Source organism: Fluviirhizobium alvei (genome assembly GCF_030551875.1).
Classification (GTDB): domain Bacteria; phylum Pseudomonadota; class Alphaproteobacteria; order Rhizobiales; family Rhizobiaceae; genus Rhizobium_E; species Rhizobium_E alvei.
The window spans coordinates 1-57452 of sequence record NZ_JAUOZU010000015.1; the positions used below are offsets into that span (position 1 = coordinate 1).

General features: G+C 61.3%; 53 protein-coding genes and 2 pseudogenes (1 of these 55 running past the window's edge). 26 read left to right on the plus strand and 29 right to left on the minus strand.

The features are described from left to right. Positions 1 to 277 precede the first annotated feature (277 nt). Positions 278 to 427, minus strand: coding sequence for a GntR family transcriptional regulator (locus tag Q4481_RS24600; protein ID WP_354542325.1), 150 nt, complete (start codon positions 425 to 427; stop codon positions 278 to 280). Positions 428 to 759: 332 nt separating this feature from the next. On the opposite strand from Q4481_RS24600, the gene Q4481_RS18905 reads away from it, so the two are divergent. The 15 genes from Q4481_RS18905 (at position 760) to traR (ending at position 17863) form a co-directional block, all read left to right on the plus strand. Next, positions 760 to 1719, plus strand: coding sequence for a helix-turn-helix domain-containing protein (locus tag Q4481_RS18905; protein WP_304377967.1), 960 nt, complete (start codon positions 760 to 762; stop codon positions 1717 to 1719). Positions 1720 to 1972: 253 nt separating this feature from the next. Then, complete coding sequence (locus Q4481_RS18910; protein ID WP_304377968.1) at positions 1973 to 2758, plus strand: 3-ketoacyl-ACP reductase; 786 nt, start codon at positions 1973 to 1975, stop codon at positions 2756 to 2758. A 181-nt stretch (positions 2759 to 2939) separates the two neighbouring features. Beyond that, a complete protein-coding gene (locus tag Q4481_RS18915; RefSeq protein ID WP_377353410.1) occupies positions 2940 to 4124 on the plus strand; it encodes an ABC transporter substrate-binding protein in 1185 nt (394 codons plus the stop codon). A 69-nt stretch (positions 4125 to 4193) separates the two neighbouring features. Beyond that, positions 4194 to 5063, plus strand: a complete 870-nt coding sequence (locus Q4481_RS18920; protein WP_304377970.1) for a branched-chain amino acid ABC transporter permease — start codon at positions 4194 to 4196, stop codon at positions 5061 to 5063. After that, the gene (locus Q4481_RS18925; protein WP_304377971.1) at positions 5050 to 6774 is read left to right on the plus strand and encodes a branched-chain amino acid ABC transporter ATP-binding protein/permease; all 1725 of its coding nucleotides are present in this window, start codon (positions 5050 to 5052) and stop codon (positions 6772 to 6774) included. The genes Q4481_RS18920 and Q4481_RS18925 overlap by 14 nt, the downstream gene beginning before the upstream one ends. After that, complete coding sequence (locus tag Q4481_RS18930; protein WP_304377972.1) at positions 6771 to 7490, plus strand: ABC transporter ATP-binding protein; 720 nt, start codon at positions 6771 to 6773, stop codon at positions 7488 to 7490. The genes Q4481_RS18925 and Q4481_RS18930 overlap by 4 nt, the downstream gene beginning before the upstream one ends. 63 nt (positions 7491 to 7553) lie before the next feature. Then, a complete protein-coding gene (locus tag Q4481_RS18935) occupies positions 7554 to 8309 on the plus strand; it encodes an SDR family NAD(P)-dependent oxidoreductase (RefSeq protein ID WP_304377973.1) in 756 nt (251 codons plus the stop codon). 18 nt (positions 8310 to 8327) lie between these two features. Continuing rightward, positions 8328 to 9104 carry an SDR family oxidoreductase gene (locus tag Q4481_RS18940; protein ID WP_304377974.1) on the plus strand — a complete coding sequence of 259 codons (777 nt, stop codon included), beginning with the start codon at positions 8328 to 8330 and terminating at the stop codon, positions 9102 to 9104. A gap of 195 nt (positions 9105 to 9299) precedes the next feature. Next, positions 9300 to 10169: an alpha/beta fold hydrolase gene (locus Q4481_RS18945; protein WP_304377975.1), complete on the plus strand. Its 870-nt coding sequence runs from the start codon at positions 9300 to 9302 to the stop codon at positions 10167 to 10169. A 17-nt stretch (positions 10170 to 10186) separates the two neighbouring features. Further along, on the plus strand, positions 10187 to 11680 hold the full coding sequence (locus tag Q4481_RS18950; protein ID WP_304377976.1) for a flavin-containing monooxygenase: 1494 nt from the start codon (positions 10187 to 10189) through the stop codon (positions 11678 to 11680). 195 nt (positions 11681 to 11875) lie between these two features. Continuing rightward, on the plus strand, positions 11876 to 12670 hold the full coding sequence (locus Q4481_RS18955; protein ID WP_377353398.1) for an SDR family NAD(P)-dependent oxidoreductase: 795 nt from the start codon (positions 11876 to 11878) through the stop codon (positions 12668 to 12670). A gap of 10 nt (positions 12671 to 12680) precedes the next feature. Next, a complete protein-coding gene (locus tag Q4481_RS18960; RefSeq protein WP_304377978.1) occupies positions 12681 to 13889 on the plus strand; it encodes an acyl-CoA dehydrogenase family protein in 1209 nt (402 codons plus the stop codon). Positions 13890 to 13911: 22 nt separating this feature from the next. Further along, positions 13912 to 15522 carry an AMP-binding protein gene (locus tag Q4481_RS18965; RefSeq protein ID WP_304377979.1) on the plus strand — a complete coding sequence of 537 codons (1611 nt, stop codon included), beginning with the start codon at positions 13912 to 13914 and terminating at the stop codon, positions 15520 to 15522. A 13-nt stretch (positions 15523 to 15535) separates the two neighbouring features. After that, positions 15536 to 16567 carry a phosphotransferase family protein gene (locus Q4481_RS18970; RefSeq protein ID WP_354542326.1) on the plus strand — a complete coding sequence of 344 codons (1032 nt, stop codon included), beginning with the start codon at positions 15536 to 15538 and terminating at the stop codon, positions 16565 to 16567. Positions 16568 to 17158: 591 nt separating this feature from the next. Next, positions 17159 to 17863 (plus strand): autoinducer-binding transcriptional regulator TraR, encoded by a 705-nt coding sequence (gene traR, locus Q4481_RS18975; RefSeq protein ID WP_304377981.1) that lies wholly within the window; start codon positions 17159 to 17161, stop codon positions 17861 to 17863. A gap of 3 nt (positions 17864 to 17866) precedes the next feature. Here traR and Q4481_RS18980 read toward each other — a convergent pair whose 3' ends face one another. From Q4481_RS18980 to traA, 5 genes are all read right to left on the minus strand, one after another. Beyond that, positions 17867 to 18175 carry a transcriptional repressor TraM gene (locus Q4481_RS18980; protein ID WP_304377982.1) on the minus strand — a complete coding sequence of 103 codons (309 nt, stop codon included), beginning with the start codon at positions 18173 to 18175 and terminating at the stop codon, positions 17867 to 17869. A gap of 321 nt (positions 18176 to 18496) precedes the next feature. After that, positions 18497 to 19126, minus strand: a complete 630-nt coding sequence (locus tag Q4481_RS18985; RefSeq protein WP_304377983.1) for a TraH family protein — start codon at positions 19124 to 19126, stop codon at positions 18497 to 18499. Between the two features lie 12 nt (positions 19127 to 19138). Further along, positions 19139 to 20284 (minus strand): conjugal transfer protein TraB, encoded by a 1146-nt coding sequence (locus Q4481_RS18990; RefSeq protein WP_304377984.1) that lies wholly within the window; start codon positions 20282 to 20284, stop codon positions 19139 to 19141. A gap of 28 nt (positions 20285 to 20312) precedes the next feature. Continuing rightward, positions 20313 to 20822, minus strand: coding sequence for a conjugative transfer signal peptidase TraF (traF, locus tag Q4481_RS18995; RefSeq protein WP_304378089.1), 510 nt, complete (start codon positions 20820 to 20822; stop codon positions 20313 to 20315). Between the two features lie 17 nt (positions 20823 to 20839). Beyond that, positions 20840 to 24142, minus strand: coding sequence for a Ti-type conjugative transfer relaxase TraA (traA, locus tag Q4481_RS19000; protein ID WP_304377985.1), 3303 nt, complete (start codon positions 24140 to 24142; stop codon positions 20840 to 20842). Positions 24143 to 24388: 246 nt separating this feature from the next. Between traA and traC the strand changes: the two genes are divergently transcribed. From traC to Q4481_RS19025, 5 genes are all read left to right on the plus strand, one after another. Beyond that, complete coding sequence (gene traC / locus Q4481_RS19005) at positions 24389 to 24697, plus strand: conjugal transfer protein TraC (RefSeq protein WP_304377986.1); 309 nt, start codon at positions 24389 to 24391, stop codon at positions 24695 to 24697. A gap of 4 nt (positions 24698 to 24701) precedes the next feature. Beyond that, the gene (traD, locus tag Q4481_RS19010; RefSeq protein WP_286300147.1) at positions 24702 to 24917 is read left to right on the plus strand and encodes a type IV conjugative transfer system coupling protein TraD; all 216 of its coding nucleotides are present in this window, start codon (positions 24702 to 24704) and stop codon (positions 24915 to 24917) included. Then, a complete protein-coding gene (gene traG, locus Q4481_RS19015) occupies positions 24910 to 26832 on the plus strand; it encodes a Ti-type conjugative transfer system protein TraG (RefSeq protein WP_304378090.1) in 1923 nt (640 codons plus the stop codon). Before traD ends, traG begins: the two co-directional genes overlap by 8 nt. A 247-nt stretch (positions 26833 to 27079) precedes the next feature. Further along, positions 27080 to 27337, plus strand: a complete 258-nt coding sequence (locus tag Q4481_RS19020; protein ID WP_035228306.1) for a WGR domain-containing protein — start codon at positions 27080 to 27082, stop codon at positions 27335 to 27337. A gap of 141 nt (positions 27338 to 27478) precedes the next feature. Further along, a complete protein-coding gene (locus Q4481_RS19025; RefSeq protein WP_035228304.1) occupies positions 27479 to 27757 on the plus strand; it encodes an HU family DNA-binding protein in 279 nt (92 codons plus the stop codon). 41 nt (positions 27758 to 27798) lie between these two features. Here Q4481_RS19025 and Q4481_RS19030 read toward each other — a convergent pair whose 3' ends face one another. The 6 genes from Q4481_RS19030 to Q4481_RS19055 form a co-directional block, all read right to left on the minus strand. Beyond that, positions 27799 to 27969 carry a hypothetical protein gene (locus tag Q4481_RS19030; protein WP_304377987.1) on the minus strand — a complete coding sequence of 57 codons (171 nt, stop codon included), beginning with the start codon at positions 27967 to 27969 and terminating at the stop codon, positions 27799 to 27801. A 306-nt stretch (positions 27970 to 28275) separates the two neighbouring features. Then, positions 28276 to 28593: a DUF736 domain-containing protein gene (locus tag Q4481_RS19035; RefSeq protein ID WP_064334949.1), complete on the minus strand. Its 318-nt coding sequence runs from the start codon at positions 28591 to 28593 to the stop codon at positions 28276 to 28278. Positions 28594 to 29396: 803 nt separating this feature from the next. Then, the gene (locus tag Q4481_RS19040) at positions 29397 to 29801 is read right to left on the minus strand and encodes a type II toxin-antitoxin system VapC family toxin (RefSeq protein WP_304377988.1); all 405 of its coding nucleotides are present in this window, start codon (positions 29799 to 29801) and stop codon (positions 29397 to 29399) included. Beyond that, positions 29801 to 30043, minus strand: a complete 243-nt coding sequence (locus Q4481_RS19045) for a type II toxin-antitoxin system VapB family antitoxin (protein ID WP_304377989.1) — start codon at positions 30041 to 30043, stop codon at positions 29801 to 29803. Before Q4481_RS19045 ends, Q4481_RS19040 begins: the two co-directional genes overlap by 1 nt. Before the next feature lie 137 nt (positions 30044 to 30180). Further along, on the minus strand, positions 30181 to 31104 hold the full coding sequence (locus tag Q4481_RS19050; protein ID WP_304377990.1) for an ArdC family protein: 924 nt from the start codon (positions 31102 to 31104) through the stop codon (positions 30181 to 30183). A 320-nt stretch (positions 31105 to 31424) separates the two neighbouring features. Further along, on the minus strand, positions 31425 to 32012 hold the full coding sequence (locus Q4481_RS19055) for a hypothetical protein (RefSeq protein WP_304377991.1): 588 nt from the start codon (positions 32010 to 32012) through the stop codon (positions 31425 to 31427). Between the two features lie 528 nt (positions 32013 to 32540). Between Q4481_RS19055 and Q4481_RS19060 the strand changes: the two are divergent. Next, positions 32541 to 32850, plus strand: a pseudogene (locus tag Q4481_RS19060) (alkylphosphonate utilization protein). 221 nt (positions 32851 to 33071) lie between these two features. On the opposite strand, the gene Q4481_RS19065 reads toward Q4481_RS19060, so the two are convergent. The 4 genes from Q4481_RS19065 to Q4481_RS19080 all read right to left on the minus strand — a co-directional run bounded on the left by Q4481_RS19065 (position 33072) and on the right by Q4481_RS19080 (position 36746). After that, a complete protein-coding gene (locus Q4481_RS19065) occupies positions 33072 to 33446 on the minus strand; it encodes a hypothetical protein (protein WP_304377992.1) in 375 nt (124 codons plus the stop codon). After that, complete coding sequence (locus Q4481_RS19070; RefSeq protein WP_304377993.1) at positions 33443 to 34330, minus strand: DUF7007 domain-containing protein; 888 nt, start codon at positions 34328 to 34330, stop codon at positions 33443 to 33445. The genes Q4481_RS19065 and Q4481_RS19070 overlap by 4 nt, the downstream gene beginning before the upstream one ends. Further along, a complete protein-coding gene (locus Q4481_RS19075; RefSeq protein ID WP_304377994.1) occupies positions 34327 to 34800 on the minus strand; it encodes a UCP036055 family protein in 474 nt (157 codons plus the stop codon). The genes Q4481_RS19070 and Q4481_RS19075 overlap by 4 nt, the downstream gene beginning before the upstream one ends. Before the next feature lie 98 nt (positions 34801 to 34898). Beyond that, positions 34899 to 36746, minus strand: coding sequence for a ParB/RepB/Spo0J family partition protein (locus tag Q4481_RS19080; RefSeq protein ID WP_304377995.1), 1848 nt, complete (start codon positions 36744 to 36746; stop codon positions 34899 to 34901). A 352-nt stretch (positions 36747 to 37098) separates the two neighbouring features. Here Q4481_RS19080 and Q4481_RS19085 point away from each other — a divergent pair, with 352 nt between their 5' ends. Next, entirely contained in the window at positions 37099 to 37365 is a 267-nt protein-coding gene (locus Q4481_RS19085) for a type II toxin-antitoxin system ParD family antitoxin (protein ID WP_304377996.1), read from the plus strand. Then, positions 37362 to 37658, plus strand: a complete 297-nt coding sequence (locus Q4481_RS19090) for a type II toxin-antitoxin system RelE/ParE family toxin (RefSeq protein WP_304377997.1) — start codon at positions 37362 to 37364, stop codon at positions 37656 to 37658. Before Q4481_RS19085 ends, Q4481_RS19090 begins: the two co-directional genes overlap by 4 nt. Before the next feature lie 45 nt (positions 37659 to 37703). Here Q4481_RS19090 and Q4481_RS19095 read toward each other — a convergent pair whose 3' ends face one another. From Q4481_RS19095 to Q4481_RS19110, 4 genes and pseudogenes are all read right to left on the minus strand, one after another. Next, positions 37704 to 42845 carry a helicase-like domain-containing protein gene (locus Q4481_RS19095; protein WP_304377998.1) on the minus strand — a complete coding sequence of 1714 codons (5142 nt, stop codon included), beginning with the start codon at positions 42843 to 42845 and terminating at the stop codon, positions 37704 to 37706. Positions 42846 to 42937: 92 nt separating this feature from the next. Next, positions 42938 to 43335, minus strand: a pseudogene (locus tag Q4481_RS19100) (DUF3085 domain-containing protein). 11 nt (positions 43336 to 43346) lie between these two features. After that, positions 43347 to 43952 carry a DUF1419 domain-containing protein gene (locus Q4481_RS19105; protein WP_304377999.1) on the minus strand — a complete coding sequence of 202 codons (606 nt, stop codon included), beginning with the start codon at positions 43950 to 43952 and terminating at the stop codon, positions 43347 to 43349. A 145-nt stretch (positions 43953 to 44097) separates the two neighbouring features. Then, on the minus strand, positions 44098 to 45057 hold the full coding sequence (locus Q4481_RS19110; protein WP_304378000.1) for a DUF3991 and toprim domain-containing protein: 960 nt from the start codon (positions 45055 to 45057) through the stop codon (positions 44098 to 44100). Between the two features lie 194 nt (positions 45058 to 45251). On the opposite strand from Q4481_RS19110, the gene Q4481_RS19115 reads away from it, so the two are divergent. After that, entirely contained in the window at positions 45252 to 45653 is a 402-nt protein-coding gene (locus tag Q4481_RS19115) for a hypothetical protein (protein ID WP_304378095.1), read from the plus strand. A gap of 31 nt (positions 45654 to 45684) precedes the next feature. On the opposite strand, the gene Q4481_RS19120 is transcribed toward Q4481_RS19115, so the two are convergent. The 8 genes from Q4481_RS19120 to Q4481_RS24610 all read right to left on the minus strand — a co-directional run bounded on the left by Q4481_RS19120 (position 45685) and on the right by Q4481_RS24610 (position 54306). Then, positions 45685 to 45957, minus strand: coding sequence for a hypothetical protein (locus Q4481_RS19120; protein WP_304378001.1), 273 nt, complete (start codon positions 45955 to 45957; stop codon positions 45685 to 45687). A 45-nt stretch (positions 45958 to 46002) separates the two neighbouring features. After that, complete coding sequence (locus tag Q4481_RS24605) at positions 46003 to 46284, minus strand: helix-turn-helix domain-containing protein (RefSeq protein ID WP_354542327.1); 282 nt, start codon at positions 46282 to 46284, stop codon at positions 46003 to 46005. Between the two features lie 190 nt (positions 46285 to 46474). Continuing rightward, positions 46475 to 47164 (minus strand): response regulator, encoded by a 690-nt coding sequence (locus Q4481_RS19125; RefSeq protein ID WP_304378002.1) that lies wholly within the window; start codon positions 47162 to 47164, stop codon positions 46475 to 46477. Next, positions 47161 to 49854, minus strand: coding sequence for a DUF4118 domain-containing protein (locus tag Q4481_RS19130; protein ID WP_304378003.1), 2694 nt, complete (start codon positions 49852 to 49854; stop codon positions 47161 to 47163). Before Q4481_RS19130 ends, Q4481_RS19125 begins: the two co-directional genes overlap by 4 nt. Before the next feature lie 8 nt (positions 49855 to 49862). Then, positions 49863 to 50438, minus strand: coding sequence for a potassium-transporting ATPase subunit KdpC (gene kdpC, locus Q4481_RS19135; protein WP_304378004.1), 576 nt, complete (start codon positions 50436 to 50438; stop codon positions 49863 to 49865). Between the two features lie 2 nt (positions 50439 to 50440). Then, the gene (gene kdpB, locus Q4481_RS19140; RefSeq protein WP_377353407.1) at positions 50441 to 52483 is read right to left on the minus strand and encodes a potassium-transporting ATPase subunit KdpB; all 2043 of its coding nucleotides are present in this window, start codon (positions 52481 to 52483) and stop codon (positions 50441 to 50443) included. An 8-nt stretch (positions 52484 to 52491) separates the two neighbouring features. Next, positions 52492 to 54198, minus strand: coding sequence for a potassium-transporting ATPase subunit KdpA (gene kdpA, locus Q4481_RS19145; protein WP_304378006.1), 1707 nt, complete (start codon positions 54196 to 54198; stop codon positions 52492 to 52494). Positions 54199 to 54219: 21 nt separating this feature from the next. After that, positions 54220 to 54306: a potassium-transporting ATPase subunit F gene (locus tag Q4481_RS24610; RefSeq protein ID WP_354542329.1), complete on the minus strand. Its 87-nt coding sequence runs from the start codon at positions 54304 to 54306 to the stop codon at positions 54220 to 54222. Between the two features lie 507 nt (positions 54307 to 54813). Here Q4481_RS24610 and Q4481_RS19150 point away from each other — a divergent pair. Then, the gene (locus Q4481_RS19150) at positions 54814 to 55728 is read left to right on the plus strand and encodes an AraC family transcriptional regulator (RefSeq protein WP_304378007.1); all 915 of its coding nucleotides are present in this window, start codon (positions 54814 to 54816) and stop codon (positions 55726 to 55728) included. A 122-nt stretch (positions 55729 to 55850) separates the two neighbouring features. After that, positions 55851 to 56600: an SDR family oxidoreductase gene (locus Q4481_RS19155; protein WP_304378008.1), complete on the plus strand. Its 750-nt coding sequence runs from the start codon at positions 55851 to 55853 to the stop codon at positions 56598 to 56600. A gap of 151 nt (positions 56601 to 56751) precedes the next feature. Here Q4481_RS19155 and Q4481_RS19160 read toward each other — a convergent pair whose 3' ends face one another. Next, positions 56752 to 57452: the 3' portion of a chromate resistance protein ChrB domain-containing protein gene (locus Q4481_RS19160; protein ID WP_304378091.1), read on the minus strand. It continues 121 nt past the right edge of the window; the window shows 701 of its 822 coding nt (coding positions 122-822); its start codon lies off the right edge, out of view — the gene reads right to left on this strand; its stop codon occupies positions 56752 to 56754.

The following is a 57452-nucleotide window of genomic DNA, read 5'->3' on the forward strand; positions in this document are numbered from 1 at the left end:
TCCGGCTATGGACGTTTCGGCGGCAAGGCTGCCATCAACGAGTTCACAGAACTCCGCTGGATCACAATCGAAGATCCAAACCAGCATTACCCGTTCTGACAGGTGGCTGCAAAACGGCTCCTGACTTACGGAGCCCTAGGGCGCGCGCGACCACAGAGCTGATCGCGGCTATTTCCGGTGCCGCGATTTCCAGCCTCTTTGCTACAGCGCGTCTGATCAGACCAGCGTTTTCCAATGCGCGGATACCTTCGCGGATCGTCGAACGGTGGACGCGAAGCTACTCTGCAAGTTCGCCTTCTGTGGGAAGCAACTGACCAGTCTTGAGCCGACCGGCCACGATTTGTTCCTCTATCATCCGGGCGACCCGCCTGTACGCAGGCTCAATGTCCACCTGTCGCAAGCCGCCGCTCTCCAACAAATCGGACATACACCGATCCCTCTCTTCAAATTAATCTTGTCACTAGGCGACATAGATTAATTGGACGAGCAATGATCACCGCCAATGCTGCTTATTCAGAAGCGTCGCACTTCAGCCATGTACCTGTCGTCAACTTGACCACGATTACATTGTCAGATAATCCTATAATCCTGCAATGTCGCCGGTCAAGATCCCAATCTCGTCGGGCTGGGGAGATAGTTCTATCTACCTTGGAAAACACGCAGCGTTCCAAAAAGAGCGGAGGAACCTCTTCCGGAACAAAGCCAGCCGCGCGGAAGTGGGGCGGGTATAGAACTATCGACTGTCTGGGAGGAACAGAGATGAACAGTGCCTGCGATACGGTGCGAAGCTCCGTCGTAGAAATGGGCGAGTACCAACCAGAAACCATCGACGCCTTATTTACGCGGGTTGAGCTTTCATGGCCGAAAAACGCCCATGCCCGGTTTACTGTGGCACGACCCGGCGATCTGTTGCTTGTGCGTTCAGCTCACTCTGCTCCGAACAGCTCGTCGCGCCGCCTGCAACGTCATATGAACGATGCCGACAGCCGGTATTACTTCGCCTGTCTGCCATTGATAGGGGGAATACGCGTCAAGCACCTCGGCCGTGAATGCAGCTTGAACCGAGGTCAATTGGGTATTGTCGCCGCCGATCAAGAATATGAGATCGAGATGTCCGATGAGCTCGAGGCGCTCTGGCTGCGCATACCTGCAGAGGTTCTGCGCTCTTACGCCCTGTCGGTGAATGATGTCCTCTGGCGAGCTCTGGATGCGAACAAGGGGATGGGCCTTGCGGTACAGCACCTTGCCAGCAGCGCCTTGAGCGAATTCAATGAAGTGAGCCTAAGGGGTGCAAAGCTTCTTGCGCAGTCTCTGGTCAGCTTTGTCGGTGAAATGGTCAATGCCGAAGTTCATGATGGCGCCGTCGGCTTGAGCCTGCATCGCAAGAAGATCCTGGCTCGCGCTTGCGAATTCATCGAAGCCCATCTCGATGATGAAGATCTTAGCCCGCAAACCATCGCCAACGGCATTGGCATCAGCGCCCGTTACCTGTCGGACATTTTCTCCGCCGAAGGCGTTTCCCCCATGCGGTGGGTTCAGAAGCGGCGGCTCGAAGCCTGCCGCAAGGAGCTGGAGTTGAACCGCAAGGTTGGCTCTCAACTCATTTGCGAGATTGCCTATGCGGCCGGGTTCACCAACGTGTCCAGTTTCAACCGTGCTTTCAAGGCGCAGTATGGCCGTTCACCAAGCGAGTTCATGGGAACAAAACCACAGAATTGATCCAGGCGGATCAATTCTGCAGAGGCGAAATGCCACGCCGTTTCGTATCTTGATAGCTACGCTGCTGGTTCTCGCCGGCGCACGGGGATATGCGCTTTGGTTTCACCCCGAAAAACTCTTCTTGCACGGCAAAGCAATAGTGCCGTTAGCGTGAAGTGAAGCCTGGATATTTCTCTAAACTCGACATTGCAGGAGATCTCACGCCCCTGGGTAGAGAAGATCGTCGGCATGTCATGACTGGAGGAGAGAGGGGATGGCACAACAACACAGGCCGGTTGCGGTCGTAACGGGGGGCCGGCAGGGTCTGGGACGCGGTTGCGCGTTGGCTTTGGCTGACCGTGGATTTGATCTGGTCATTGTCGATCGTCACGACGACGATATTGCACGTGAGACGCTAGCTCAACTCGCAAGCAAAGGTGCTGGCGCGCATTTCGTCAAGGCCGACATTTCCGATCTCGGAACTCTCGAACGACTTGCCCACGAAGCATGGGACGCATTTGGTGCGATCGATTGCCTGGTCAACAATGCCGGGGTCGCGCCGCTGAGACTGAGCAATGTCCTCACGCTCACGCCCGAGGCGTTCGAACACAATATCGGCATCAACTTGCGCGGCAATTTCTTTCTAGCCCAGGCCGTTGGACGCCTGATGCAGGCAGCCGAAGACGGGCCCTACTATCGCAGCATGATGTTCATCACATCGATCGCCGCCAATCACGTCTCTGTCGATATCCCGGAATATTGCATTTCCAAGGCCGGCCTCTCGATGGTCGCCGGCCTCTTTGCGCTGACGCTTGCCGGCTCGGGCATCCATGTCCATGAAGTCCGGCCGGGTTTCATCCGTACGGCCATGACTGCAAGCGAGGGCGCTCCAAGCGAGGCCATCGAGGCTCATATCCGGAATGGCGACGTGCCCATGAATCGGTGGGGTGAAGAGAGCGATGTCGGGCGCACCATCGCAACGCTCGCGGCGGGCGAATTGCCCTATCTGGTCGGTCATCCTGTTTATGTGGATGGCGGCTATGGCATCGCAACCGCATAGGCTTCGAAGCTTGCATTAGACGCATGGGACGGAGTGGCGCTTCGGCATTCGGCTCTGAGATGCCGAAACGCTGTTGCGTCCCCGCTCGGCGCACTTTTGTAGCGAGGCGGAAGCCGCGCGGTGCTCCGTGGCCAAATAGCAAATCTGAAAATGGGAGAGGAGTAAGCAGATGAAGACCCACTTGAAACATGTATGGAAGGCAGCCGGCCTCTGTATCGCACTGAGCGTCGGCGTTCTGGCACTTGGAGGCACGGCGCTTGCCGCCGGGCCGACCTGTGCCGATGGACCGATCCGGTTGGGTGCGGTTTCGACCGTGACCGGCCCGGTGGATTTTTCCGCAGGACCGAAAGCCACAGCGGCCTTTTTCGAACAGCTCAATGCCGCCGGCGGCATCAATGGCTGCAAGGTTGAATATGAGATCGCCGATGATCGCGGCGACCCGTTGGTTGCGGCTCAATCCGCTCGCGATCTCATCGACAATCGTGGAATCGTGGCGATGGTCGGCAATGCCAGCCTACTCGATTGCGGCGTGAACGCCGGTCTCTACCAGCGCTCCAATGTGTTGAGCGTTGCCGGCCTCGGGGTCGACCCGGTCTGCTACAACTCACCCTCGGTCGCGCCGGTCCATCCCGGACCCTACACGCTGACGACTGCCATGCTCTACTACGCCAGCCAGGAACTCGGCGCCAAGAAGCTCTGCGCTTTCAACTATGTCATCGGCGGTTGGAAAGAGGCGATGGAAAACGCCCTGAAAGATTGGGAAACCATCACTGGCAACAAGCTTCAAATAATCGATATGACTTTGCCAGTTCAGGGAGACCTGACGCCGTTCCTCATTCGCGCGCGGGATGAAGGTTGTGATGCCGTGTTCACCAACCAGGTCGAACCGGGGATCGTCCAATGGATCAACACCGCCGATGCCCAGGGGATCACTGGCATCAACTGGCTCTTCCTGGCGTCGGGCTACACCGAAGGCGTCGCGTCTGCCCTGGCGAAATCCGGTCAGCCGATCTATGTCGGCACAGAATGGGAGCCTTATACGCTGTCTTCCGAGGCCAACAAGGATTGGCGCGCCATGGTGACGGAAGCCAAACTTCCGGCCAGTGCGTTCTCGCAAGGTGGCTATCTCGCAGGCCGGATCATCGCCGATGTCATCGCCGGCATCGACGGTCCGGTGACACGCGACACCGTGACTGCGGCTCTCCGCGACATGCAGCCGGCATCCTATCCGATTGCGGCCGGCCCTTATCGCTTCGGAAAGGGAGCGACGGACAGCCCGATGCGCGCGACCAAGGTGGTCAAGCTCGAAGGCGGCGAATGGAAAATCGTCACGCCCGACTGGTTCGTCCTGCCCGCGAAGAAATGATGCATGTGTTTGCCGGGCAGCGATCCAAGGATTGCCTGCCCGGCCTCCTCATCAACCGAGATTGACTTCATGAACGCTCTACTCACGTCCGCGGTCGCAGGGCTTTCCGCCGGCGGTGCCTATGCGATCCTAGGGGTCTGCGTCGTCTTCACCTATAGGCTCGTTGCCGTCGTAAACTTTACGGCGACAGCACTTGGCGCCGTCGGTGCCTTTTCGATGGTTCTGCTCTCCGAACGCGGTCTTCCGCTTCTCCCCGCCACGCTGATCGGCATCGCGGTCGGGACCTTCGCTTCTGTCGCTGTCGGCTTCATCACAACGGTCTGGTTCTCAGGGGCCAACCAATCCGTCAAGGCTGCGGTAACCGCGGCAATCCTCGTCTGCATCGTCGCCTTGGGCCTTCGCTTTACCGGCGGCCAGCATCCGCGGGCATTTCCTGATCTCGTCGGCGGCGCTGGCTTGAGCATCGCAAATGTCATAATAACCAAGGCGTCACTTCTTGCTATTGGACTGGCCCTGCTGCTGACGATTGCCGTCGAGCAGTTTCTGGCCCGCACCCGTACGGGCCTGCAGCTCCGTGCGCTTTCGGAACGGCCAATGGCGGCAGAACTACTCGGCATTCGGGTGCGGTGGCTGGCGCTCGGGGTCTGGGGCGTGAGCGGTGCCGTCACCTGTTTTGCCCTGATGCTGGTTGCGCCTTTGCGGTCACCGGATTTCGGATCGCTCAGTCTGCTCGTCGTGCCGGCGTTTGCAGCCGCCCTGATCGGGTCATTCCGGAGTTTCCGGATCGCGCTGATCGGCGGAATCGTGATCGGTATCATCGAAGGGATCGCCAGCGGCTTTGTTGGTTTGAACCAATATCGGGCGGCAGTGCCGTTCATCGTCATTCTCGTCGTACTTTTGTGGTCACAGAGAGGAGCCCGCTGGGATGAAGCGCGCTAGTGGACTGAACGCTCTGAAAACAGCGGTTTCGATCATTTCGCTCGGCCTGATCTGCCTGTTTCTCCTGCCGGCATACTGGGTCTATCTCGTCACTGCCGTTTTCATCATCGGCGTTTCCCTGCAGAGCATGGGGATAGTGGTCGGTCGGGCCGGCATGATCTCGCTCTGCCAGATGTCCTTTGCCGGAGTGGGCGCCTGGACGGTGGGATATCTCAATCTCGCCGGTTTTCCAGGCGGTTTACCGGTTTGGATCGTCATCGGTGGACTTGCGGCGGTACCGTTCGGGGTCGCAATCGGATTGCCTGCCTTGAGGCTGCGCGGCATCAATCTCGCGATCGTCACTTTGGGCTTTGCCGTTGCATTCGGAGTGGTGCTGGGATCGACGACATTTCCGGGTCAGACGACCTTTACCCTCGTCGCCCGTCCGACAGGTTTCGAAAGCGACACCGGTTACTTCGTCTTCGTTGTCGGGGTCTATTGCCTAATCGCCGTTGCGATCGAGTTTCTCGTACGGTCGCGTCTGGGCGCATCATGGCTTGCAGTGCGCCATTCGGAGCGCGCGGCCGCCTCGCTCGGTGTTTCCGTGCCGCGCGCAAAATTGAGCGCCTTCGCCATCAGCGCCTTCCTTGCGGGAATCGCCGGCGGTTTGCTGACCGGATATATGGGCACCGCGCTTGCCGACAATTTTTCCATGATGCAGTCGCTCACGCTTTTTGCGGTCGCAACCATGGTCGGAGCGCATTTTACCCTCGGGGCCATCATCGGCGGCCTCTTGGTTGCGTTCTTTCCGGAATTGTTGCGACGCCTCAACCTGCCGCAGGATTTCGGCAGCGTTCTGTTCGGTATCGGCGCCGTTCAGGCGTTGAGTACGGGCGAAACGATCAGCGAAACCTTCCTTAGGCTCGGCCTTAAATGGCTGTCGCGCCCGGCAACAGACAAACAACGCGCAGCTGTCGATGCCTTGCCCGCCGCGCGCGTGTTTGCCGAGGCGGAACGGGCGCTCGAAGTGCGCGACCTGACCGTTCGCTACGGCAATGTCGTGGCCGTGAACGCTGCCTCGCTTGCCGTGCCGAGGGGCAAGGTTGTCGGATTGATCGGGCCGAATGGCGCCGGAAAGTCCACTTTCGTTGACGCCATCACGGGGTTCATCCACCAATATGACGGTGAGATCCTGTTTCAGGGCACCAGTATCGACGCCCTAAATGTGACACAACGCGCCCGCGTCGGCATTCGCCGCACCTGGCAAACGACCCGAATAGCGCCTGAACTGACGGTCGGCGACTATATCCACCTGTCTTCGGGCGGAGAACTCGACGACGAGCAGATCGATGCGGTTCTCGCATGGCTCGGCTGCCCTTCAGCCGATGCGCTGATCGATACGATCGACGCCGGTGCCAGGCGATTGCTCGATGTTGCCGGTGTCGTCGCAGCCCGCCCGCCCGTCATTCTGCTCGATGAGCCGGCGGCGGGCCAATCCTATGCCGAGGCCGTGATGCTCGGCCAGCGGATTGCAGAGATCCCCTCTCGGTTCGGATCTTCGGTTCTGCTGATCGAGCACGACATGGACCTGGTTCGAACGGCTTGTTCGGAGGTGACGGTTCTCGATTTCGGCACGGTCATCGCGACGGGGCCGACCCGCGACGTGCTGGCCATGCCGATCGTGCAAAAAGCCTATATGGGCATCGATATCGATCTGGAGGCAGCCGAATGACCATGCTGGAAGTACGGGCGCTCGTCATTCACAGAACGAACATTCCGGTGGTGCGGGGTGTCAGCCTCATCGCGCGGGCCGGCGAAATCAGCGTGCTTCTTGGCGCCAATGGCGCCGGCAAGACAACCTTGCTTGAGGGGATTTCGGGCGTTGCACCGGTCGCAGATGGAGAGGTCCTGCTCGAAAACGTTAACCTCTCTCGGGAGGGAGCCGGCACCAGATCGCGGGCCGGACTGGCGCATGTCGAACAGGGCCGCACGGTTTTCGGAAGCATGACGACCGAGGAAAATTTGCTGGTCGGTCAACGAGATGACGCGGCCCTCGATCAGATTTACGATCTCTTTCCAGAGCTTCTTGCCCGGAGGGACATCCAGTCCCGCATGCTCTCGGGTGGCGAACAGCAGATGGTGGTCATTGGTCGGGCGCTGGCTGGCCGCCCGAAGGTTTTGCTGATCGACGAGATGTCTGCCGGGCTGGCACCTGTCGTGGTCAGCAGGCTGATGAAGGGTGTCCGGCGGTTGGCTGACCAGGGCCTGGCCGTGGTGCTGGTCGAACAGTTTGCCCATCTGGCTCTGGAGATCGGCGATCGTGCCTATGTGATGCGGCGCGGCCGTGTAGTCTACGAAGGCGATTGCGCCTCTCTCCGCAATGATCCAGCGCGGCTCCATCACCTTTATCTCGGCGATCTCAACGACGCGGGCGTCGACGTCGTCTAACGCGTGCCGCCAGACGAGATCATCGACACGATAGCAGCATTCAATTCAAAGGGAGTGAAACGAATGACCGGACGAAGACTGGATGGCAAGGTTGCTGTCATCACCGGCGGCGCCAGCGGTATCGGCCAGGCGTGCGCGTTACGATTTGCGGAAGAAGGCGCCCGGATCCTGATCGCCGACATGAAGCCGGGTGAGGAGACATTGCAGCGCATCCGTGCGGCTGGGGGGGAGGCCGAGACACTGATCGTCGATACGACCTCTGACCGCGATTGCGAAAGCATGATCGACACGGCGGTGGAGCGGTTCGGCCAGGTCGACGTTGGGGTTTTTGCGGCCGGCATCCGGCTTGATCCGATCCCCATGCTGGAACTCGACACGCCTGTCTTCCAGCGAATGCTCGATATCAATCTGACAGGGGTGATGCGTTCAGCGCGCGCATTGGCGCGCAAACTGATGACACAGGGGACGGGTGGATCGATCGTCAACATTGCCTCGACCGCAGGCAAGATACCGATCGAGGGTTCGGGCGCCTACTGCATGGCCAAGGCGGGAGTGATCATGCTGACCAAGGTGATGGCGCTTGAACTCGCCCAGACGGGTATTCGCGTGAATGCCGTGGCGCCGGGCTTCACCTCAACACCGATGTGGGACGTTGCCGAAGACAGTAACGAGAACCGCTGGGCAATGGCAATGACACCGATGAAACGCACCGGCACGCCGCACGAGCAGGCCAATACCTGTCTTTTCCTGGCCTCCGACGAGAGCAGCTATATGACCGGTCAGACACTTTATTCTGCCGGTGGCCAGTTCGTCGATTGAAGTTACCGGAAGAAGAGTATGAGCAATCGCACGATGCCAAACATATTCATTACTGGAGCGGCATCAGGAATCGGGGCGGCCACCGCCCGTCTTTTTGCTGCCCGCGGATGGCGCGTCGGCTTGGCCGACCGCGATGTCGAGACCCTGGAACGGCTGGGCCATGACCTGGGCTCGAACGCCATGGTACTCCCGCTCGATGTGCTCGATCCGGCGACTGTCGAAAGTGCATTGGCAACTTTTGTCGGACCGGAGAACAAACTGGCAGCGTTGTTCAATTCCGCCGGTCTCCTCGACATGCGACCTTTCGCCGAAACTCCACTTGAGCGGCTGCATGCCATCCTCGATGTCAACATCAAGGGTGTCGTCAACTCTATCGCTGCAGCCACCCCCTATCTCAAGGCTCATGGGCATGCCGCCATTGTGACCATGAGTTCGGCGGCCGCCATTTACGGTGTTCCCGATCTGGCGGTCTATTCGGCGAGCAAATTTGCGATTCGGGGGCTTACGGAAGCCCTAAATATCGAGTTCGAGAAAGCGGGCGTCCGGGTGAGCGACGTCATGGTCGGATATGTCGACACGCCGATACTCTCCAAAGCGGAGACGACGGCAAAATCCGTTGCCCTGAGCGGTGTCAACGTCACTGCGGACAAGGTGGCCGAAACGGTCTGGCGGGCTGTCTCAGGGCAGCAAGTGCATTGGTTCGTACGTGAGGAGGATCGCGCTGCCGCCGACCACTTCGATGCGACCCCCCGCGAGCTGCGGCACGAACTCATCCGTCCGGCCACGGGATATTGATCCTCTACCGCTGCGGCAAAACAATTGTGCCGCGAGCGCGAAAACCGGCCGAAGGAATTGGTCTAACCTTGCGAGAATGGAAGAACGCGGCTCTGCCGCGATTTTTGGGAAACGCACGCAACGGCCGGTTTGGGAGAGGCGAATGCAAAACGCCTGTTCCTCCGTGTTTGTATGGCGTGAAGGAGGAGCATAGTGATGGAACAAGACAGTAGCGCAATACCGCTCGCATCCGGGGTCGTGACCCGACAAATCAAGGTCGGGGGCATCCCGGTGACCTATCATGACGCCGGACGAACGGAGGCCGGTCATCCGCCGATCGTGCTGGTGCATGGATCTTCGGGAAGTACGCAAGGACATTTCGGTTTTCTGTTTCCAATGCTGGCGGTACGTCATCGGGTCATTTCGATCGATCTCGCCAATCCCGTAAAGCCGGATGAAGCGCTGGAAATCGAACATATCGAAGAACAGGTGCTTGCCGTCATGGATGATGCGGCGCCGGGCCAGAAAGTAACGCTCCTCGGGTTTTCGCTTGGGGCAGTGGTGGCAGCTTCTGCTGCGGCGCGCTATCCGGATCGCATCGCGAACCTCGTTCTCCTGGCTGGCTGGGTCAAAACCGATCTGAAACAGACCCTCTTCAATCGCGTCTGGCACGCGCTGCGCAAAACCAATTCGCCGCAACTCGATGATTATACCATTTATGCGGCCTTCGGTTCACCATTCCTCTCCAGCAAGACGTTCGCAGATCTCGCCGGCGGAGCCGCGATGCCGCTCGACGATTTCGTTGACAAGCAGATGGAACTGAACAGCCGCGTCGATATCTCCGACCTCGTGCCGCAAATCCGGGCGACCACCCTGGTGATTGCCTGCACCCACGACACAATGGTGCCTGTGCATCATTGCCGGGCTCTGTTCGGCATGATCGAGGATGCACGATATGTCGAGGTCGTTTCCGGACATGCGGTGGTATTCGAGCGTCCGGCGGAAGTGCTGCGCCTGGTCGACAATTTTGCGCGCGATCCGCTGGCCTACCCAGCCGGATCGATCATTCCCGAGATCAAGCCGTAAGCGAGGAGGAGACCGAAATGACAGTAGAATGGACCATCCACGAAACCTCCCTCATCATTGTCGGCGCTGGCTTCAGCGGCCTCGGCATGGCTATGAAACTGAAACAGAAGGGAATGGACGATTTCGTCATTCTCGAACGTGCTGACGATGTCGGTGGCGCCTGGCGCGACAATACCTATCCGGGGGTGGCCTGCGATGTACCCTCGCATCTCTATTCCTTCTCCTTCATGCCGAAGCCCGATTGGTCGCGGGTCTTCTCGCCCGGTGGGGAAATCTGGGACTATCTCCGCGATTGTGCCCGCAAGACGGGCCTGGTGCCGCATATCCAGTTCGGCGCAGAGATGCTGCAGGCGAACTGGGACGAAACCGGTCGGCGCTGGACTGTGGAGACGACGCGCGGCGTCTGGCGCGGGCGCTATCTCATCACCGCAACCGGGGTTCTCGCCGACGCACATTTGCCGGCAATGCCCGGGCTCGAAAGTTTCCATGGCTGCTCCTTCCATTCCGCACGCTGGGACCATGCCGCGGATCTGAAGGGCAAACGTGTAGGTGTCGTCGGTTCCGGCGCGTCTGCCATCCAGATCGTGCCGGAAGTTTCGAAGGTAGCGAGCGAGGTCGTGGTCTTTCAGCGCAGCGCGCCCTACATTATCCCGCGGCCCGATCGGGCCTACACAGAAGCGGAAAAGCGCACCTTCACCCGGCTGCCGGACACGATGACGGCTCTTCGTTCCGAAATCTTCTGGTTTGGCGAATATGCCTATGCGCAGCGGCGCGCCGTACCGGCTTTCGTTGCCGAAGCGCGCAAAATGGCCCTCGACCACCTTGCGGCCCAGGTGCCTGATCCCACGCTCCGTGCGAGCCTCACACCGGATTACGAAATCGGCTGCAAGCGCGTGCTGATTTCCAACAATTATTATCCGTCATTCAACGAGAAGCACGTGAGTCTTGAAACATCGGCCCTGGCGCGGGTCGACGGCAGCAAGGCCGTTGCCGCAAGCGGAATGTCCTACGACCTCGACGTGCTGGTTTTTGCTACCGGCTTCGAGGCGGCGGAACCGCCGGTAGCACATCGCATCCATGGTCGTGAGACCAGTCTGGCCGAGCGATGGACCCGAGGAATGCAGGCATACGATTCCATCACAGTTCCGGGCTTCCCCAATCTTTTCATGATGCTCGGGCCCAATACCGGTCTCGGCCATCACACCATGGTCTATATCCTCGAGGCACAAGTGGACTATATCCTCGGCGCTCTCGATTACGCCAAGGCGAGTGGCTCGGAGACCCTGGAAGCGAGTGTCGAAGCCGAGGCGCGCTATGTCGCAGCAATCGAGCAGCGGAGCGCTGGAACCGTCTGGCTCGCCGGAGGCTGCAATTTCTGGTACCGCGACCCCAACAGCGGTCGTCTAACCGTGCTGTGGCCAGATTTCGCCTACGCCTTCCGGGATGAAAACGGAAGCTTCGAACCCGATGGTTATCTCATGGACGGCAAGTCGATAGCGGCTGCGGTTTGATGAAATCGGCGAGACACGGCGGCTAGACCGTCGTGCTCATCGACAAAACAGGGGCGATTTCCGCTCACTGGCGATAGGTTGTCTCAAGCAGTGCCGGCATCGTCTTGCCGGAAATGACGCTCGTCTCCAATTCTCATGAAACAGATGTGCAAGTCTTGGACTTGAGCGGGCACATACGCGCCTTTGACGCGTCTTATGATTGCAACGCGAACGCTCGCTCGAATAAGAGGTTCTGAATTGAATTTTTCGCTCGATGGAAAGTCCGCATTCGTGTCCGGTGCATCTTCCGGCCTCGGTCGCTATTTTGCGCAGACGCTTGCTCAATCGGGAGCCGGGGTCACCATTGCCGCGCGCAGGCGCTCGGCGCTGGATGAAACTGCGGCAACGATTACAAGGGCCGGCGGAAGCGTCTCCATCGTCGAGATGGATGTCACGGACGATCAATCGGTGGAAAGGGCGTTTGCCGGTTCTGCGGGTATCTTCGACATCGTGGTCAACAATGCGGGCGTAACGCATGATGGGCCAGCCCTGCGGACGACGATGGACGATTGGGACCGGGTCATCCAAACGGATCTGGGTGGGGTTTTCCGGGTTGCCAAGGCCGCTGCTAGTCGGATGAAGGAAGCCGGCAACGGCGGTAGCCTCATCAACATCGCGTCGATCCTAGGGATACGGGTTGCGGGCAATGTTGCCGCCTACGCCGCGGCAAAGGCCGGTGTGATCCAGTTGACGCGGTCACTCGCGCTCGAATGGGCTCGCTTCGACATTCGCGTCAATGCGCTTTGCCCGGGCTATATCGAAACAGACCTCAACCGGGAATTCTTTGCCTCTGAAGCCGGCCAGGCACTCATTCGCCGCATCCCGCAACGCCGTCTCGGCCAGGTCGATGATCTCAGGGGCGCGCTTCTGTTGCTCGCATCGGATGCGAGTCGTTTCATTACTGGAACCGAGATCGTCGTGGATGGCGGGCATCTCGTCTCCTCCCTGTAAGGACCAGGTCATGGATTTTACAATCTCTGCTGAAATCGACGATTACCGCAGTCGCATTGCACGTTTCGTCGAGGATGAAATATTGCCGGTTGAAGGCAACCGCGACGCCTATGATGATCATGGGAACATTCGCCTCGACTTTCTCGAGCCTCTCCGGGAAAAAGCGCGTGCCGAAGGCCTCTGGTGTCTGCAACTCAAACCGGAAACCGGTGGTGCAGGGCTTGGCAAGATCGGCATGGCGGTCTGCTACGAGGAGATGAACCGTTCGATCTTCGGGCCCGCCGTTTTCAATTCTGCGGCGCCTGACGACGGGAACATGATGGTTCTCGAGCAGGCGGGGACCGATGCGCAGAAGGCCCGCTGGCTGCAGCCGATCGTAGAAGGAAAGGTCCGCTCTGCCTTTGCCATGACAGAGCCAAATCCCGGCTCTGGTTCAGATCCGTCGATGATGCAGACGACGGCGACGCGCAAGGGGGACAAGTATCTCATCCGCGGGCGCAAATGGTTCATTACCGCGGCCGAAGAGGCGCAGCATTTCATTTTGATGGCGCGAACATCGGATGATGAACGCAAGGGGTTGACGGCCTTTCTGTTCGATCGTGACCAGCCGGGCTGGCGCATCGAGCGGCGCATTCCGATCATGGGGCCGGAGGAACATGGCGGCCATTGCGAACTGGTTTTCGAGGACCTTGAAATTCCCGCAGGGGACATCCTGCTTGGCGAAGGTGAAGGGTTGAAAGTGACCCAGATGCGGCTTGGCCCCGCGCGCCTCACCCATTGCATGCGCTGGCTGGGCCTGTCGAAGCGCTGCGTGGAGATTGCCCGGACCTACGCTGCCGAGCGTTTCGCCTTTGGCGAGAGGCTGTCCAAGCGGGAAAGCATTCGCATGATGCTTGGTGACCTTTCGATGCAGATTGAGATCGGACGGCTCCTGGTCATGAAGGCGGCGTGGGAGCTCGATCGTGGCGGCTATGCGCGAAAGGAGGTTTCGATGGCGAAGATCCATGTAGCCAATCTCCTGCACAAGGCTGCCGATACGGCGATCCAGATCAACGGTGCGCGCGGCTATTCGACGGACACGCCGCTGGAATGGATTTACCGCTATGCGCGTCAGGCGCGCCTGGTCGACGGAGCGGACGAGGTCCACAAGATGGTCCTTGAGCGCCATCTCGACAAGGAAGATCGGCAATTCTGGGCATGGCCAGCAAGCCACAATTGACAGATGTCGGGGGGGAATTCTGATGCGCGATGAGGTCTATCTTGGGTCGAGACCAGCAAATTGCACGCCGCTGACGCCGCTCAACCTCCTTGAGCGCGCGCTGACGGCGCATCCGGACCGGAAGGCCGTGATCTGGGGCGAACGGGTGTGGACCTATGCTGCGTTGGGCAACATCGTATGGGCGCTTGCCAGATTCCTGGCATCGCAAGGTGTCAAAGCGGGCGACGTCGTTTCGCTGATGTGCCCCAACAGACCGGAAATGTTGGCTGCACATTATGCGGTTCCGTTGCTCGGCGCTGTCATCAACTCGGTCAACACGCGCTTGGACCGCGAGACGGTCGCCTATATTCTGTCTCACTCAGAGAGCCGGCTGATGATAGCCGACCCAGGCTGCCGGGACATTGCCGAAGCGGCGGCAGCCGTGGCCGGCGTTCCATTCGTTTGCCTGGCGTCCGATGGGTCCGATGCGCTTTCTGGTCTGGCGCTCCTGGATGCAATGGATCCGATCCCGCCCCATCAATGGGGGCAGGTGGCGCATGAATGGCAGCCGATAGCCCTGAACTACACGTCCGGCACCACAAGCCATCCGAAGGGCGTGGTCTTGCATCATCGCGGCGCCTATCTGAATTCGCTCGGTAATGTGATCGAACTCGGCTTCAACCGGCATAGTATCTATCTGTGGGTACTGCCGATGTTTCACTGCAATGGCTGGTGCCACACCTGGGCCATAACGGCGGCGGGTGGTGTTCACGTTTGCCTGGAACGGGTTGACCCCGCGGAAATCTTTGAGGTGATCGAAAGCGTTGGGGTGACCCACATGGCCTGCGCACCGGTCGTGCTCCATATGCTGCTGAACCATGAGGCGCGCGCCTTGCGCGATCCCTCTCGCGTTGTCACCGTTGCGACCGGCGGTGCTGCCCCGACGAGCGCGCTGATTGCCCAAATGGATGCGCTCGGTTTCGAGTTCATACATCTCTATGGGCTCACTGAAAGCTACGGTCCGTCGACACTGCGTATCTTGAGCGACGCGGAGAAATCACTTTCCATCACCGAAAGGGCAACGCTTCTTGCCCGACAGGGTGTCCAGCACGTGACCGCCAATCGCGTGCGACTTGTCGACGAAAGCAACAACTTAGTTCCTTCGGATGGCAACACGATCGGCGAGATCGTTCTGCAGGGAAATACGCTTATGGCGGGATACTACCGCGACCCGCAGGCGACCGAGGAGGCTTTCAGGAACGGCGTTTTTCACACCGGCGACCTTGCGGTCCAGCATCCTGACGGGCAGATCGAAATCAAGGATCGCGCCAAGGATGTCATCATCTCCGGTGGGGAAAACATTTCGAGCCTCGAGGTGGAAAGCGTTCTGCATCTGCATCCGGCGGTCTTTCTTGCTGCGGTTGTTGCCGCGCCCGATCCGAAATGGGGTGAGGTCCCATATGCCTTCATCGAGCTTAAGCCCGGGCAGTCTGTGACATCGGAGACGCTACGCTCTTTCTGCCGCGAGCATCTGGCGCATTTCAAGGTCCCGAGGAAATTCGTTTTTCTATCGCTTCCGCGGACTGCGACCGGGAAAATCAAGAAGTTTGAACTGCGCAATGATGTGACACACAGGGCGGGGGAAGAAAACTGATATGGCGAATGCGATGTCCCCGTCCCTCGATTTCGATGTCGGCGCCCTGCGGGCATTCCTTGATGATCAATTCGGATCGAGCCGATATCTTGAAATCGAGAGAATTTCCGGCGGACAATCAAACCCGACCTATTTTGTCACGCATGGTACACTACGGATGGTGCTCCGGAAGAAGCCCGCAGGACTTATCTTGAAGGGCGCGCATGCGATTGATCGCGAATTTCGTATTCTATCGGCCCTAAACCCGGTCGGCGTTCCGGTACCGCGCCCAATTCTCTTCCATGAAGATCCCGGGTTGCTAGGGACGCCGTTTTATCTGATGGATCGGGTTGATGGTCGCGTTTTCACGGACTGTGCCCTCCCGGGTTTGGAGCCGGATGAGCGGCATGCCATCTGGATGGGAGCCGCCGATGCGCTTGCTGCGATGCATTCGGTAATTCCAGCGGATATCGGTCTTGGCGATTTCGGTCCGCCCGGTAACTACTTCGAGCGTCAGATCGCGCGCTGGACAAAACAATGGTTGAATTCGTCGCTACACTCGACCATCCCTGCGCTCGACAACCTTGTTGAATGGCTTCCCGCCAACCTGCCGCAGGACGATGGCATGGTACGGCTGGCTCATGGCGATTTTCGCATGGGCAATTTGCTCTTTCATCCGACAGAGCCCCGAGTGGTCGCGATCCTGGACTGGGAACTCTCGACCTTGGGCCATCCGCTCGGCGATCTCGGCTTCTGCGTCATGCCATGGCATACCAGCCCGGAAGAATATGGCGGTATACTCGGCTTTGACCGAAAGCGTCTCGGGATTCCGGAAGAGGCGGAATTTGTCGAACGCTATATGGCTGCGGTCCCCGCCATCGCGCCGCTTCTTCCATTCCACAAGGCATTCGCGCTCTTTCGTTTTGCCGTTATCTTTGTAGGCATTGCTGATCGCGTGCGCGCTGGAAATGCAGCTGCGGAAAATGCGGCTGAGGTCATTCCTCTTGCAACCCGCTTTGCGGAGCGAGCGCTTGAGATAGTGTTCGACGTTGTCCACGAAGCGTAGTCGCCAGAAAGCCCGCGCTATGCGATTTCAAATCAGCTCGGAGTGCCTTCTGCCCGAATTGGGTATATCATACATGTGAGTGATAGATACGCATACTGCCTGATCTGAGATCCAATATCGCTACGCCCATTTTGGAGAGTCTTAGGCTTTGCTCTGGGACCAGACCTTGGACCGCCGGAAATTGGTGTTTCCGCCTGTCATCACGCTGGCGGGCTGGTTGCATCATCAGGATTGTGCATGCAATCGGAAGCCTTTATACAGCCTATGATTGCTGCTAGTCTTGATTATAATTTTAGTGCGATATCTTCAACGGTGCCTCAACCACCATCCCTAATCGGCGCGTACAGATCACTTTGTACCGCCCACAGTAAGGACCCTTCTTTCACGGCAAATCAATAGCGCCGTAAGCGTGAAGTCGATTGACATTTTCTGCTTAGTATCCTGCGAAACTTCTCCCTGCCTTGCGCAAGAATTTAAGCTTCAATTGGGAATAGAAAAAAGTTCCGCAAGATGGATTATGCAGCCATTGGTTAGTTTTGGCGTGAAGGGCATGTAGGATCTGTACCGCCTAGCGACCTCGTGGAGTTTATCATGCAACAGTGGCCGGACAAGTTAACAGACCTCGCTGCAATTCCTGGCGACGAAAGCATCTTGAAAGACGCGCTGGCAACCTTTACCCAACAAATTGGTTTTGGAGGCTATGCCTATCTCAACATCCAGCCAGGGCGTTCGCTTGCAATCTCGAACTATCGTCAGGAATGGCAAGCCGACTATTTCGCGCGGGACTATCTTGCGATTGATCCGGTAATCCGGCGAGCAAAGTTCCTGAAACGAGCCTTCGCCTGGAGCGGTAAACAGGAGAGTCCACAGCTATCGAAAGCTGAACGCTCGTTCTTTGCGCATGCAGCCGATTTTGGAATTCGCTCCGGCATCACGGTGCCCATCAAGGCCGCACACGGTTCCATGGCCATGTTCACGCTTGCCTCGGAGAAGCCGGCAATCGACCTGGACCGCGAGATCGACCCTGTCGAAGCTGCATCCGCCGTCGCGCAACTTCATGCCCGCATCAATTTCGCTGATCCGACCCCGAGTGTCGAGGAGCCGATTGGACTGGATCCCAAAGGGGCGGCCTATCTGAGTTGGATAGCTGTCGGGAAGACTATGGAGGAGACAGCGGACCTAGAGGGCGTCAAGTACAACAGCGTGCGCGTCAAAATCGCCGAAACGAAGAAGCGGTTTGACGTGCACACACTGACCCATCTCACTGCCGTCGCTATCCGCCGAAAGCTAATCTGAGCCTCAGTTCATCGACACTTTCGGAATATGACCAAGAATGGTGACCAGCGTGTTCACCACATACATCTGCGCATGCATCTCCATGCAGGACTGGATGTAAGTGAGGTGCTGCACGCCGCCCGCCTCCTTACCAGATTTGTAGGTGTCGGGCAGTGCCTGGAACAGCCGATCTGCAGTGTCGACCAGACGCCGATGGGTCCGGATAGCATCCACCGTCAAGCTCTCCAGGTCAGCCTTGGGCAGACCCTGCGTCAGCCCGTACACGGGACGCATTTCGAGTTTGTCTTCCGATATTGGCGCGTCTGGTGTCATTCGATCCAGTCTCCGGCTTGTCCGCGGTGCGCCCCCGCAAACGTTAATCCCTGATCCCAAGCCGGGGGTTGGAAACTGTACCTGGACAGTCCTGCGACCTTTAGTACCGGAGCACCTGGACATACGTCACAGGCCCCCGGCCAATCGGTCAGAGGATTCTGGTGCTGCAACGGCCAGCGCCAACCGCCAGATAGAGGTTTCCACACCTCGAGGCAGCGCGTACTGCCCTATTCGCCCTTATAGAGGGCGGAAGCTGAATTCGCCAGTGCAAACATGCACATGATCACGTAAGTCGCGCTGTGACTTTCGCGAGCATCAATGTCATTTGGCACCGATACCGGAGAGATCGACACGAATACCCGCCTTGTTGGGATCATCGCTGCGGGCCACATTCTCCGACGGCTTGCTTGCGTTCAACTCGGCAGAATCTGCTGACTCCTCGATCGCGTCACTCGTGTGCTCGTCCCTGCCAGCTTCAGGGGCCTTTATCTCACCAGGGTCCGGCGCGCTGAATACGGCCGTTCCCTCGAAGAATCCCGTCTGCCAGGCGATGATCGCGTCCTCGAGCACCTGCGGAAGAACCTCTTTTTCACTGGGATTACCGTACCATTTCATGACGATACGATAGACTTTGGCGAAGAGCGCGGTGCCCATACGGAGATTTTCGCAAGGATCGACCAGGTCTGGTTTCAGCGCACCGGCCTCCATGATACCGAGCCCCGCCGGATATTGTGTGATGCCGACGCGGATCGTCTCTCGGCCGATATGCTTGCGGATCAGGCCCATCGCCTCGTCCGCTGTCTTCGGTTTCGGCACGAGCACGATCCTGTTTCCGGACCGGACTGTGATCTCGAGCGGATCCTCCGACCCCGCCCGCTCAATGAACTGTTCGACAATCGCGGGCTTTAAGCCCGGATCGGCGCATTGTTTGATGAGGGCGGCATCGACCATCCCGGCTTCTCCTCATGTGTTGAAGGCCATGACGACGGGCAGGTCGAAGAGCTTCGCCCAGGCGGTAGCGCTCGCCTTCTGGATTGCAACGATCGAAGTGCCTTCGGTCCACCAGCCGTTTCCCGTGGCGACGATGATGGCTGGGGAACGCAGCATCGACTGCAACACCGGCCAGAGGATTAGTTGCTCGTAGCAGATCAGCGGCGCAATCCTCTTGCCATCGACCTCGACAACCGGGTTGCCGAAGAGGTTGGCGCGGGCACCACCGCCTTGCCGCGTCCACCGAAGCCATGGCTGCCACATCGAGACAGGGACCGGCATGCGCTCGCGATAGAGGATCCGCGCCTCGTCGGCCGAGATCGTTACCATGACGTTGTCGTAGCCTTGCTGCTCGACGACAGCCGCGCCGGCGATGATGGTGAGGCCGGACCCGCGCAACCCCTCCCGCCAGAGACGCGCGACCGTCGGCGTCCAGAAACCGAGCGCGCTTTCAGGCAGCACCACGACACTGACGCCGGCATCCGCAGACGCGGTCAGGCGCACCGTGGCAATCTGGTCACGGTGATACTCGAGCGACCCATCGCGACCGAGCGTCTGGCCGTATTCAAGCTCGACGCCTCTCCATACCTCCGGTAAGCTTGGCTTCGTCCACGTTGCTGCGGACCAGAGCCAGAAGCCTCCGAGGCCAATGGCGGCAGCCAGCCGATATCTCGTCACCATTGCGAGCAGGCCGGCTGCCGTTGCGAGCAATCCCCACCATCCCCATCCGGGAAACAGTACGCCAGCTGCGGTAAGCGGATGCGCCCACCCAGTGATGCCGAAGGGCGGCAGCCCCATCAGCGCCGCAGCCACCAGATAGCGCACCGCCCTCCCTATTCCCGGACGCCTTGTCCACGCGACCGCATGTACGGCGACGAAGGAGGCCGAGGCCGCGAACCAGAGAAGGAAGCCCGGCCAAAGATCGGCTGAAAAGAAGTTCGCGACGCCCTGCGGCAGACCGCGCGAGGCCGCCAGGAAATAGCCAGCCGACACGAGCGCCGCGACCATGCGCGACGGCGACATCGCCCAAAGCGCTGGAAACAGCATCGCGACCGGAAGGGTGAGCACATTGCTGCTCCAGCCGAGTGAGCCGCAGGCGACGGATGCGACGATGAGCAACGCAGATCGCCAATGGCCAGCAATGTGATCACGGATCGAAGGTAAGGACCTGGCGGGCGAGGCCGAGAAGGCCACTGTCCGGAACCGGTCCGAAGTATCGGGAATCATAGGAGCTCGCAAAAAAGGAGTGGAGATAGAGATGTCCTGATGGCACGTTGCCACCTGGATATGGCGCGATCGTCCTGCCCTCTCCGTCCGTCTTCCGGACGGCGGATGCGGCAAGGGAACGGCCGTCGATCGCGACGTGATCGGTAATTTCGACGTGCTGTCCGGGAATCGCGGCGACCGTCTTGATCAGCGGCGCAAACCCACCGGCGCACAAGCCCCGCCGGAGATATCCTCGCAGTCGCGCTTCCTCGAACGGTGCGGTCGCAGGCGAGCAGATGAAGACAATATCCCCAGCCTTTACCGGACGATCGAGTTTCTCGATGCGCCAGAGCCCGAGCGGCTCGCTCGGCGTCAGGTTTAGCCGATAGCCGCCGACGGTCGCGATCGTGCCAACGCTGGCGACAGCCATCAACAACGTGCTCAACAGCATGATCGCACCGCGCCGCTTCATTGCTTCACAACCGGAGTCTGGCGTTGCGCGAGACGCAATTCCTCTACCTGCCGCAGGGTCTCGGTCGTACGCTCATCGGCGGCGAGCTGCTGGGCCGTGCGCATGACCGGCCAGGCTTCCTTGAGACGTTCCTTCACCTCGGGCTGCATTCCCTCGGAGAGTTTGTCGAAGAGTTTGCCCGATGGCTCACGTGCGGCATTGGTCAGCAGGATGCGTTCGCCAAACCGTTGGGCTACAGCCTTGTTGAACTCGTCAATCTCCAGCTTCGTCTCGCGATTGCTCAGCGCATATGCAAGTGCGGCCGGCAGATCGTTCCTGTCGATCGCGTCACGTACGCGCTCCAGCACGGCGCGCGCGGCCGGAGACAGCGCCGGTATGTCGATCGAGACACGCTGGCGCAGCGTGTTCTCTTCGGCTTCATGCCGTTGCACCGCGCTCTCGCGCATCTGCAGATAGCGTTCCAGGTCGCGTTTCAATGCGGGCACATTGACCTCGGCGATGCGGCGCGCCTCGCGATCCGTCTTGCTGGCAAGAATGCCGGTCTTGCCCTTGAGCGGCCCGATCGACATCGGCTCGGTCTCAAGCTTCTGCAGCACCTGTCGCGCCGTGTCCCTGTCGGCCAACACGGCATCAAAGTTCATCGCCCGAAACGCCGTCTCGGGATCAGCGAAGACATAGCGGAAGCGGATCGAGACCTCCTCCCATTGCTTCTTCAGCGCCAGATCGGCGTCGAGTTTTTGCTCAACCGTGTCTGCAACGGAATTCTCGAACCGGGTGATGCCGGCGACCATGGGTTTCGACTCCTTGGCTGATTGTGTTGGCGGGGATTGCCGCAGGCCGAAACGTTCACCGAGCTGGCGAAGGCGGTTGGTGAGATCGGTGAGCTTGCTTTTCTGGCGCAGCGTCCAGTCGAGCCGGTCGCGCAGCAGCGTCCGCGCCACCTGCATGATATGCAGCCCACGGTTTTCGGCGAAGCGAAGCGCCTCGCGGTAGAGCGTGCCGCGCTCGTAGTCGAGCGTCGTCTCCTTGGCATTTTTCCCGGAGAGAACCTTGGTCAGCCCACCATTCATCTCGAAGGAGCGGCGCCCGAAATAGACCTGAAGGTCCTCTCGATGGCGCGTCATCGCGACATAGGTCAGGTGGCGATCCAGAGAGAGTGAAGCCAGCACTTTCACCCGGTCGACAGTGGCGCCCTGGCTCTTGTGGATCGTGGTGGCATAACCGTGATCGAGATCACTGTAGAACCGCTGCTCGACCGTCACCTGCCGGCGCTGATCGCCCTCCCCCACCGTTGCAACGATGCGGTTGGGCGTGGCCTCGATCACACGGCCGATCATCCCGTTCTTGACGCCGAGCGAACCCTCGTTCTTCAGGAAAACGATCTGGTCGCCAGCGTCGAACTGGCGGGTGCCGTCGGCGGTTCTGAATACGTGTCCCTCACCCACAATACCGCGCTCGACCAGCTTTTCGCGCGCCATCATGTTCAGTATGCGAACGTCGCGGCGCAGATGCGCGAGGATCAACGTGGTTTTCTTCTGATCGTAGTCGCGGTTCCAATCAGCGATCAAACTCTCGACGGCTTCCGACTTCAGCTTTTCTCCAACGACATGACCGCGGGTGCGATAGGCCAGCAACCCCCGTTCAACGTTGCCGCGCGCGAGATCGAGCGAGGCATGCCGCATCCACTCCTCGCGCTGGCGGTAGATCGTCTCGAGCTCGGCATAGCCGATACGATCGATGATGGCGCGGAAGGCAGCGCCCGCCTCGATCGGCTGAAGCTGCTCGGGATCGCCGACCAGCACGATCTTCGCGCCGGCCCGGACAACACCATCAACAAAGCCCGCCATCTGTTTCGAGGCGACCATGCCGGCCTCGTCCATGACAAACACGGTCCTGGCGTCGAGCGTGTCACGGCCCTGTTGCCAGCGCAGCTCCCAGGAAGCGAGTGTGCGGGAGACGATGCCCGCCTGCTTCTCCAGTCCCTCGGCCGCCTTGCCGGCAAGGGCGCCGCCGACCACGCGATATCCGGCGAGCTCCCAGGCCTCGCGCGCAGCCTTCATCATCGTGGTCTTGCCTGCGCCGGCGCGGCCGACCACGGCTGCTATCCGCGCGGAACCGGCAATCCGTTCGATCGCCGCCTTCTGCTCGTCGGACAGGCGAGCATGTCGCGCGAACGTCGCCGCCAGCACCTTGTCATCGACGTCATGGGTTTCACGGCGCGACAGCCACATCGCCTGCCGCGCCATCGTCGCCTCGAGCCGGATCATCTCTCGTGTCGAATAGAGCGCCGGCACCTTCGCGCCGGTGGCGAAGTCGATCGTGTCGCGCTGGAGCGGGAGAACTTGCCGGTTCAGGATGATGCTCAACATCAGCTGCTGGAAGACAGCCGGATCATCGACATAGCGATGCAGAACTTTCGCGACATCGCGCTCATCGAAGACGCTCTTTTCCCGCGTGATCAGGTCGAGCACGATCCCAGGGTTTCGAAGAATGCGGCGGGTGTTTTCCGCGCGCCGCGCATCGTTCAGCTCGATCCGATCCAGCTCCAGCCGAACGCCCTGTTTCTCCGCCTTGCGCTCGATCGCCTTCGCGCCTACGCCGAGATGGATGGTCGGTTCCAGATCGATGCCCTGCTTCTCGTAGGATCGGCCATCGACGCGCAGCGAGATCCCATTCAGCGCCAGATGATGATTGAGACGCTCGAACCAGGCGTCACGAAAGGCATTGAAATCATCCGTCCCGCCGGCCCAAAGCTCGTAGACGATCTTTCCCGCCTTGTTGCGCAACGGCTGCCCGTCTTCGCCGAGGATCGGGAGCTTCTTCGCGCCGAACCCGTCCTCGGTCAGAGGACGCAGGGTCGTCATCAGGTGGATGTGCGGATTGCCGGGATTGTCGTGATAGACCCAGTCGGCGACCATGCCCTTAGAGAGGATGTGCCGCTCCACGAAATCCCGCACCAGCGCGATGTTCTGTTCGGCCGTCAGCTCCAGCGGCAGGGCGATGGTCAGGTCCTTTGCGAGCTGGGCGTCGGCACGTTTCTCGAAGGCCTCGACCTTGTTCCAGAAAGCTTCGGATGCGCCGGAAATCGACCGGTCGGCAATCAGCATCCGTGCCCATTTCGGCGCATCGGCCGGAAGCAGGAATTCCTCGTGCAGGAGCCCCTGTTTGCGGGTGTAGTCGATGGTGCGGGCCTCGCGCTCGTATTCCATCCTGGCGCAGTGCCGGTAGGCCGCCGACAGCACGGCGCTGCGGCCGTCGCCGCGGCTGACGATGCTGACTGAGAAGTGGGCGATGGCCACGCGACAAAAGCTCCTGGTTCGGACCTCGTTCGTCGGGAGCTGGCCACGCCGCTCGGGCCTCCACGCAAGGCGTCGCGTCAGCGACGTATAATTGCGCCCTTGGAACCGCTCCTTCGGAACGGCGGGATGATCCTCCAAAGTGTCGGCTTTGCCGACGTGCAAATCTGCACATTTCATCCCAAGGGCATCCGGAGGAGTTTTGGCGTCGCGCATGCAACGCCAAAAGAGCCAAGGAGTGCCACCGGAATGAAGAAGCCGTCGTCGAAGATCAGGGAGGAAATCGTCAGGCTCCAGGAGCAGCTCAAAGCAGCAGAAACACGCGAGGCCGAACGCATCGGCAGGATCGCGCTCAAGGCCGGGCTCGGCGAAATCGAGATCGAGGAAGCCGCGCTTCAGGCGGCGTTCGAGGACATCGCCGGGCGGTTTCGCGGAGGCCAAGGGGCAACAACGCGAGCTACGACCGGAAAGAAGAATGTCGGCGACGGCAGGACCGGCGGCGACACGTCCGCGACGCTCGCGACTGGCTCGAATGCGGGCGGCGCTGGCGAGGCTTGAGCGGATGCAGCGAACCAATTCGAGCGACGCGAGGAAGAAGGATACGCGCGAGAAGATCGAGCTCGGCGGCCTGATCGTGAAGGCTGGCCTGCGCTACGAAAAACGGGCTCTGCTGCTCGGGCTGCTGATCGATGCCGCTGGGCGGATCCGCGGTGACGAAACCGAGCGATCGCGCCTGGCCGCAATCGGCGCGGAGGCATTTGGTCGCGACAATGAATAGGCTCCTTCTCACAATCCTGCCAGCGGCATTGATGATCACCACCATGTTGGCAATGCTGGGCATTGAGACCTGGCTCTCGGGCTTCGGAACGTCGCCCCAAGCGAAGCTGATGCTCGGGCGGATCGGTCTCGCCCTGCCCTACTCGGCCGCGGCCGCGATCGGCATGATGGCCCTGTTCGCGACGGCGGGCGCGGCGAACATCAAGACTGCCGGTTTGAGCGTACTGGCTGGCGCTTCATTCGTCTGCATCGCAGCGATCGCACGCGAAGGGTGGCGGCTGCGTGCTCTTGCTGATCAGGTGCCTCACGGCCAGTCGGTGTTCGCCTATACCGATCCGTCGTCGATGCTTGGCGCGTTCGCCGCCGTCTTGGGCGGCATCTTCGCACTGCGCGTCGCGATCAGGGGGAACGCCGCCTTCGCCAAAGCAGCGCCGCGGCGGATCATTGGAAAGCGCGCCGTGCATGGCGACGCCGACTGGATGAAGATGGCCGACGCCGTCAAGCTTTTTCCCGATGCCGTTGGCATCGTGATCGGTGAACGGTATCGCGTCGACAAGGACAGCGTGGCGGCCATACCGTTTCGCGCCGGTGAGGCGCTGAGCTGGGGCGCCGGCGGCAAGTCTCCATTATTGTGTTTCGACGGCTCGTTCGGTTCGTCGCACGGGATCGTCTTTGCAGGTTCGGGCGGCTACAAGACGACGTCCGTGACGATCCCGACCGCGCTCAAATGGGGTGGCGGCCTCGTCGTGCTCGACCCGTCGAGCGAGGTAGCACCCATGGTCGTCGATCACCGGCGCAAGGCCGGCCGAAACGTGATCGTCCTCGATCCAGCCACGCCCGCGATCGGCTTCAACGCGCTCGACTGGATCGGCCGTCACGGCAACACGAAGGAAGAGGATATTGTCGCGGTGGCGACCTGGATCATGACCGACAATGCGCGCACCGCGTCGGCCCGCGACGACTTCTTCCGGGCATCCGCCATGCAGCTCCTGACGGCGCTGATCGCCGACGTCTGCCTGTCAGGGCACACGGACGAGAAAGACCAGACGCTGCGCCGCGTCCGGGCCAATCTCTCAGAGCCGGAGCCGAAGCTCCGCGAGCGCCTGACACGGATCTATGAGCAGTCAGAGTCCGACTTCGTGAAGGAGAATGTTGCCGTCTTCGTCAACATGACGCCGGAGACGTTTTCCGGCGTCTACGCCAATGCGGTGAAGGAAACGCACTGGCTGTCCTACCCGAACTATGCGGCGCTCGTGTCTGGCGACAGTTTCTCGACCGACGATCTCGCGGAAGGCGAAGCGGACCTGTTCATCGCGCTCGATCTCAAGGTGCTGGAGGCCCATCCGGGGCTGGCGCGGGTCGTCATCGGCTCGCTGCTGAACGCGATCTACAATCGCAATGGCAAAGTCAAGGGACGCACGTTGTTCCTGCTCGATGAGGTCGCCCGCCTCGGCTATCTGCGCATCCTTGAAACCGCCCGCGACGCCGGCCGGAAATACGGCATCACGCTCACCATGATCTTCCAGTCGATCGGCCAGATGCGCGAAGCCTATGGCGGGCGTGACGCGACAAGCAAATGGTTCGAATCCGCGTCCTGGATCTCGTTCGCCGCGATCAACGATCCGGACACGGCCGACTACATCTCGAAGCGCTGCGGCGACACCACGGTCGAGGTCGACCAGACAAACCGCTCCACGGGAATGAAGGGATCTTCGCGATCGCGATCGAAGCAGCTCAGCCGTCGGCCGCTGATCATGCCGCACGAAGTGCTGCGCATGCGCAGCGACGAACAGATCGTCTTCACATCAGGCAATCCGCCGCTCAGGTGTGGGCGCGCCATCTGGTTCCGGCGTGACGACATGAGGGCCTGCGTCGGGCACAACAGGTTTCATCGCGAAGAAGAGAGAGGTGGATGAGAGCCCCGATCGAGGGGGCTTGCATGTGCCGGCTGCAAGCCGGTCCGCGGGAGGATCGCAACCCGCATGGGACGAAACCGCTTGGCGGGTTCGGTGCGCTTCAGCGCATAGAGCCGTGCGGCAAAGCCGCCTCGCCCACTCCCTATTTCCTCCAGAGGGGAAAACCATCAGCGAGATGAATCAATCACGCGGGATCGATTCATGGAAGTCGTTGGACGCTGCTTCAAAACGAAGCGAGAATCCAATCATGGAAAACGAGGGGACAGGCCAGGTTAATCTTCACCGCATCGACGCGGCCCAGAACATGCGTCGCTTCTATACGCTCACGATCCAGCCGACCCTGTTTGGTGGCGCCTCCATCATCCGCAACTGGGGCCGGATCGGATCTAACGGCCAGACGATGATGGAAACCTTCGACGGCCAAGAGGATGCAGACAGGGCGCTATCGCGCCTAGAGCGCACGAAACGAAAGCGGGGCTATCGCGACGCCCACCGCGCCAAATAACAGACCTTGAACAGCCCGAGCCTGCTTGTTTCCTGTGGTTTTCTCGCATCTGCCAACACTTCCAGCATTCGCGCCTCTATCGGCGCCGCATCTTCATCGTCATAGCTGAAGGACAACCACCAGCAGAGGAGACTGTCCTTCATGACTACCACCAACGAAATCGCCGACAAGATCGCATCCGAGCAGAACCTGACCAAGACACAGGCCAAGGCCATCGTCGAAAGCGTGTTCAGCCAGATCGCAGAGGCGGCAAAGAGCGGCGCGGAAACTTCCATCCCATCCTTCGGCAAGTTCAAGATCAAGGACACGCCGGAACGCGAGGGCCGCAATCCCGCAACCGGTGCGACGATCAAGATCGCCGCTTCGAAGAAGCTGACGTTCACGCCCGGCAAGGCGGTCAAGGACGCACTGAACGGCTGAGGCGAGTGGGCTGCTGAGATCGGCAGCCCTATGGAAGTCTTCTAGAAAGGAGGCTCCCCGCTGATACGGCCGTCCTGTTCGGCGTCAACGGCCGCAAGCTCGGCCTGCGCCAGTTCCAGCTCCACCGCAATCTGGCAGCGCTCGCTCGCGTCCAGAACGGCCCTGAGTTCAGCTTTCAGTTCCTCGATTTGCATTTCGAGAGAAATCGTCATCGTCGTCTCCTTGACGCTTGTGAAAGACGACGCCGCGCGTCATGGCAAAGCGGAGGAGTCCAGGATCGCGGAACGCGACCGCCGGAGGCGGCGAGCGGGGGAGCCGAAATGCGCCAGCATTTTGGGGGTACCGCTCGTGCTGGACGCCTTCGGTCCGCCATGGCATTCTCGGACGAACTGAGCAGACCCCCAGCTCTCCGGATGGCACCCGAAAGGCCGGAAGCGGGCTCGACGCCCGCGACCGGCTTCCTCATGCGACATAAGAAGAAGAGCCCCGCCCGGTGGCGGAGCTCCTGGGCGTGGCGATCAAGCCTCCCGCTTCGGGCGGTTCCAGATGAGGGCGTATTCGCCTTCCTTCTCGCTCGGCCACAGGGCCGCGGTGATCGGGGCGTTGAAGCTCGGGTCGTCCAGCTTGACCGAGATATATTCCTCGCCGTCGTTGGAGACCGCCTTCCAGCCTGCGCCGACCTCGACACCGTTGCCGGCGGTGATACGGAAGTCCGGGGCATCGCGCGAGACGCGCTCGATGGGGTTCAGGCGGGCCTTCATGCTGACCGTGAGCGTGCGGACGTTGCCGATGATCGAGTTGTTGCCGTTGGTGGTGAATTCGCCGATGACTGCCATTGTCGTGATCCTTTCCGGTTTGTTCGGGCAGCGCCTGTCGCGGCCTCGATGGCGGTGTAAGGACCGGTGGCGATCGACACTGCACCCTCTGGGCCGAAACGAAGTGGAGGGCGGCCGGGAGCGGCTTTCTTGGATCGCGAGGAATGCGAACCTGTTCGCAGGGGAAGAAAGTTGCGGATGGCCGTTGCGGGAAGGCGATCGAGACGAAGTCGTCCTTCGGTCACACCCAATCCATCGAGGTCTGCGCGGGTGCGCCTCGCTTCAATCGAGCAAGGAACACCGATCATGGCCCGGAGTTCATCGGCGATCCCCGACGGCGACCGCGGTGATGGCACCGCTCTCTCACGATGGCTCCCATGTGCACGGCCCGCAGTGTCCGTCGATCCCTCGCCGACGCCCCATCCGCATCATGTCCATGACGAATGCGCTGGCCGGCGCAGATCGTATGGCGGCTCGTCCATCGCGCGCGTATCCTCGGACAAGCCGGCGACCGAGGTCTCACCGCACCTCCCTGGGGGCCGGTCGAGAGGAAGGAATGGGAGCGCTTCGAAACCAACAGGCTCGCGGCGTGCCTATATCGACCACACCTGATCCGCCGTCGCGCGGCGGGGCTCGTTCCGCGTGCCTGCCGACTGCGCCCGCTCGATCAGAAGGGCCTGCACGTGATGATCGCCGACACTGCACGCGCCGTTAGACGTCGCTCGGCGAAATGAGCTTCGGCCCTCTCGTCGGGAGTGTCGGCCCGGGAATCTTCCAGGGCCTCCTGCACTCTCGCCCGGAACCAGCGGTCGTGGCCCGCTGCGTCAGGGTACAGTGTCGATGTCTGTCTGTCTGAACTCATCTGCCGTCGCCAGAATGGGTACGTTGTAGTATTTGGCGCATGCGTAATGCAGGCAGTCACCAAGATTGAGGCCCCGGCGGCCCGCGCGATAACGATGCGCGGCGGAAAGCGCGATGCGGGTCGTCGCGTCCGCAGGCGGAAGATCGCGGATTTCGATTCCACGCTCATCGAGGAACTCAATGACGATCGGTTCTACCTCCGCCACGGCGAGGCCGAACTTGTCGGGGCGGGCAAGACCGAGCACTGCCTCGAGCACGGCAACCGGGGATGTGAAGGCGATCTTCGCAGACGCGATCGCATTGGAGACACGCTCCGCTTCCGGCTCGTCGGAGAGGAGCGCGATGATGGCGCAGGCATCGACGAACATCAGCTTTCCCACAATTCGTCATAGGCTTCGCGCGGAAGCGGCTGTCTCGCAGCAGCGCTGAGCTCGACCCCATGCTGTTTGCGGAGCCGGGCGGCGGTCTGGAGTGGGGTCTCCTCGTGGCGCCGACGTTCGATCGCCTCTTTCATGGCGATCACGATGGCGTCGGTAATGCTGACGCCGGCCATATGCGCGAACTTGCGCGTGAGCGCATCCGCTTCCGGATTGTTGACGTTGATCGGCATGGCAGCTCCATGTAGATAAATTCAGGAAATAATGTAGATCGCCTCTCCCATATCTGCAAGGTTTCTCCAACGGGGGACACGAAGGTCATACCGGGGAAGGCGTCTCGCCCTCCCCTTCGATGTTCGAGCGGACAACATCAGGCGGCCTGCCGCTCCTCCGCCTTGGGCTGGAGATCATGGAGATAGGCGACAGCGCGTTGCGCATGCGCGGCCGCCTGGAAGATGGCCCGACGGTCTCCGTCAAGCAGCTTCAACCACGAGGCCACATAGCTGGCGTGATCGGGCCGAGGCTCCAGTTCCGGGACGATCCCGAGATCGGCGCAGAGGAAACATGCCCCTATGTCGGCACAAAGCTCTTCGCGCGCGCGATCCGTGCGATCCTTGTGATAGCGGCTGAGATCCCTGTTCAGCCGGTGGCTTGCGCCAACCCAGTGGGTGACCTCATGTCCGAGGACGGCGTAGTAACTCTCGGCATCCCGGAACGCCTCGAACTCCGGCATCTGAATGGTGTCGCTGGATGGCTGATAGAAGGCTTGGCGTCCGCCATGCCGGATTACTGCGCCGGTATTGGCGAAGAAACGGTCCGCATGCTCGATGCGCTCGAGCGGCTCAGCGACCGGTTCCGGGCGGCGATAGTAGTGATCAGGAAGCCCCTCGATTTGATCGCAATTGAAGACCGTGTACACCTTGAGGAACGGAATGTCGCGCTCGATGTCGCCGCCGCTCGAGTCTTTTTCCGTTTTCGTGAATCGGCTGGCATAGACGACGGTCGCACCGCTCTCGCCCTTGCGCACGTGGGCGCCAAGTTCGTTTGCCTGGCGCAGGGTCATCCAGGTCGCCGACATAAACCCGCTGGCGATACTCTCCGACCAGAGCAGGAGGACATTCAGTCCGGTGTATGGCTGGCCGTTATGACGCAGCGGCCGGGTGATCCGCCCGGCCATGTTGCCGGCACTCCAGGGCTGCACCCACGGGCGCACGCCCTTCTCCAGATCGGCGACAATGCGCTCCGTGATCCGCGCATAGATGTCGATCCGCGCGCTTTCTGATTTCCTGCTCATTCTTCTGACCTCCGTTTGAGGCCGCGCCCATCGCGGCCCCGTCGCGGAGGGCCGATGGCAGGAGCGGTCAGGCGGCATGCGCACCGGAACGGCCGGAACGAAGAGAAGGGCGGCGTAGCCGTTGCGCCTGCCGTCGGCTCCTGCAGGACCGACAGAAGGGACGGGCCGCGATGGCGCCTGTCTCTCGCCCCGATTTCTTTCTCTCTCACCTCTCCTGATCCGACTTCGCCGCGACGTCGAAACATCGAAAGCCGCCCCGTGAGGAGACGGCCTCTTCCTGGATACGACGAAGGCGGAGCCGAAACTCCGCCAGGTCGGCCTCAATCGAAGGCCGACATCTGCGCGGCGGCCGCTTTGCGGTCGAGGGACTGGCCCGGATTGTCGACCGGCCGGTCGAAAGGCTTCCAGACCTCGCCCACGATCTGCTCGTAAGCGGCGACGGCACCTTCGGCGGCCATCCTGAGCGCGTGGGCCTGGATCCCCATGTCGGCGGCGAACTCGCGCTTGCGCTGGGCGGCGCTGTCATAGCCGACGGGACCGTCAAGATCCTCGTCGCGGGCGTCGGCAGATCCCTTGGCGGTAGCGTCGCGGGCCTCGGTGACGGCACGCGAGTAGAACTGGCCGGCGCCATGAGCGGATCCGACATAGGCGCCGACGATGCGCTGGAGATGGATCTGCATCGCCCGCTCGCCAAGCCCGTCCGAAAGGCCCGTGGCGGTCTCGACGATCAGGCGCTCGTGCATGTCGCGGATGCCGTCGCTGTCGAGAATGGCGGTCCCGAAGCTCTCGGCGATGCGGAGCGCCTGGGCTTCATCGGGGCATGTCAGACGGACCATTTCGATGGTGGCGCCCTTGCGGAGCTGGAGAACGCGGGCGGATTGGCGGGACTGGGTTGCGGGCTTTGCCATGATGGTTTCCTTCTCGGTTTCCCCGAAGCGGTTCGGCCCCCTTGGCCGATCTGCCCTTCGGTGCGGTCAAGAGGAGCCGGCGCAAGCCGGGTGTTTCAGGGTCCGGGCAGGCCAGATCGAGCGGAGCAGTCAAGCGGTCAAGCGGGTCTTTCAGACCTGCGAAGCACGCGTGACTGCTTTGCGACGAGCGGCTTGACCGGCCGCCCCGCGGCGCGGCAGCGGCCTTGAAACGACCGGCAGCCGGTTCAGACCGCAACGAAACCGAAGGGCGGAACGGCCAAGGGAATCGACACCGGATGTCAGAGCCGATGAGGAAACCAGGCAAGGCGCGCACCACACCAGTCCCATCTGCCGGAAGAGCTTCGCTCACCAGGGCAGAAATGCTTTGACGCCCTCCTGATGTCCGCTGGAATGCGAGGCACTCTCGATGGGAAAGCGGCGGCGATTTGATCTCGGCGGCTTTCCGCGATAGATGCGCTCCTGACATGCGGGACCCTTACAAGGTCTCCCGAGAAAAGGGCACGACAGATGAGCGACCAGAGCAACGACGATTACGTCTATGACGAAGCAACCGGCGAATGAATGGCGGCCGGCCTCCGAACTTGCTGAGGAGAAGGCAAAGGCAGCCTAAGTCCGCGATGCCTCCGGCAATGTTCTCGCCGACGGCGACTCCGTCGTGCTGATCAAGGACCTGAAGGTGAAAGGCGCCGGCCAGACGCTGAAGCAGGGGACCGTCATCAGGTCGATCCGGCTCACCGATAACCCGGAAGAGATCGATTGCCGCCACGACGCGATCAAGGGGCTGGTCCTGCGCACGGAATTCGTGCGAAAACGCTGACGGGGTGCGCTACCGTTTGGGCAAGCGGTAACGATCAAGCCAGGTGGGGCCGTGCGTGTTGCGAAGCCGGCGTAATATCCCGCCAACGTCATGGGGCGCTTCACCCATCCAGGCGTCGTTCAGGATGCGCTTCCACGAACGGCCGTGTCTGGCGGCATAATCCTGAAGGGCATCCACCTCTCCCTCAGTCAGAGGTGGAAGCGGCTCGGCGTCAAAGCGCCTCATGGCGCGCTCCTCTCACGATGGGGATGACGGCATCCTCGTTCCGGACCCCGAGCGGAAGCACTAAATTCCGGTCGCGCCTGGAAAGCGGCGATGGCGGCCTCCTGGCGCGCGAGCTTGCGGGAAAGAGCATCGATCTCCGGCTGCCGTTCCGCGGTGATCGCCGCCAGACTGGAGCGATAGCGGGCGAGGAAGGCTTCCGGCGCGGGCGGTTTACCCCGCCGGTATCCGCTCCGGCGCCGTCCGAGCGACGGGATGAGAGCCGTCATCCTGGCGGCAATCTGCCGGTCGATCATGTCGAGCTGGCGTTGTGTCTGGCGGCGGGCCTCTTCCATCCGGAAAAGCAACGCCTGACGTTCCGGGGACCGGGTCATGACGTCTCCCTCCCCTGCCAGACGACAAAGCTCGACGGCCCGTCATAGGACGGATGACGATCGACATCGATGACGAAACCGAAGCGGCCTGGCTCGTATTCGGCAGATGGCACGAGAAACCGTCGTTCCCCGGCATTGTGCTCCCGCTTCCCGCCGCGCGTGGCGATCACTTCGATCATGCCGGGATGATGATCGGAGCGAAGGGCGGAGATGACGATCCAGTCATCGGCATGGGCCGCCTCGAAAGCGCGGCGGTCCTTCACATGGGATTCACCGGGCGCCAGGGTCGTGACGAAGATCGTTTCCCAGGCGTCGGGCCACCAATCCTTGATGGACCGTTCCGCGCAGCGCCGCTCAAACCCGGTGAACAGATGCGGAAAGGTGATCGCCACGATCGCCCAGGCGGAGTCCTCCTCATAGAAGCCGTCTTTCGACCGCAGCAGCGGGTGAACCTTTCGGTTGCGCTCAGCCGAGAGCTTGAAGCCGCCGTGCCCGGCGGTGGAATGGCACTCGACGCCCTCCGCATAGACGGTCGTGCGCTGCGACATTCCCCAGCGCGTATGGACACGGGTGAAGATCTCGCAGCGGCCGAGTGTCCACCGTTCGCGCTGATGTTCAGCGATTTCGATCACGCGTGCACGAAACGTCGCCTCGTCGGCGAGTTCGCCGGAATGACCGTAGAAATCAGATCGCCGCCACTCCTCGAGCGGTCGGGCGATCTTACCACCGAGGCCAAGATAGTGCCGCCCATTACGGCCGGGCAACATTGCGAACGCCGTATCGGCGACACGGGCGACCGGAAAGCCATCAACGGATCGCCCAAAAGAAACCTTCGGATATCCGGAGGTATCATTGGCTTCGGTCGTGACAGGGCTGGTGTTCATGCTGCCGCCCTCCCTTCCACGACGTCGGCTGCGACCTCGTCCGCCGTGACGACCTCCAGCGCGGCATAAGGATAGCCGTGTCGGGACAGCCATTCCTCCGCGGCTTGGCGGTTTGCTGCGAGATGGATGAGCTCGGCATTGTCGCCGGCGCGATCGAACACGCGGCAGCTGCCGATGGCAGGCCGTTCTTCAATCGTGAACGTCAGACGGGTCTCCAGCGAGAAGGTCCGATGAACGCGTATTGTGATGACGCCGGCAGCACCGTGGTCGGCTTCGTGAAGCGTGAAGCTCGCGGGCAAAATGATGCTGCCTGAGCCAAGTTCTCCCTGTTTGCGGATCAGGCGGCCCCTGCTGTTATCGCTCTGCCATGCGGACAGCTTCCTGCGGTGGCGTTCGGGCGGGCGCGGCGCGCCGTTCGACCAGGCGATGATCGAGCCGATGGGTGCCATAAATGCGATATGCGCGGACATGCAAGTTCTCCCTAAGTTTCGAGGGGTTGCGAAAACGAAACCGCCGCCGATGGAGATCACCGGCGGCGGAACATCATTCGAAAGGAAGTGCGGGGCGGCTATTCCGCCGCGACGCGATAGGCGTCCTGCGCCTCGTCAGGCTCGGCCGCTTCGGGAGCATCGTCGAAGGTGTCGGGCAGATCGGCTTCACCCTCGAACGGATCGAAAGCATCACCTTCATCGACGACGCTCCCATCAACCGGAGCGCCTTCGCCTGTATCTGCATCTGTGTCCGCATCGACCGCGGCGCCCTCAACGGGCGCGTCGTCAAGGCCATCCCCTGTGGCGTCAACCTGGATTTCCTCGTCGTCGAGAGTATCGGCTTGGCTGATCAGATCGCCGACATCATTCGGATCGGGCGCGAAGAGCGCCGACGCATGGACGAAATGACCTTGCTTGAAGTGGTCGACCAGAGCCGCACGGGTTTCGCGCACCTTTGGACGCGGCAGGACGTTGACCTCCTTCGCTGCCGCTTCGAGTGCCTGCCGCGACAGGCACAACAGGAAATCTTCGGAGCCCATGTTCGGAAGGTACCCGTCGGCGCCGATGGCATCGCCGGCGATGCGGGAAACGACACCGCTGTTCGACATGCCGCGCCTGCACGACAGGACGTCGATCAACATGGAGCGGGCGGCGACGCGCACCGTCTCCGTATCGAAGGCGAGCTTTCCGTCCTGGGAAAACAGACGTGCGGCATGGCGCCGGAAACGCTTCGGTCCGAACACGGCGTCGTTGGCGCCGGAGTCGACGCGGACATTCTGGCCGGCAAAAGCGAGAACGAGCAAGGCCATCAGCATGTCGTCCTCGATCGGCGCGCGGCCAAGCGCCTCGTGCAGTGCGTCGGTGCGGAAATCGCCGATCATGTCATGGCCCTTCTGCGTGACGTCGGGACGCGACTTCGGCGTGTCGATGATGCTGCCCTCATGGACAGCGTCCTGCCCGCCCGTCGCGGAGACGCCGCCCTTCCCGTTCGTTTTGCTATCTTCCGGCATGCGGAAGGCAACCGACTGGACCTTGCCGTCGCGGTCGAGATACATGGCCACATGATCGGACTTCGAAGGCTTGCCGTAGACTTGGCTTGCCTTCTTCGGGAGTTCCGGCTGGCCCCCGCTGTTCACCTCGACGATCGCACCCTTCCTCGGAAGGTTGTTGGTCATCCATTCCTGCTGGGCGCCGAGGAAGGCTTCGACATTGTTGGTGTAGCGGCTGTCCTGGTCGGCGGGAGCGAACAGGTCCTCGACCCACTCGATGCCGTAGGCGCTGGCTAGATCCTCACCGAAGCTCGCATCCTTCGCGTACATACGGGTTTTCGAAAGGGCCCGGGAAATGTTGTACCAATCCGCCCGCTCGTTCTTCTTCGGCTTGTGCGCCTTCCACACCTCTTTCTGTTCGTCGAGCGAGGCGGCTGCGACAGTGCGGAGCTGCTGCTCGTTCGGCATGTCGCCCAGCGCCATGTGATCGAGCATGGCCGGCAGCACATTGGCGAGCAGCCGGAGTTTCCGGATCTGGCGGACCGCTAGAGCGAGTGCGACGGCAATTGCTTCCTCGGTCCAGCCGAGAGCGACAAGCCGTTCGATGCCGCGCCACTGGTCGACGGGATTGAGGGGTTCACGGGCGATATTCTCGACCATCGAGCGCATGGCGCCATTGTCATTGACCGCCTCGCGGACGATCACCTCGATTTCATCGAGGCCGGCGGCGATCGCCTGTCGGACGCGGCGGTGTCCTGCCTGGATGATATAGCCGTTGCCTCCGCCGGTCTCCGGCGACACGACCGGCGGCTGGATGATGCCGACCGCCTTTACCGTCGCCAGCAGCATGGCATCGGCCTGGGCTGAGGACTTTGAACGGCGCGCGTCGTCGGGATTGTCCTTCAGCGCGCGGGGGTCGAGTTTCAGGATCTGCATGGGATTGGCTCCTTCCGAGGTTTGGGAACCGGCAAGTGCCGGTTCGTGTCCGTCTTCAGTTCTTTCCGAAGACATCTCCCGGACCGCAGGGCGATTGGGCCGGCGCAACTGCGCCCGAGCGGCCCTGGTCGTCAGGACGAGCGGGGCAGCGCCTTGCGAGAACGACGGGCAGGGTTGAGGAGGGGGCGGTTGAGCGACAGCGGCGACGGGTCGACCGATCTGCGAGAGGGGTTTCTCTTCCTTTTTCCTCCTACTTTCTATTTCCTGTTCCACCACACGCTGTCGGAATAAGGATTGATAATAGTTGATAAACGACCTATCTTCTCCTGCGTCACGTCAGATGGAGAACAACATGATCAGTGCCGAATTGGGAAAGCAGCTCGAAAGCTATATCCAGCAACTCGTCGACACAGGTCGTTACGGCTCGAAAAGCGAAGTGCTGCGGGAAGGTGTGCGACTGGTGCAGGACCGCGAGACCCGGCTTGCCGCACTGGATGCCTCCATCATGCGCGGCATTGCCGATGCCGACGCTGGCCGAACGAAGCCGGCGAGCAATGTCTTTGATCGACTTGAGGCCAAGTACAGTGCGATGGCTGACAAGGCCGAAAACCCGGCATGATCCTTGAGTTTTCCAGCGAGGCGGAAAGTGATCTCGAGCAAATCGCCGACTATATCGCTCAGGACAATCCCCGGCGCGCGCTGTCATTTATCCGAGAATTGCGCAGCAAATGTGAGGATCTCGTCGAAAGTCCGAACGGCTTCGCCCTCGTCCCCCGTTACGAGCACCATGGTATCCGTCGGCGCGTGCATGGCAACTACCTGATCTTCTACCGCGTCGAAACCGTGAAAGTGGTCATCGTCCATGTCCTGCATGGCGCCACCGACTATGGCGCCATCCTGTTCGCGGATTAGTTTCGGCTGGCCGGTCTGGGGCGATTTTTCGCTCAAGCCACCGGGCTAAGCGGCGACCTTCTCTGCCCCTGCATCCTCCCGGGCCGATGTCGCGAGCGCCTCCTCGACCTCACGCAACTTCTGGCGCTTCTCAGCCAGTTCGTCGGCAAAGGCGAAGGTGCCACCCTGCCGCGACTGGTACGAGGAAAGCCGCCGCTGGTAGTCCGCAAGTCGCTGACGGAATCGCTCGCGCTCCTCCTCGAAGCCGTCGAGCGCGTGCTCAAGGCGAGAGATGGCACCGAGCGGCGTGACGGTGACCGCCAGATCTATTTCGTAGTCGGCGCCAGTGCGCTGTAGCAGGGTCTGATAGTGGTAGTTGTCGCCGCGGCCGAACCTCTCGCCGTCATAGACGAGATCGAAGCCGCCGATCGACGCGATGTGGATTTCACCTTGGCTCTGGAGCTGGACCAAGGTGAGGATCTCCTTCATCAACGCCCGGCCGGCCTCCTTACGCTCCGTGTAAGGCTTTCCCATCACCATCATCGCGAAGGCATCGCCTGATGTCGGAACCAGCCGTTCGATATCCTGGCCGATCTCGCCAATCCGCCGGGTCGCCGTTTCGATTTCGCGCTCGGCATCGCGGACCTGCCGCCGCACGGCGAAGAGATCGTCGTCATGAGCGGCCCGCAACCGTTCGAGACGCGCGATATCGGCTTCAAGACCCGCTTTTTGCATCAGGCGCTCGTCCCCGCTGGCAATCGCTTTGGCCATTGCGAACTGGTTGGCTTGGCCTTCATTCAGGTCTTCGAGCCTGCGGATCGAGGTATCGCCGGAAAGGGCGGCGGCGATGAAGCGGGCCTTGCGCTCGTTCTGCTGCCACATCGTCGCGTCGAGCGAGCCCTGCGTGGCGTAGGCGTAGATATCCACCTCATCATGCTGGTTGCCCTGGCGGACGATCCGGCCCTCGCGCTGCTCGATCTGCGACGGCAGCCATGGCACATCGAGGTGATGGAGAGCCTTGAGCCGTAGTTGCGCATTGACGCCGGTGCCCATGGTTTCGGATGAGCCGATCAGGAAGCGGACCTTTCCGGCGCGCACGTCGCCGAACAGGCGCTGCTTCGCTTCCGTCTTCTTGTAATCCTGCATGAAGGCGATTTCGGATGCCGGCACGCCCATGCGGATCAGTTCGTCGCGAATCCAGCGATAAGCGGAAAAGCCGCGCGTCTTCTCAACATTGATCGTGCCGAGATCGGAGAAGATCATCTGCGCGGCGCCGGGCAGTTCGTATGCCTTGCCGTCCGGGCGGACATAGCTGTTCTGCGCAGTTTCCTGCCAGATCCGGTGCGCATTGCGGATGAGCAAATTGAGCTTGTTCTCCGGCTCGTCATCCATCGCCGGCATGACCAGGCGCAGGTCGATCGCCGCATGGCGTCCGTCGGTGATGACGGAAAGCAGGATGTCGTCACCGGGCTCGGGTGGACGGTCGCGCTCCTCGATGGCCTTGATGCGGGTTTCCAGGACCTGTTGATAGGCCTTGAAGGCGGGTGTCGGTGCGGCGGTGAGAATCTGCCGATTGCCGGTGGCGATGTCAGGCACCTTCACATAGGCCTTCAGGTCCTCCGGCATCACCACGTCGGCGAAGGCGCGGAACATGGCGATCAGTTCCGGCACATTCACGAAAGACGCGAAGCGGCTCACCGGCTTGTATTTGCCGGAGGGCTGCAGTTCCAGCTCCGTCTTCTCGTCGCCGAAATTGCTCACCCAGGCATCGAACTCGTGCAAGCCCCGTTCGCGTAAAGCCTCATGACCGAGCAGCCGCTGGATCGAGAACATTTCGCCGAGCGTATTGGTGATCGGCGTGCCCGAAGCCAGCACCAGGGCACGACATGGATTCTTCGTCTCGATGAAGCGGCTCTTCACATAGAGGTCCCAGGCCTTCTGCGAGCCGTTCGGATCGATGCCCTTGAGTGTCGACATATTGGTGGCGAAGGAAAGCTTACGGAATTCCTGCGCCTCGTCGACGACGATCTGGTCGACGCCGATCTCGGAAATGGTCAGAAGGTCGTCCTTGCGGGTGGACAAGGCTTCCAGGCGTTCCTGCAAACCCTCCTTCAGCCGTTCCAGCCGTTTGCGCGACACCCGATCCTCGGCATCGACCTTCCCAGCCAAGTCCTCGTAGAGCTGCAGCTCGTCCTGGATCATCTGTTGCTCAAAAGCCGAGGGCACGCCGATGAACCTGAACGCCGAATGGGTGATGATGATCGCATCCCAGACGGCGGTCGCCGCACGGCTCAGGAAACGCTGACGCTTGTCTTTGGTAAAATTGGTCTCATCGGCGACGAGAATGTTGGCCGACGGGTAGAGCGCCAGGAATTCTCTTGCCGCCTGCGCCAGGCAATGACCGGGCACGACCAGCATCGCCTTGGCGATCAACCCGAGGCGGCGCTGCTCCATGATGCTTGCCACCATGGTCATGGTCTTGCCGGCGCCAACGGCATGCGCAAGATAGGTCGAGCCGGAAGAGATGATCCGCCAGATGCCGCGTTTCTGGTGCCCATAAAGAACGAAGGCGCCAGAGGCGCCGGGAAGTTTCAGATGGGAACCGTCGAATTTGCGCGGTGCGATGTTGTTGAAGCGGTCATTGTAGACCCGAGCCAGCCGGTCGGTGCGATCGGGGTCGGTCCAAACCCAGGTCTGGAAGCTTTCCTTGATCTTCTGAAGCTTGTCGCGCGCTGCTTCTGCGTCGACGACGTTGAGCACACGGCGCTCGCCGCCTGTATCCTTGATCGTGTCGAAGATCTGCGGCACGCGACTGTTCAGCCCATCGGCGAGCAGTTCGCCGGCATGGCGGCGGCTGGTGCCCCATTCGGAGGTGCCTGCGGCAGTGTAACCCAGCTGCCTTGCCTCGACCGTCCATGACCCCAGTTCCGGCATATGATGAATGCGGATGTCCGCTCCCATCGTCTCCATGACGAAGGCGGTAACGTCCGAGGCAGGTATCCACGGCGCGCCGAGACGGGCCGTGATGTCCGACGGGCGCAGATCGGCTGGCTGGACTTGCCTGAGTGCCACGACATTGCGCCCGAAAGCCGGATCAAGCGCAGCGGCGGCCTGAGCTGCTCCGAGCTTGGTGCGGACCGGGCCGGAGAGGTAGGCGTCTGAGGTCTGCCAAGAACCGTCAGTCGGATCGCAAAAGATCCCATCACCGAGTTCGGCAATAACCGCCTCGGAGTCGCGGTGCAGGAGTTCGGCGATATGGTCGATATCGACGCGGCCGCACTCGTTGAGCACCACGGCCAAGGCATCGGCGGCGGACGTAATCACCGGGGCGGCCGGCGGCGAGATCACCCGTTCGGAAAAGATCGGACCGGGTCGGGCGGTATCAGTCTCGAGGTCATAGTCCTCGATCGACGCGACCAACCAGCAATCGGGATCGTCACGGAAGGGCTGAAGGTTCGGCTGCCGATGGGTCTCCCGCACCTCACCGGTCTCGGCATCCTCCGAGATCGAAACCGTCGTGTGGTTGATCGGGCCGAAGTCGCGAACGAATGATGACCAGGCGATGCGCAGGCGCACCTGGTTGTCCTTCCAGGGGCGATCCTGTTCTTGGCACCTCAGCACCTCGCGCACCGCGTCCCGGACCGGGATCAGCTTGCTGATGATGCGGATTTGCTTCTCGGACAAGCCTTCGGCTGAACGGACCTTGCGGACCTTGATCGGAACCGGAGAGTCATCGACCATCTGCATCAGGCCGTGCCTGGCGTCGATGAAGAAGCTGCCCTCGCGAACCTTCTCCTCTCCGGGGCGAAGATCGACGATCTCCCCGAGTTCGTCCTCCAGTTCGATGTCGATTGCTGACGGCTCGCCGTCGTAGCGATCTTCAGGAAGAAGAGAGATGGCGGCCTTCAGTGCCGTTTCGAGATCGACGCCGGCGCGACCACGGCACGTATAGGTCTCACCAAACGGGCCCGACGTCAGCGCGTGGTCGCCAAGCACGAAATCAGGATGCCGTGCGAACCAGCGATTGATGCGGATAGCGCCTTCGTCTTCTGTTGCAGGGCGGACTTCATCCAAGTCGAGCCAGGTCTGGTCGCCCTCTGCTTCTCCAGCCTTGCGCTTGCGGAAGAACAGGAGATCGACGACGACGTCCGTGCCGGCATCGCGGCGGAAGGCGCCTTCGGGCAGACGAATGGCCGCAATCAGGTCGGCCGATCTGGCGATGTGCTCGCGGGCTGTGCTGTCCGCCTTGTCCAGCGTGCCGGAACTGGTGACGAAAGCTGCGAAAGCGCCGGGTTTCAGGAGATCGATGGACCTCGCGATGAAATAATCATGCAGCCTGAGACCAAGCGAGCGATATTGCCGGGCGGAGCGCACGGAGCGATCGGAAAACGGTGGATTGCCGATGGCGAGATCGTAGATCGGCGAGAGTTCAGTGCGCGCGAAATCCCCTTCGATGATCCGCGCCTTTGGCTGAAGCAGCTGGACAATGCGCGCTGTCACCGGATCGAGTTCGACGCCAGTTACATAAGCCTTGTCACGATACTCTGCCGGCATCAACGCCGGAAACAGGCCCGTGCCGATGCCCGGCTCCAGCACGCGACCGCCGCGCCAGCCCATGCGCAGCAATCCCGCCCAGATCGCCCGGATGATGAACTCCGGCGTAAAATGCGCATACTGCGTGCAACGCGACAGGCTATAATAGTCACTCTCCGAGACGGCACTTTCGAGCGACGAGCCGAGATCGTCCCAGCCATCCCGAAAGCACACCTCGCCAGGGCGTCGAAACATGCCGTTCGCCAGGTCTGACGCTCCGAAACCTGTGAACCGGACAAGCTTCGCTTGCTCGCCTCTCGTGGCGGTTCTCTCCTGTTTTTCGATTTCGGCGGCAAGCCGGATGGCAGCGACATTGGCTTTGGCCCGCTCTTTCCACGAGGCGGCGAGGCCGCGATCCTCGCCGTCATCGAGATAGAAGTTCGTGCGGTCGCCCTGCCGGCGTGGTGCTGACCGCCGGGGCGGCGCGATCGGCAGCGCCGGTGCGGGCGCGGGCGGCGTCGGATCGGGATCATCGTCATTCGCAGGTTCGGGGGCCGCCTCGGGTGTGAAGACACTGAGGCCCATGACGCCAAGACCGAACCCTGACGACAGGGCTGTATTCCCGAACATATCGAGGGTGCCAGGCGGATCAAGCAAAAAAGGATCATTGGACATGAAAATGCTCTCCTTGGAAAAGGGGCGAGCGCCATCGTTCCTCTGGCAGTGAGGTTGCGGGCGGTCGCGAGGGTGTTGGAAGGATGCGCGCGTCAGCGGCGGATCAGGCTGATGGATATGGAAGTGTGGTCCATCACGATCCGCAGATGCGTCGCGTCGGGCTGAGCCGCCACGAGCTTTTCGAGTTCGACGGCGTCGATGAATTCGACCCCGTCATCCCCCCGAAATATCGGCGCTTGTAGTGCCAGTAATCCGGGTTGGTCTTCGGATCGCATTCTTCGGCATAGATGACGAGTGGACGTTGTACCTCGGCGAGTTTTCCGTTCGAGAGAACGTAGACGCACTCGTCACCGACCAGCCACAGGCCGGCTCTGGCCTCGGCTTCAGGGGATATTCCCTGATACGGAATCCGAAAGCCGCCGTTTGCGGCCGCGTCGGCACGGCCACGCGCCAGAACGGCGCAAATGTCCGTGAGGGAGAAAGTGAACATGTCGCCCTCCGTCACGCCGCGAGCGCGTCGGGCAGGTAACGCAGATGTACCGGCAGCTTGGCCGCGATCTCCACGTCCGTCAGGTCGCCTAGCAGCTTGCATGTGGTGCCGCCTGGACTGGCGAAGAACATCACCGTGCGCTTGCCGCGATCAGCCTCTGGCCAACGCCCGCCGGTATAGCCGCGATAATCGTCCGCCGTGCTGCTCCAGATATGTTCGAGACGCTCCTGGCGCGTCATCGCCCGGACGGGGCGGGATTCACGCTCGACGATGGCTTCGCGCATGCGTTCGGGCGAACCCCTGTCGGCGAGGTCGCAATAGCCGTGGAAGTGCCGGATGCGCCCGTCGATCGACAACGTGAAAAAGATGCTGGTGATCGAGCCAGTCAGGAATTCGCGCATGGCGAACATGTCGCCGCGCATCCAGAGCGGCGGCAGGATCTCGAACATGTAATCGTGGGATGCCTCGCCAATCTCGAACCATTCGCCGCGATAGAGCGCACCACTGTCATCGTTCTCCCACCGGTTCGGGCGTTGGGCATGGCGGTCGAACATGCGGAACATCTGGTGCCGGTCGGCGACACCCTGGAATACCTTGCGGATGGGAGAGAGGTTCATGATGGGCTCCTTTCAGCCTCGTCGGGAGGGACGCGCAGCGCATCCTTGCGATGGCGCCATCTTCTCTTCAGCCCTTCCTGACCCCTCCCCCGCGGCCGCCTCTCCGTCCGGCGGGGTCAAGGGCCGGCTTCAGCCGGGCGAAGCTTCACCCTTGACGCGGCCGGCGGGCATGCGGCAGGCCTCTCCTGCTCTCCCTCTTTTCCTTTTCTTGCCCTCTTCTCTCCTGCAATGCATCATTCCAGTCCTCGGCCGGCGGTGTCAGGCGGAACCAGTTGCAGCCGGCATCTTCGGCGATGTCGCGCAGGCGGCCGGCGAAGGTCTCGCCCTGGCTGTTGGCATCCGTGGCGGCGACGAGCTCAGCGCCGGGACGTGCGGCGAGCACGCGGACCGCGGCTTCGGTCGTCGTCGACCATCCCCCGCCCGTGCTGAGATAGAGGCTCCCCTCTCGCAAGCCTTCGAACGCGGCCAGGCTCATGGCGTCGATCGCCGCCTCGGTGACGCACAGACGCGGAGCATCAAGGGAGCCGAGGCGGAACAGAACCTTCGACCCTCCGGTCGAGAAGCCGCGCCAGTCGGGGCCGCGCTCCTCCCAGCCTGTGACGGCGCCATAGTCATCGTTATGCGCCGCCCACATGCTGCCGTAGGGACCTTCGCGCAACGCATCGCTTTCGAGGGCGGCTCGAACGATGGTCTCCGGCAGGCAGCGTCCGTCGCGCAGATAGCGCCACGTCATCGATTCGCGCCACGGTTTGCGGCGCCGTTCCCATCGTTCCGGAATGGAACTGTGCGATGCGGACTTGCGAGCGGGACGGGTCCAGACCGGCTCTTTGGCAACAAACCCGACCAATGCAGCGACTTGGTCGAGCGCTTCGACGAAAGATACGCCATCGAGGTGCTCGACGAGACTGAAGACATCACCTTTGGCGTCGGACAGCGGATCGAACCATCCCTTTCCCTCATGGATGACGATGACAATCTCGGCTCCGCGCCGATATTTGATCGCTTTGCGCGTGCTTTCTTTCACGTCGACCGCAAAACTGGCCTGCTCCAGCACGGCGGTACACGACACCCCGTTTCGCAGGTCCTCCAGTTCTTTTTTCTCCATACTTCTTACCGGCGCTCTCGCGTCCGCCCTTTTTTAAGGATTCTGTTCTTCCCGCAGTTTGCGGGGCCACTTCCGGCGGTCCGCGAAGAGCAAAGGCGGCAAGGGCGCGGCGAAGCTTCCCTTGCCGCCTGCCGCTCGCAAGCGGCACCTGAAAGAGGAAAAGGGTCTCAATGAGACCCGCCTGGAATGTATTCGTGGACGATCTCCAGATCGTCTTCGTCATCGAGTTCGTCGCTCGGAAGGACGCCGAACTCGTTTCCGGACCTGAAAAGCGTGACCGGAACCATCAGGGTGCGGGCGAGCGCGAAAGCGTGACGTTGAGCGAGTGCAAGATCCTGTGCCATGTGAGAAACCTCCGTCCGGAGCGGGCCGATCCCGCTCGATGGCTCCTCAAAGGACCGGGGACGGTCGCGATCATCGCGAAGGCAAAGCCGAGCGACGGCAGCTTGCTAGCCGACCCCGACAGAGGGTTGATCGACGGAGATCCGGACTTGGTCCAGGACGCCATCAATGAAGCGCGGGATTGGTTTGCTTCGGAGGGCCAGGCAATGTTCGGCACAGGTCTTCACCTGCACCATAGCTACAGCGTCAATTAGGCATGTATTCCGACACACACTGTGCAGGTGTTCAGCGACGACCGGCGCTTTCCTGATCGGCAATCGCCTTGACGACCTCGAAGTGCATCTCGGCACGCAGGTCGATGCGGGCGACTTCGCTGGCAACCTTGGCCCAATGCAAGCATTCACCGGCATTCCCTTGTGCTCGGCTGAGGGCGGCTCTTCGCTGCGCCTCGTAGTAGGCACCAACCGGGTCCGTTGCGGCCAGTCGCTTGGCGTCTTCCTGCCAACAGCGGCGGAGTTCTCGGCGGCGTTCGATCCATTGCCGCAGGAATCCGATCATCTTGCACCATCCGATTTCAGCGCGCCCGATACCGGTCGAGTGCCGTCAGATAATGAATGGGACGATCGGCTTCCCAGCGATAGATCTCCGTCCGGAAGGCATGGCGAGCGACGAAACTACACCACTCGCCGGGACACGATCCACGCCAAGGCGCCGAGCAGCCTCCGAGATATTGAAGTCGGCATCTTTCAGTGTTTCTTGAATTCGTTCGATAATGTCCCAGGAGGCGGTGTAGCTTCGGCGATTGCCATGCTTTCCAGCCGAGTCAGGGACCAGATCAGCTTGCCGCAGCGGGCAAGCTGATCCGCGGATTATCGGATATCTCACAAGAGATATCCAGCCCGACGAATGCTCAAACTAATCCCAGAACGTTCGATATGCTTCCGTTGTCCTGTCGAGCGCCAAACCGGACGCCTGAGCAACGAACCCTGATATGCAGGGCGGTGTCGCGTCGCGCCCCTCTCAAGACATTTGTCCCAGCAAGGCGAGATCATAGGATGAATGTCCAATCCCGATCTCAATCGATTTCCACAAACCGGTATCCCACGCCGGGTTCGGTACCGATGATCCTGGGGTTAGCCGGGTCACGTTCGATCTTTGCGCGCAATTGACCGATGAAGACCCTGAGATAATGCAGGTCTTCGGCATGCGCCGGTCCCCAGACCGATGTCAGCAACATCTTGTGGGTGACCACCTTGCCGGCCTGTTTGGCGAGAAGCGCAAGAAGATCATATTCCTTCGGCGTCAGCCGGATCGGCTGGCCGTCGCGCTCGACCAGGCGATGGACGAAATCGATGGTCAGCCCGTCTGTGGCGATCCTCTCGCGCACGGCATCCTTGCCAAGGCTGTGGCGAAGGGCGGCCCGCATGCGGGCGGTCAGTTCCCCGATGCCGAACGGCTTTTCGATGTAATCGTCAGCGCCGATATCCAGTGCCGCAATCTTCTCGCTCTCGCGGTCGCGGGCGGAAAGGATGATGATCGGAATGGTCGACCAGGCCCGGAGACGCGACACAACCTCCTTGCCATCCATATCGGGGAGCCCGAGATCGAGGATCACGATGTCGGGCGCGCTGGTTGTCGCCATCCGCAGGGCATCGGCTCCGGTTTCGGCCTCCACCACATCATAGCCCGCCGCATCGAGCGCCGGCCTCAGGAACCGCAGGATTTGCCTCTCGTCGTCGACGACCAGGACACGTTCGCCACTCACTTGTCGAGATCCTCCGTTCTGGGTTGCTCGGGCACCGGAAAGCGCATCACGACACGCGTTCCGCGCTTCTTGATCGCCGGGCTTTCCGCATGAATATGCCCACCCATGGCTTCAACGAAACCGCGGGCGATCGCAAGCCCCAATCCGGTGCCCGGCTTGCGGCCATCGGCCTTCGCCCCGCGCCGGAAGAACTTCTCGAAGATGCGTTCCAGATCTTTTTCGGCAATGCCCTTGCCGAGATCGGTCACAGAAATGGTAACATCGTTACCGTCCCGGCGCGCATAGACACTCACAGGTTCCTTGCCACCATATTTGAGGGCATTGTCGATCAGGTTGAACAGAACCTGCCCCAGAAGCACGCTATCGCCCTTGATCATCGGCAGATCCGGCGCCAGGCTCGTTTCGATGACGGCATCGGGGAAATAGCGCACCGCACGCCCGACTGTCTCGCGAACCACATCCTTCAGGTCAACCCATTCCTTTCTGGGGTCGACCGTCCCGGCCTCGATCCGCGTCATGTCGAGCAGGTTGCCGACGAACCGCGCCAGCCGTTCGCTGTCTTCCTCCACCACGGCCAGCAGATCATCGCGCGCTTCAGGCGGCATCTTGTCGCCGAATGTGCGCAGCGTCGAAACCGAACCAGTAATGGTGGCGAGCGGCGTTCTGAGATCGTGCGAGATCGAGGACAGGAGTGCCGTCTGGAAACGATCGGCAGCCTGGCGTCTGGCCTGCTCCATCGCCGCCTTGGAAAGCTGCGCGCGGTCGATGGCGATCGCGACCTGGTGAAGCACGGCTCCCAGCACCCGTTCCTCGACACCATCGAGCGGGCGCTTGTCGAGGCGGAAGCCGCAAACGCCGATGACGCCCTGGGGGCTCTTGAGCGGACGAAACTGATAGGCGCTCGAAGGCAGGGTTCCCGTGCCGGCGCCCGCCGGTTCGTTCTTGTCATAGGCCCAGCGTGCAGCCGCCAGATCAATCACCTCCGCCACATGATCCGGCGGCCAGCTGGCGGTGAGTTGAAGTTCGCCGTCAACCTTTTCAAGAAACAGGATCTGTCGCGTGAGCGCCTCATTGAGATGCGAAACGGCGGCCAACACGACATCGTCACCGCGCGCGGTGGCCGAAAGCTTGCTTGAGAGGTCATAGAGGTTTGCCGTCACGCGGGCTCGTGCGCTGGCGCTCTTGGCCTGCTCCCTGATGCGCGATGCAATGCCACCCGCCAGAAGTGCTGCGGCGATGAAGATGAAGAAGGCAAACACTTCATGTGGCTGGGCGATGGTGAGCGTGCCGACCGGCTCGATGAAACTGAAATTATAGGCGAGCGCTGAAAGAACCGCAGCCAGGAAAGCACTGCGATAGCCGCCCCGGATGGCCGAAACGACGACCGCCAGCAGATACAGCAGCGAGACATTCGGCAGCGGCAGGAAGGAGTTGAGGATCAGCCCGGTCAGCGTCGCGAGCGTGACACTTGCAAGGGCGGGAATGGCATCCCGCCAATGGTGCCACCAGGGACCACCCGCTTTCGGCATCCGGGGGACCGAAGGCGCTCCCTCCGCTGTGACGAGATGAACATCGAGCCCCTGCGCCTGGCGGATCAGGGCCTTGGCAAAGGACGGTCGAAACAGCCGCAAGGCAAGGCGTTGCCTTGCCCGGCCAATGACGATCTGGGTCACATGCGCACGTCGCGCCAGTTTGAGGATCTCGGCCACGAAATCGTTTCCCGTCAGGCGCCGGGTTTCCGCCCCCAGACGTTCGGCAAGCCGGAAGGCCTCATCCACCTCTTTCAGGGCCTGGTCGTCCTGTGTCTGGTCGGGTCGGTCGACATGCACCACCGTCCAGGGCGCATTGAGCCCGATCGCCAGCCGGCTCGCAGCACGAACAACGCGTTCGGCCAGCCCATCGGCAGCGATACCGACCGCGAGCCGCTCGCCCGATTGCCAGGGCCCATCGATGGCATTCTGCCGGAGATAGTCGACCATCTGGTCATCGACCCGGCTGGCGGTCCGCCTGAGCGCCAGTTCCCTGAGAGCGGTCAGATTGCCAAGCCTGAAGAATTTTTCGGTGGCCCGCGCAGCATTGGCCGGCAGGTAGATCTTGCCCTGATTGAGCCGTTCGATCAGTTCGGCAGGCGGCAGGTCGATCAGAACAACCTCGTCGGCTTCGGCCAGAATGCTGTCCGGGACGGTCTCGCGAACCGTGACGCCCGTGATCTGGGAAACCACATCCGACAAGCTCTCGAGATGCTGGATATTGAGCGCGGTCCAGACGTCGATGCCCGCTTCGACAAGTTCCTCTATATCCTGGTAGCGTTTGGGATGGCGGCAATCCGGCGCATTGGTGTGCGCCAGTTCGTCCACCACGATTATCGCGGGCTTGCGTGCCAGGGCCGCATCGATATCGAATTCGTCGATCGTGCGGCCATTGTATTCGATGGGACGGCGGGCAAGCAGCGGAAGGCCCGCCAAAAGATCGGCCGTCTCGGCCCGGCCATGGGTTTCCACCAGGCCGATGACGATGTCGACACCATCGGCCCGAAGCCGCCGGGCCCGCGCCAGCATCGCGTAGGTCTTGCCGACGCCCGGGGCTGCACCGAGAAAGATCGTCAGGCGGCCGCGATGGTCCTGGCCTGCCAATGCCAGGAGTGCATCGGGGTCTGGTCTGGTATCATGGTCTCGATCGCGGCCGCTCATGCTTCTTCTTAGCCCTGAGGCTCGAGCGAATCGAGTGCGATGTTCAGGGCAAGCACGTTGACCCGCGGCTCGCCGAAGAGGCCAAGCCAGGGCAACGCGGTCTGGTCATCGACAAGCGAGGCCACCTGATCAGGATCAAGGCCGCGCGCCTTGGCCACGCGCGCTATCTGGCGCTGGGCGAATGCGGGCGAGATATCGGGATCCAGCCCGGAGCCGGAGGCCGTGACGGCGTCGGCGGGTATGGGACCGTCGATACCGGCTTCACCGATATGCCTGACTGCCGCTGCCACCATATCTCGCAGCTTGGCCGATGTCGGTCCGAGATTGGTACCTGACGAGGCCCCGGCATTGTAGGCCACCTCCGCGGTGGCGGACGGGCGCGGCCAGAAATAGCGATCCGACTGGAACTGCTGGCCGATGAGGCGCGAGCCGATGACCCTGTCGCCGTTCCGGATCATGCTGCCGGAAGCCTTGTCGGCAAGCGTGATGGCAGCAACGGCGGTGATGCCCAGCGGATAGGCAAGCCCGGTAAGCGCGGTGAAGAGAAGAAGCAGAACGACTGCCGGTCTGAAATTGGCAAGCATGATCACACCAGATTGGCGAGGTTGACGAGGAAATCGACGGCCTTGATGCCGGCGAAAGGCAGGATGAGACCGCCGAGCCCATAGATGGCGAGGTTGCGGCGAAGCAGCGACGAGGCACCGGCGGGCCGATAGCGCACACCCTTGAGCGACAGCGGGATCAGCGCGATGATGATCAGCGCGTTGAAGATCACGGCCGACAGGATTGCCGATCGCGGCGATCCCAGTCCCATGAGGTTGAGCGCCTGCAGCCCCGGATAGGTGGCGATGAAGAGTGCCGGGATGATGGCGAAATATTTCGCCACGTCGTTGGCGATCGAAAATGTCGTCAGCGCTCCCCGGGTCATCAGCAGCTGCTTGCCGATCTCGACGATTTCGATGAGCTTGGTGGGCGATGAATCGAGATCCACCATGTTGGCGGCCTCGCGTGCAGCCTGGGTGCCGGTCTGCATGGCAACCCCGACATCGGCCTGGGCGAGCGCCGGCGCATCATTTGTGCCATCGCCGCACATGGCGATCAGCCGCCCGCCCTTCTGGGCGTCGCGAATATAGGCAAGCTTCTGCTCGGGCGTCGCCTCGGCGAGAAAATCGTCGACACCAGCTTCCGACGCAATCGCGGCCGCGGTGACCGGGTTGTCGCCGGTGACCATGACGGTGCGGATACCCATGGCGCGAAGTTCGGCGAACCGTTCCTTGATGCCCGGCTTGACGACGTCTTTCAGATGGATGACGCCCAGAATACGGTCACCATCGGCAACCGCGAGCGGCGTGCCCCCCGTCCGGGCAATCTTCTCGACCGTCGACTGGAACGCTTGCGGTGCCTGACCGGAAAGGGTGCCGGCGAAACGGAGAATGGAATCCACGGCGCCCTTGCGCAACCTGCGCCCGCCGACATCCACGCCGGAAATACGGGTTTCGGCCGCGAAGGGAATAACCGCATCGACGGTGCCATCGGTGGTGTCTAGGCCATAATCGCTTCTTGCCAGGGCAACGATGGAGCGGCCTTCGGGGGTTTCGTCGGCGAGGCTCGACAGCAGAGCCGCCTCGGCCAGTTCCCTCGCCTCGATGCCCGGAAGCGGCAGGAAATCCGTCGCCATTCGGTTGCCGAAGGTGATCGTCCCGGTCTTGTCGAGCAGGAGCGTATCGACGTCACCGGCGGCCTCGACGGCCCGCCCCGAGATCGCGATCACATTGAAGCGGACAAGCCTGTCCATGCCGGCAATGCCGATCGCCGACAACAACCCGCCGATGGTGGTCGGAATGAGCGTGACCAGCAGCGCCGACAGCACGGTGACCGAAAGCACGGTGCCGGAATAGGCGGCAAGTCCGCCGAGGGTGACCACGGCAATCAGGAAGATGAGTGTGAGGCCCGAAAGGAGAATCGAAAGCGCGATCTCGTTGGGTGTCCGCTGGCGCTCGGCGCCCTCGATAAGTGAAATCATCCGGTCAAGGAACGTACCGCCCGGCGGCACCGTGATCCTGACCTTGATGGAATCCGACAGAACCTGCGTGCCGCCGGTAACCGCCGAACGGTCACCGCCGGCCTCCCGGATCACCGGGGCGGATTCGCCGGTAATGGCGCTTTCATTGACCGAGGCAATCCCTTCGATGACCTCGCCGTCGCCCGGTATCAGCTGGCCGGCTTCGACCAGAACGACATCGCCAACCTTGAGGCTTGCCGCGGGCACGACCTCATCAAGGCCTGAATCATCTTTGGGCAGCCGGTAGGCCATCAGGTCCGTCTTGGCTCGTTTGAGGCTTTCTGCCTGCGCCTTGCCACGGCCCTCGGCCACGGCTTCGGCGAAGGTCGCAAACAGGACCGTGAACCAGAGCCAGGCTGCGATCTGGCCGGAAAACAGCGCGGTTAATGGATCGGTGAACAGGTCGCGAAGGAACGAAAGGGTCACCAGCACGGCGATCACCTCGGTCACGAAGATCACCGGGTTCTTGTAAAGCCGCTGCGGATCGAGCTTTACGAATGCCTCGCCGATCGCGGGCACGACGATGGCCCGGTCGAAAAGATGCGTCGTTACTCTCTTGGTCATGATCGTTTCCTTCAGAAAGTCTGGCCGGACAGCATGGCGATGTGTTCGACGATCGGTCCGAGCGCGAGCGCCGGGAAAAACTGCAGTCCACCCATGATGAGGATGATCGCGGTCAGCAGGCCGACAAACAGCGGCGTCGTGGTCGGGAACGTGCCCTTGGATGCTTCGATCCTGGTCTTGGCGGCCAGCGAACCGGCGATTGCCAGCACCGGTATGGCGTAACCGAACCGGCCGAGCAGCATGGAGAGCCCAAGCGTGGTGTTGAACCAGGGCGTGTTGGCAGAAAGGCCGCCAAAGGCTGAGCCGTTATTGCCGGCAGCCGACGTATAGGCATAGAGAATCTCGGACAGGCCGTGCGGGCCAGGGGTCGAGATCGACCCAAGGGCAATCGGCAGAATGGCCGAGATCGCGGTGAACCCAAGAATGACCAGCGGCAGAATCAGCACCGCCAGCATCGAGAACTTCATCTCGCGGCTTTCAATCTTCTTGCCGAGAAACTCCGGTGTGCGCCCAACCATGAGACCGGCAACGAACACTGCCAGCACGGCAAAGACGATCAGCCCGTAAAGACCGGATCCGACACCGCCCGGCAGCACTTCGCCCAGCTGGATGAAGAACATCGGCACCAGACCGCCAAGGCCAGTGAACGAACCGAGCATGCCGTTGACCCCACCGTTGGAAATGCCGGTCGTAACCGCGGTATAGAGCGCAGTCATTGCCTGACCGAACCGCACTTCCTTGCCTTCCATGTTGCCGAGATCGGGGGAAAGGCCGAGGGTAGTGAGCACCGGATTGCCGGCACTTTCCATCCAGTAGACGATGCCCGTTCCCACCACGAGAAACAGCATCACGGTCCAGATCAGTGCCCAGCCCTGCCGCCGGTCACCAACCATCTGGCCGAAGCTGTAGAGGAGCGCGAGCGTGATGCTCAGCATCGAGATGATGTTGAGATAGTTGGACCAGGCACTCGGATTTTCGAACGGATGCGCCGCATTGACGTTGAGAAAGCCGCCGCCGTTGGTGCCAAGCTGCTTGATGGCTTCCTGGCTGGCGATGGGGCCGAGCGCGATGGTCTGGTTGGCACCTTCCAGCGTTGTTGCCATGACCGATCCGGCGAGAGTCTGCGGCAGGCCCAGGGCGACGAATGCCAGGGCAACCACGATCGCAAGCGGCAACAGCACGTAGAGTGTCGCACGCGTCATGTCGATCCAGAAGTTGCCGAGAGTGGCGGCCGACGAGCGCACGAAGGCGCGGGTCACGGCCACCGCGATGGCGATGCCGGTTGCCGCGGAAAGAAAGTTCTGCACGGTCAGCCCTGCCATCTGGCTGAAATGGCTCATCGTCGTCTCGCCGCCATAGGACTGCCAGTTTGTGTTGGTCACGAAACTTGCGGCGGTGTTGAAAGCCAGATCGGCCGGAAGGCCGGCAAAGCCTTGAGGATTGAAGGGCAGCAGGCCCTGAAGCCTCAGGATGCCGTAAAGAAGCACGAAGCCCGCCGCATTGAAGGCGAGCATCGCCAGCGTATAGCCCAGCCAGCCCTGCTCCTTGCCGGCATGCACGCCGGCCAGCCGGTAGAGGCCGTTCTCCACGGGCGCGAGCGCCCGGAACGGCGCAGGCTCGCTTGAGAATATGCGCGCCATATAGATCCCGAGCGGCTTTGCAATCGCAAGGACGACCAGGAGGACAAGGCTGATTTGCAGCCATCCTGTCAGTGTCATGATCTTCTCCTGCAAAGCCCGTCAGAACCGCTCGGGCTGGACGAGGGTGATGATGAGATAGACGCCGAGCGCAAGCGCGACGCCGAGGCCGATAACGATCTCAAGCATGGCACTCCCTCACAGGCGATAAAGGAGCCGCGCATAGGCGGCAAAGGCGACGAAGGCAAACAGCCCGGTCGCCAGATAGATGATGTCTGACATTTCCAACTCCTTTGGCATGGTCATGCCTCGACCATCGGCCGAAATCGGATCAGGAATCGATTGGGAAGGTGCCGGACGGCATAAGGAAAAAATAAAGCGCGCTTGGGCTACAGCTCGAAAGAACGATCTGGAAGTCTACCCCGAAACAACTGGCAATGATTTGAACGTGGAGAATGGAAACAGCGAGCGATCTGATCACCATGGACCAGGCAGAATGGAACCCCCGGTGTCGAAGTCCAGTTGCGGGCTCTGATTGCGCGAACTCCCGAACTCTCAAAGGGCGGTGCGATTCCTTCCCACATAAAACCCGCATGTTTGCCTGACGGGAGGCCGGATCGGACATGCCGTGGGCACTGGACACGCCTCCTTGGACGATCCATAAAGTAATCCAAAAATAATCTATGGATCATCCAAATGGACCCGCTGAGCGATGTGATTGCCCTGCTTCGGCCGAACACAGCCATCTCCAAACCCATATCCGGTCGGGGTGCATGGGCCGTGCGCTATGCTGCTCATGACGCCCCCGGTTTCACCATTGTTCTGAAGGGCGTTTGCTGGGTCACGTTTGAGGGCGAGACGCCTCTGAAGCTGGAGACGGGAGCCTTTCTGCTTCTGCCTGCCACGCCAGCCTTCACGCTGAGCAGTCATCCCGGCGTGGATGGAACGCTGACGGAGCCGATGGATGTGCCGGTTCGCCATGGCGAGCTGGTGGGTGAGGCAGATTTCATAGCGCTGGGCGGCACGTTTCGCATCGAAACGGCGAATGCGCCGCTGCTGCTCGCCCTGTTGCCACGGATGATCCATGTGCCGCCGTCAGAGGGACGATCAGCGCGGCTCGGCCGGCTGATCGATCTCATCGGAGAGGAATGCCGTGGCGAAGAGCCGGGCAAGGACATGATCCTGCAGCGTATGCTGGAGGTTCTTCTCATCGAGGCACTCCGCTCGCAACGAAGCACAATGGATCAGGACCGCGCCGGTCTGCTCCATGGTCTGCGCGATCCGGCTTTGGGGCGGGTCCTTGCCGCCATGCATGCTGATGTGCGTGCCGACTGGACGGTGGCCAGCCTTGCCCGCATTGCGGGACAATCGCGTTCCGCCTTTGCAGCACGCTTTGGCGCAGTCCTTGGCTGCGGCCCGATCGAATATCTTGCCCGCTGGCGGATGGCTCTTGCAAAAGACGCATTGCTGCGGGGCGCCAAGACGCTCGATCGCATCGCCGACGAGATTGGTTACGAATCCGCCAGCGCGTTCAGCACGGCTTTCCGCAAGCGGCTCGGCTGCCCGCCGGGGCAATTCGCCCGGATCAACGGCGGCGGTGATCACGCCTGAGCATAAAGCGGGCCCCCAAAGCGCCATTCTGGACGATTGGAAATTATATTTGGACATTAAATTATATATCGTCTCATGGGTCGGTGCTATGAAGGAACCATCCGAAACGAATGGAGCTTCGCATGCAAACGATCCTGATTACCGGCACATCCTCTGGCTACGGCCTGGAAACGGCCCGCCACTTCCTCGACAAGGGTTGGAATGTCATCGCCACGATGCGCCGCCCCGACGCAGGTCTTTTCCCGGCCTCGCCGAAGTTGCGTCTCCTGCCGCTTGACGTGACGAATGACGAGAGCATTGCTGCAACCGTCGCCGCGGCCGGGCCGATCGATGTGCTGGTCAATAATGCCGGCATTGGCCTTGTCGGCGCATTCGAGGCAACGCCAATGGCACATGTCCGCAAGGTCTTCGCCACCAACACGTTCGGCGTCATGGCGATGTGCCAGGCGGTCATTCCGCAGATGCGCGAACGCCGGTCCGGCGTGATCGTCAACGTGACGTCGAGCGTAACGCTGGCCGCCATGCCCCTTGCTGCCGCTTACACCGCCAGCAAGCAGGCCATTGAGGGCTTCACCGGCTCGCTCGCGCCTGAACTTGGCTATTTCGATATCCGTGCGAAGCTGGTGGAACCGGGCTATGCGCCGACGACGCGCTTTGCACAGAATACGGATGTGCGGATCGAAGATCTGATCCCGCCCGCCTATGCCGGTTTTGCAACGCCAATCTTCGAGGCTTTCGGGCGCCCCGCCATGACAACGAAGGAAACGGATGTTGCTGAGGCCGTCTGGGATGCCGTCCATGATACGTCAGGCCGGCTTCAGTTTCCCGGCGGCCCCGATGCTGTAGCGCTCTACGAGGCACGGAACGGGTGAGGCCAAACGCCCAGTGACAAATACAGGCGGCATCGGCCTACCGAAGCTCAGCGCCGCCATCCGCAGCCAGACCTTGAAGGCCTCCTTAAATGAAATGCCACGCTCCGCGGACCCGCGTTGCGGTTTTGTCGATACCACGGTGTCCGACATCTCAGTCACCCTTCTTTCCAGCAGGCCAGTCATGGGTTTCTGAGGTCGCATCGCGGCACCAGCGGTAAAACGCGTCGTAAAACGTCATTCCAGCCTCAAGCTGTTGAAGGTCGTCGTTGAACATGCGCGACAGTCCGAGTGAAGCGGCCAGCAGGCCGGCCACCTCGGGCGCAAGATCCGGGCGGGCTGTATCGGCACCACGAACGATCGTTGCCAGGCGCAAGAGCGGTGGTGTCGAAAGTCCGAACTCCTCGATCATCACATCGAAGGTGCATAGCTCGCCCCGGTGGCTCCAGAAGACATCGTCGACATCGAATGGGGTTGCGCGGAAGCGATTGGCCACGGCGGATACTTCGCCTGGCGCGACGAACAGGAAGACCGCACCCGGATCGACAAAAAGTCGGATCAGCCATGGACAGGCTTTGCGGTCGATCTTGGGACGTGATCCTGTCACCCAGACGATTCGCCCTTGCGCGTCGCGTTCGGGCAATTGACTGGCGGGGACCAGAGGGAGACCTGCGGATACCCATGCCTCAATGCCGTTCTTGAGGACTTCGGCGGCCGTGCCCTGCGTGCGCAGATAGGCCGCCACGCCATGGCTAAGCTTCTTGCCTTTCTGGCAGATGGTCACGATCGGCTGTTCCGTGAACCGCCCTGCCCAGGCAGCGACCTGATCGTAAGGGCGGCGCAGCGAGCCGGGGA

Excerpts from the sequence above, each read along its gene's own strand:
- Q4481_RS19050 (WP_304377990.1), bottom strand. The coding sequence starts at position 31,104 with ATGAGCAGGAAATCAGAAAGCGCGCGGATCGACATCTATGCGCGGATC.
- traR (WP_304377981.1), top strand. The coding sequence starts at position 17,159 with ATGCAACAGTGGCCGGACAAGTTAACAGACCTCGCTGCAATTCCTGGC.
- Q4481_RS19045 (WP_304377989.1), bottom strand. The coding sequence starts at position 30,043 with ATGCCGATCAACGTCAACAATCCGGAAGCGGATGCGCTCACGCGCAAG.
- Q4481_RS19095 (WP_304377998.1), bottom strand. The coding sequence starts at position 42,845 with ATGTCCAATGATCCTTTTTTGCTTGATCCGCCTGGCACCCTCGATATG.
- Q4481_RS19085 (WP_304377996.1), top strand. The coding sequence starts at position 37,099 with ATGATCAGTGCCGAATTGGGAAAGCAGCTCGAAAGCTATATCCAGCAA.
- Q4481_RS18930 (WP_304377972.1), top strand. The coding sequence starts at position 6,771 with ATGACCATGCTGGAAGTACGGGCGCTCGTCATTCACAGAACGAACATT.
- kdpC (WP_304378004.1), bottom strand. The coding sequence starts at position 50,438 with ATGCTTGCCAATTTCAGACCGGCAGTCGTTCTGCTTCTTCTCTTCACC.
- Q4481_RS18985 (WP_304377983.1), bottom strand. The coding sequence starts at position 19,126 with ATGGTCGATGCCGCCCTCATCAAACAATGCGCCGATCCGGGCTTAAAG.
- Q4481_RS18955 (WP_377353398.1), top strand. The coding sequence starts at position 11,876 with ATGATTGCAACGCGAACGCTCGCTCGAATAAGAGGTTCTGAATTGAAT.
- Q4481_RS18905 (WP_304377967.1), top strand. The coding sequence starts at position 760 with ATGAACAGTGCCTGCGATACGGTGCGAAGCTCCGTCGTAGAAATGGGC.
- kdpA (WP_304378006.1), bottom strand. The coding sequence starts at position 54,198 with ATGACACTGACAGGATGGCTGCAAATCAGCCTTGTCCTCCTGGTCGTC.
- traF (WP_304378089.1), bottom strand. The coding sequence starts at position 20,822 with ATGCTGTTGAGCACGTTGTTGATGGCTGTCGCCAGCGTTGGCACGATC.
- Q4481_RS18935 (WP_304377973.1), top strand. The coding sequence starts at position 7,554 with ATGACCGGACGAAGACTGGATGGCAAGGTTGCTGTCATCACCGGCGGC.
- Q4481_RS18965 (WP_304377979.1), top strand. The coding sequence starts at position 13,912 with ATGCGCGATGAGGTCTATCTTGGGTCGAGACCAGCAAATTGCACGCCG.
- Q4481_RS18940 (WP_304377974.1), top strand. The coding sequence starts at position 8,328 with ATGAGCAATCGCACGATGCCAAACATATTCATTACTGGAGCGGCATCA.
- Q4481_RS19120 (WP_304378001.1), bottom strand. The coding sequence starts at position 45,957 with ATGATCGGATTCCTGCGGCAATGGATCGAACGCCGCCGAGAACTCCGC.
- Q4481_RS19025 (WP_035228304.1), top strand. The coding sequence starts at position 27,479 with ATGACTACCACCAACGAAATCGCCGACAAGATCGCATCCGAGCAGAAC.
- traD (WP_286300147.1), top strand. The coding sequence starts at position 24,702 with ATGCAGCGAACCAATTCGAGCGACGCGAGGAAGAAGGATACGCGCGAG.
- Q4481_RS19155 (WP_304378008.1), top strand. The coding sequence starts at position 55,851 with ATGCAAACGATCCTGATTACCGGCACATCCTCTGGCTACGGCCTGGAA.
- Q4481_RS19080 (WP_304377995.1), bottom strand. The coding sequence starts at position 36,746 with ATGCAGATCCTGAAACTCGACCCCCGCGCGCTGAAGGACAATCCCGAC.
- traG (WP_304378090.1), top strand. The coding sequence starts at position 24,910 with ATGAATAGGCTCCTTCTCACAATCCTGCCAGCGGCATTGATGATCACC.
- Q4481_RS18960 (WP_304377978.1), top strand. The coding sequence starts at position 12,681 with ATGGATTTTACAATCTCTGCTGAAATCGACGATTACCGCAGTCGCATT.
- Q4481_RS18980 (WP_304377982.1), bottom strand. The coding sequence starts at position 18,175 with ATGACACCAGACGCGCCAATATCGGAAGACAAACTCGAAATGCGTCCC.
- Q4481_RS19065 (WP_304377992.1), bottom strand. The coding sequence starts at position 33,446 with ATGACCCGGTCCCCGGAACGTCAGGCGTTGCTTTTCCGGATGGAAGAG.
- Q4481_RS19030 (WP_304377987.1), bottom strand. The coding sequence starts at position 27,969 with ATGACGATTTCTCTCGAAATGCAAATCGAGGAACTGAAAGCTGAACTC.
- Q4481_RS18970 (WP_354542326.1), top strand. The coding sequence starts at position 15,536 with ATGTCCCCGTCCCTCGATTTCGATGTCGGCGCCCTGCGGGCATTCCTT.
- Q4481_RS18925 (WP_304377971.1), top strand. The coding sequence starts at position 5,050 with ATGAAGCGCGCTAGTGGACTGAACGCTCTGAAAACAGCGGTTTCGATC.
- Q4481_RS19020 (WP_035228306.1), top strand. The coding sequence starts at position 27,080 with ATGGAAAACGAGGGGACAGGCCAGGTTAATCTTCACCGCATCGACGCG.
- Q4481_RS19070 (WP_304377993.1), bottom strand. The coding sequence starts at position 34,330 with ATGAACACCAGCCCTGTCACGACCGAAGCCAATGATACCTCCGGATAT.
- Q4481_RS18920 (WP_304377970.1), top strand. The coding sequence starts at position 4,194 with ATGAACGCTCTACTCACGTCCGCGGTCGCAGGGCTTTCCGCCGGCGGT.
- Q4481_RS18945 (WP_304377975.1), top strand. The coding sequence starts at position 9,300 with ATGGAACAAGACAGTAGCGCAATACCGCTCGCATCCGGGGTCGTGACC.
- Q4481_RS18950 (WP_304377976.1), top strand. The coding sequence starts at position 10,187 with ATGACAGTAGAATGGACCATCCACGAAACCTCCCTCATCATTGTCGGC.
- Q4481_RS24610 (WP_354542329.1), bottom strand. The coding sequence starts at position 54,306 with ATGCTTGAGATCGTTATCGGCCTCGGCGTCGCGCTTGCGCTCGGCGTC.
- Q4481_RS19035 (WP_064334949.1), bottom strand. The coding sequence starts at position 28,593 with ATGGCAGTCATCGGCGAATTCACCACCAACGGCAACAACTCGATCATC.
- Q4481_RS19040 (WP_304377988.1), bottom strand. The coding sequence starts at position 29,801 with ATGTTCGTCGATGCCTGCGCCATCATCGCGCTCCTCTCCGACGAGCCG.
- Q4481_RS19090 (WP_304377997.1), top strand. The coding sequence starts at position 37,362 with ATGATCCTTGAGTTTTCCAGCGAGGCGGAAAGTGATCTCGAGCAAATC.
- traC (WP_304377986.1), top strand. The coding sequence starts at position 24,389 with ATGAAGAAGCCGTCGTCGAAGATCAGGGAGGAAATCGTCAGGCTCCAG.
- Q4481_RS24600 (WP_354542325.1), bottom strand. The coding sequence starts at position 427 with ATGTCCGATTTGTTGGAGAGCGGCGGCTTGCGACAGGTGGACATTGAG.
- Q4481_RS19055 (WP_304377991.1), bottom strand. The coding sequence starts at position 32,012 with ATGGCAAAGCCCGCAACCCAGTCCCGCCAATCCGCCCGCGTTCTCCAG.
- Q4481_RS19110 (WP_304378000.1), bottom strand. The coding sequence starts at position 45,057 with ATGGAGAAAAAAGAACTGGAGGACCTGCGAAACGGGGTGTCGTGTACC.
- Q4481_RS19075 (WP_304377994.1), bottom strand. The coding sequence starts at position 34,800 with ATGTCCGCGCATATCGCATTTATGGCACCCATCGGCTCGATCATCGCC.
- Q4481_RS19130 (WP_304378003.1), bottom strand. The coding sequence starts at position 49,854 with ATGAGCGGCCGCGATCGAGACCATGATACCAGACCAGACCCCGATGCA.
- Q4481_RS19105 (WP_304377999.1), bottom strand. The coding sequence starts at position 43,952 with ATGAACCTCTCTCCCATCCGCAAGGTATTCCAGGGTGTCGCCGACCGG.
- Q4481_RS18910 (WP_304377968.1), top strand. The coding sequence starts at position 1,973 with ATGGCACAACAACACAGGCCGGTTGCGGTCGTAACGGGGGGCCGGCAG.
- Q4481_RS19150 (WP_304378007.1), top strand. The coding sequence starts at position 54,814 with ATGGACCCGCTGAGCGATGTGATTGCCCTGCTTCGGCCGAACACAGCC.